Origin of the sequence: uncultured Clostridium sp. (assembly GCF_947072515.1) — a bacterium.
Classification (GTDB): domain Bacteria; phylum Bacillota; class Clostridia; order Clostridiales; family Clostridiaceae; genus Clostridium.
In genome coordinates, this window is the sequence record NZ_CAMTIG010000004.1 from 1 (window position 1) to 57,671 (window position 57,671).

Below are 57,671 nucleotides of genomic sequence, written 5' to 3' on the forward strand. Positions count from 1 at the left end.
AATACTTAGGAATGAATGGAAATATGCAAACTAAGCCACAAATGGAACATAAAATGATGATGGTAACGGCAAATGGATTAAATGTGAGAGCGAAAGCTTCTAAGGATTCAAGCAAATTAGGAATTTTGCCAAAAGGAACAAAAATAACTGTTTTATCAAAAGAAGGAAACTGGTCTAAAATCTCATTCAATGGTAAAACAGGTTATGTAAGTTCACACTATTTAAAATAATGTAATTAGTATAGTACTGTATTATTGATTTGTCAAATAATGTAGAAAATATATTAGACACTTTCAACTCTTTGAAAGTGTCTATTTTTTTGAGTTTTAATTTAAAATATCTACTAAAGTGGAGTCACCTGTATGAACAGCAGTTTGAGCTAAAGTACTATTTTCATTAATAGTTTTGAAAATAGAGTTTGAAGAATTACTAGAAGAAAAATAATCTTCAATCTTAGATTTAGCTCTGTAAAGAAATACATAAATATTATTGAAAAGTCCATATAGTTGACCATTTTTTTGAAGCTTACATTTGATTTTTAAAGTAAGTTCATCTAAAGATGTTTCTGTAGAGGATTTATTATATGATTGCTGTTGAATCTCTGTCATTAAATCTACTATATCATCTGTTTCCGTAGTAGATAGTGCTATATCATGATTTTCAAGAGTTGAGTTTACCGTATTAGAAACATCAGAACCTTGAATTATATCATTTTCAATAATAGCGAAAACCATGCTAAGTCGAGTTTGGCTGATGTCCTCTGAAGAAGATATTTTAAGAATAAGGTCCATTAAAGAGATCGATAGTTTGATTTTTTCTGGCGCAATTGTTTTACCTGTGCAATTCTCATATGCAAGAATTATGCTAGGAAAAGAATATAAACCACTAATTTGTGAAGGCGAGGCAATAACAGCGTTAAGATTATCTATGCCACTAGTGATTAGAGCATTAGATAATAGATAATTAGTTATATATGTTAAGTTGATTGTTTTAATATTTATGCCACCTTCATTTGTAGGCTGTACATAAGCACAAGATAAATGCTTGTTTTCTGTAGTGTTTTTTAAAAGATTCCTATATGGAATTAAATCATTTTCTTTAATATTAAGTAGAGTATATGTATCGGAAGATGGGTTAAAAAAATCTAAGATTTCTTTTTGTTGATTAGAATTGATATTTTTACCAATGGTAATAGTATTTAAAGAGGATGCAAAGGAGTATAGTGAGGGAATTATAAAAATAAAAATGAATATAGTAAGAATTGCTGTAATAGTTCGCTGTGTAGTCATATAGTATTCTCGCTTTCATAAATCTTATTAAAATTATTATATATTTGAAATGTGGCAAATTAATGTTAAAGGACAATAATTTTAAATAAAATAGAAAATTGGTTTAAATTTAAAGAAAAGAAATAGCTGGGTTTATTGAATTTATATGGGGTGGAAAGTATAATTATATATTATAATACTAAGAAAAATTTTACTAAAGATAAGACGTGTTGGAGGGATAAAAGTGAAGAAGAGGAAATTAGTTACACTTGTAACTAGTGCAGTTGTTACTACAGTGGCGATAATTCCATCTGTAACATCAATGGCTGCTACTACTAGTACATCTACAAATACAAAGACAAATCCAGATTATAAAATAGATAAGAGTTCACATGAAGTACATTCATATATAGGTAAAGGAGTTGTTTCATTCCCAAGCAGTGGATTTACCGATATGATGAGTTCACCAACATGGTATTCAAATGTTACTGGACAAGCAAATGATGAAGTAAGGATTAATATAATACAAAGTAAAGATGGATGGTATCAAATAGAAACATCAGATAATAAGATAGGTTGGGTTCCAAATGCAAGATTAATTACAAGTTTAAATAATCAATATATTGGAACTGGTAGAGTGCATCAATATACGGATGTTATGTCTTCTAATACTTGGGATTCAACTGTTTTAGGAACAGTTCCAGCATGTAGTCAAATGAATATAATTGCTGAAATAAATGGATGGTATGAAGTTGCATATAATGGTAATAGCGGCTGGATTCCTTGTTCAAGAATAACTACAGATCTTAATCAAGATAAACCGGTTATAAAAAAAGGCATAGTTGAGTTTTGTCAAATACCATATACGTATATAATGACTGAAGGTAATTGGAATAGTGAACTTGCAGGAGCCTTAGATAATGGAACAGAAATAGATATTGTAGGTAGTGCAAATGGGTGGTATGAAATAAATCATGGAAATATTACAGCGTGGATACCTAAAAATAGAGTTGCTGCAAGCAATGTGGCTAAAGTGAAGTTTGACTTAGGCTATAGTGATGTTATGTCAAAAGCTACTTGGTACAGTAATATCCAAGGAGCTATAAATAATGGGACTTCAGTAAAAGTTATATCAACAAAGGATGGATGGTCACAAATAGTATATGAAAATGATAGAATTGGATGGATATTATCAAGTAGATTAATTAATGAGTAAAGAACATTGTAAAATCGCTATATAGTAGTATTATTGATAATAATTTGGTAGTTGCAACTATTGTAAACTAATAATCATTCAGTTAAAGATATGTTGAATAAATTCTTTGATAGAAATAAATAGGAATATTGTATTTAAATGGAACTGAAAGTATAATTAAATATTGGAATAATAAAATTTTAACTAAAGATAAAAAACATTGGAGGAACAAAAATGAAGAGCAGAAAATTAGTTGCACTTATAACTAGCGCTGTAGTTACTACAGTAGTTATGATTCCATCAGTATCATCATTTGCAGATACTACACAAGGAATACCACAAAAAGCTAATAAAGCTATAGTACAAACAAATATAAATAATAAGACTACAGTGGAAAATAATAAAGTAGTAGAGAATAGTAAAGAAAATAATCAAAAACAAGCAGTAGTAAATAGTAAAGAAAATAATCAAAAGCAAAATGAACAGTTAAAACAACAAGAATTAAATGCCATTATGACAAATACACAAGAAACAGATGGTACAGTACAAAAGGTAGTTATAAGTACAGGAAAAGTAATTAAAACTACAAAAGCTGAAAAAGAAAAAGCTATAGAAACATTTAAAAAGGAAAAATCAGATGTTAGTAAGTTAGATTCAAAGAATGAAGGCTTTTCAGTAACTTTTAGTGGATATGATCATGCAACTTGTTATAACGGAGATAACATACATCAACTGAAGGAGCAAAATAGTTTTGCTTCAAAAACAAATGAAACATTATATAATTATATGCTTAATCCTAATAATAGATGGAATACAGAGAATGAAGCTATAAACTTACACAATGGAAATGGAGCAAATGATTGTGCATTTTTTGTTTCATCAGCATTAAGAGGTATTGGAGTAAGTATACCAACTTCTACAGCTAACTGTTGGACACTACAAGATAATTTATCTAATTTAGGATGGAATCAAAAGTCTAACTTACAAGGAATGCAACCAGGAGATATAGGGTTTGCTGGGCAAGATGGAGATGCTCACACTTATGTGTTTATGGGATGGGCTAATTCAGAGCATACAGTAGCGTGGGTTGCAGATTCACAATGTTGGTGGTTTGGAACAAATATGCATCCAAGAGGATTAGATAGTGGCTTAGATATATCACCTACAGTATTTTATTTTACAGCACCTGGTAATCCAGTTACTGCAAATGTTAATACATCTGCAAATGCAAATCCAGATTACAAATCATATGGGGTAGGGGTTGTAAATGCAAATGTATTAAACGTTAGAAGTGAACCTAATACTAATTGCTCAATTATAGGGAAAGTATATGCAGGAAATTTAGTTCAAATATTAGCACAGAATAATAGTTGGGATACTATTAATTACAATGGGAAAAAAGCTTATGTATATGCTCCATTTATAAATGGTTCAGGACCAAAGCATCCTAATAATATAACTATTACAAATCCAGCACCAGTAATATATAAAAGTCCACAATACACTAGTTTAGGTACAGGCGTTATTAACCAATATACTGATGCTATGGAACATAGTAATTGGGATTGTTCTGTAATTACAACTTTAGATAAAGGAGCAAATGTTACTATAACTGGAGAAGAAAATGGCTGGACTAGAGTTAATTATGAAAAAGGTTCAGTATGGATTCCTTCTAATAGAGTAACTATTTCTGATACTTATAATATTAAAGCTATGTCAGAAATGGGAACTATAAATATGAAGGGTAATCCATTTACTTATTCAAAGAATGAACCAAGTTGGAATGGTTCAGCAACTTATAAACTAAACAATGGAACAGTTGTAAAAATCACTGGTGAAGCTAACGGTTGGTATAGAGTAGTAGCTAATAGTCAAACTCAATGGGTTCCAGAAGGAAGAGTTGTAGTAGGAAAAGTAAATTCAGCAATTGGAACTGGAGTTGTTTCATTCCCTAGTTGTGGATATACAGATGTAATGAGTGAAGGAACTTGGTATTCAAGTGTTGTAGGACAAGCAACTGATAATTCAAATGTTAAAATCTTAGGTGAAAAAGATGGATGGTATAAAGTAGAAACAGCTAAAAATGAAATCGGATGGATACCATACTCAAGAATAATTACAAATTTAAATAAACAATATGTTGGAACAGGTATAGTAAATCAATATACAGATGTTATGACTTATAATACTTGGTATTCAAATGTATTAGGAACAATATCAGCATCTAATAAAGTTAATATAATAACTGAAGTTAATGGATGGTATGAAGTTGCTTATAATGGTAGTACAGGATGGATTCCTTGCTCAAGAATAACTACAGATCTTAATCAAAATAAACAGGTTGTAAAAAAGGGAATAGTGGAATTTTCTAAATTACAATATACTGATTTAATGACTAAGGGAACTTGGTATAGTGATATTGCAGGAGTCCTAAACAATGGAACAGAAGTATCTATTGTTGGTAGCGCAAATGGGTGGTATGAAATAAATTATGGTAACACTACAGCTTGGGTACCAGAAAATAGAATTGTTACAAATCACATATCAAAGGTAAACTTTAATTTAGGATACAGCGATATTATGTCACAAGGTACTTGGTATAGTAAGATTCAAGGTGCTTTAAATAATAATACAGCAGTAAATGTTATTTCAACAAAAGAGGGATGGTCTCAAATAGTTTATGGAAATAATGAAATTGGTTGGATACCATCAAATAGATTAAAATAAAGTACAAAAGCTAGTGTAAGTAATAAAAACTTATACTAGCTTTTTAATTTATAATAAATCTCTAAAAATATTATCTATATTTATTTTTAAATCAGTGAAGACAACACCTCTATAGTATAAATTTCATTGAAATCTGGAATTCCCATTAAAATCACCTCATACTAATTTTTTATTATTTGAAGTATAGCACAAATAATGAAATTTTATAATAGTTTAAGAAGATAGAAGGAGTAATGAGAAAAATAAATAATGATAGTTTCGTATTGACAACAGATTTTTCCTTATGTAAAATGGAAATAAAAGGAAATTAAATTTGTAAGAGGGTAAGAGCATTAAGACAGTAATATTTAAAATGAGAGGTTAGGGGAAAGAGATGTTTTTTAGCAAAAAGAAAATGATTACACTAGGAGTATTAGCTACAATATTAGCAGGGAATTTAACAGGAATTGATGCATTGGCTAAGGGAAAGAGAGATGAGGTACTAGACTTTAAGAATATTTTAAATGCTAGTGCAAGTCCAATAGAAGAAATCCATGGAGATTATTCAACTAATAAGTTTAATAATTTCTCAGATATGGGAGCATGGCATGGATATTATCAACCAGATAAAGGAGCTAAGAATCTATACGGAGGATTTGCAGGTCCAGTTATTATAGGAGAAGAGTATCCAGTAAACCTAGGAGACACTATAAGTAAGATAGGAATTACAGATAGTAAAACTAAAAAGAAATATGATTTAACAAAGGCAAAAGTGGATTTTGCTTATTATCCAGGAAAATTAGTTCAAGTATATGAATTAGAAGATTTAGACTTAAAATTAGAGTTGATTTTTGCAACTAATAGAACTGCTTTAATAAAAACCGAAATAGTAAACAAGACTAAGAATAATCTAAATTTAAAATTAGAGTGGACAGGAAATATTTTTAGTAGATATAAATATGGTAAGACAGATATAGATTTAGGACATTCTTTAAAGGCTACAAAAGATGGTGTACAAGTAGAATTCTCAGATGTAAGAAATACATGGAACTACATGTCTAGTAAAGAAAATAAATTTACAGTGAAATATGATGATGATGTAAAAACAACTATTAAAGGAAAAGAATATGTATCAGAGCTAGAGGAAGAGGTAGTGATAAAGCCAGGGAAAACTTTTGATACTGCATCTACACAAACTTTCACTTTTACTAGTGAAGAATTAAAGGCTGAAAATAAAAAGGATATCTTAGATGATGTAGATGATTATTTTGAAGAAAATAATGAAAGATGGAATGAGTATTTAGATAAAACTTTTGAAGATGGAAATTCAAAAAAGAATATAGAATATAAAAATGCAGCAGTTAAGAGTATGCTAACTTTAAATACAAACTGGAGAAGTGCAGCAGGAGCTATAAAGCATGATGGGATTATTCCATCTATGTCTTATAAATGGTTTATAGGAATGTGGGCATGGGATTCATGGAAACAAGCAGTTGCAACAGCTAACTTTAATGGAGATCTTGCACAAGATAATATAAGAGCATTATTTGATTATCAGATAACAAAGAATGATGATTTAAGACCACAGGATTCAGGAGCAATTATAGATGCTATTTTCTATAATAAAGATTCAGATAGAAATGGAGACGGTGGAAACTGGAATGAAAGAAATTCTAAGCCAGCACTTGCAGCATGGTCAGTATGGAATGTTTATAAGGAGACAGGCGATAAGGAATTCTTAAAAGAAATGTATCCAAAACTTGTTGATTATCATAACTGGTGGTACACAAATAGAGATCATGATAAAAATGGTGTAGCTGAATATGGTGGAATGGTTCATAGACTACATTATAAATATGATGAAAAGGGAAATGTGATTAAAGATAAAGATGGAAAACCTACATTAGATGAAGATGAAATTATCTTAGCAGCTGCTTGGGAAAGTGGAATGGATAATGCAATAAGATTTGATGTAGAAGATAAAGATGGAAATAGACAAGTTGAAGTTTTAGAAAATAAAGATAAGGACGGAAAGACACTTGGATATTCTATAAATCAAGAATCAGTAGATTTAAATGCTTATTTATATGCAGAAAAAGGCTTCTTAAATCAGATGGCTAAAGAGTTAGGAAATAAAACAGATGCAAAAAAATATGAAAAAGAGGCAGAAAGCTTACAAAAATATATAAATGAAAATATGTATGATAAAGAAACAGGATTCTTCTATGATTTACAATTTAAGAAAGATGGAAGTAAGAATCTTTTAGATGAAAGAGGAATGGGACCAGAAGGATGGATACCATTATGGGCTAAGGTAGCAACTAAAAAACAAGGTAAAAAAGTTGTAGAAAGTATGATGAATTCTGAAAAGTTTAATACATTAGTACCATTAGGAACAGCATCAAAAGACAATGCAGGCTTTAATGCAAGTAAATATTGGAGAGGGCCAGTATGGTTAGATCAAGCTTTATATGGAGTTGAAGCACTACAAAATTATGGATATAAAAAAGAAGCAGAAGCAATGGCTAAAAAGTTATTTAATAATGCAGATGGAGTAATGGGAGATAAGGCAATAAGAGAAAATTATAATCCTTTAACTGGAGATGGACTGCATACTGCAAACTTTAGTTGGTCAGCATCAGCTTATTATTTAATGTATCAAAATACGCTACAAGGAAATGAAACAACATCACAAGATGCTTTTAAAATAAAAAATAAATAGAAAATAGGTATAAAAAAAGCGCCTATCCAATCAAGAAAAGAGAGTGATTGGATGGACGTTTTTTTGTTTGATTTTAAAGTTCTACGATACTAGTTAAATTTACATAGTTTGCAAGAACTACTTCATCATCTCCAGCTGGTATTGTTACAGTGAATGATATTTTTAAACGATCTTCATCACAATCATCAACAATTACAACCATGCTTCCATTTGCAACAAATGATTCTAAGTTATCAAGGCTTTCAATATCTTGACATCCGAAGTCTTGTAATTTATCTCTTAAGTCTAGTAGACTCATTTCCTTACCAATTAATTCTGCTTTCATTTCTTTTAATAAACCTTTTTTCATATTAAACGACCTACCTTTAACTTTTATTTACTCCATCTTGAGTTATTTATTTACAGTATTTCTATTTCCTATAATTAATTGTAAGGCAATAAAATATCGGTGTCAAAAATATTGGGAAATATATACATTGAATAAATTGTTAAATAAAAAGAATAATTATGCAAAATTATTGGAATATCGTGCATTAAAAGCTATCTATTTCTAGAGAAGTTTTTATGTTGTGCAAAATTATACAAAGAGATAAAGAGAAAATTTCTGTTATAATAAAACAGTAAAAGGGTAATAATTACAAATAAATAAATTTAAGGAAGAGTGGGACGAGAATGTTAAGAATAAGTGGAAACGTAGGTTTTTTTATAGTAATTATATGTTTAGTAATTTATGAAGTATTTAGGTTTGTTTATAAAAGAAAAGATAGAGGATTAAAAGAGATAATAGTAAATTCTTTATTTAAGATATATTTAGCTCTTGTAGCTTCAAAGGTTTATTTTCCTATGGTTATTGGCTTTGGAGAAAACTTGAAATTTAATTTACCTAAGATATGGTTAAGGCCTTTATGGAGTATAAAGCAATATATTATAAGTGGTGGAATGGAAAATTGTATTTATTTAGTTGTAGGAAATATATTATTGTTAGTTCCATTTGGAATCTTTTTAGGGTATTACTACAATAGAAATTTAAAAGAAATTACTATAATGTGTTTATTAATCAGTACATTTATAGAAGCAACACAGCTAATAATATCTTTAGTTATACCAAATACTATGAGGTTTTTTGAAATAAATGACATAATCTTAAATACACTAGGTGGAGTGATAGGTTATGTACTATATAAAGGAATTGTAGAGGGCAACTGGGCTTTAAGAAAGAGAAGAGCCTAAAGTCATTTGCATAAAGAACCTTTAGTAGGCTAAAATAAAAATATAGATATAGAGTTAAAGGAAGTGAGTAAATGGAATACGGAGAGTTTTTTGGAAGTATAGAAGATAAGAAAATTTTTAATACGACTGGTATTTGTAATGAAAAGAAGCATTATATGGTTAATATAGATTCTAAGTTGAAAAAGATTGTAAAGCTTGTTCAGGAAGAAAAATATTTTGTAATAAATAGACCTAGACAATATGGAAAAACTACAACATTAAATAAATTAGATAAGATTTTAAGAAGTAGATATGTTGTTATAAAAATAAATTTTGAAGGTATGGACTCTGAATTTGAAAATGAAAAACGCTTTTGTAAAAGATTAATTGAAGAGTTTGAAAATGAATTGAAAATAGAACTCGAAAAAGTGGATTCTATTTATTTATTATCAAAGTTAATTCAAAAAATAAGTTTAGATAAAGAAATAGTTTTAATTATTGATGAAGTTGATAGAGCTTCAAATAATGAACTGTTTTTAGAGTTCTTAGGAATGCTTAGAGCATTATATTTAGCTAGAGAAATGGATGACAAAAAGACCTTTAAAGCAGTTATATTAGCAGGAGTTCATGATATAAAAAATCTAAAGCTTAAATTTAGAGAAGAAAAAGAAATAAGATATAATTCACCATGGAATATAGCAGCAGACTTTAAGGTGGACATGAGTTTTAACGAAAAAGAAATAGAAAGTATGATTATAGAGTATGCTGAAGAAAATAAATTAAATATAGATACTGAAAAAATAAGTAAAGAGATTTATAAATTTACATCAGGGTATCCATTTTTAGTGTCTAGGATTTGTAAGATTATTGATGAAGATATTTTAAAAGATAAAAATACCATATGGAAAGAAATACACATTCAAAGAGCCGTAAAAATAATTCTTGAGGAGAATAATACACTTTTTGATGATTTAATAAAAAATATTCAAAATAACAAGGAGCTGAGAGAGTATCTATATAATATTTTAGTATTAAATACACCTTCTATATTTAATATAGATAATCCGGTAATAAGCCTTGGATTTATGTATGGATATTTAGATAAAGATGAAGATAATAATGTTGTTATCTCAAATAGAATTATAAAAGAAAGAATTTATAATAATCTTATTTCCAGAGTTGAAACAAGGTTATAAAGAAGTTTAGATATCTGAAAAATGAAAATGAGTTTATAGATATTTAAAGTAAGGAAAGCACTTATCTAATCAAAATGAATTGTTTAGATAAGTGCTTTTATTATTTATTTGTGTTTTGTATTTAGTATACGTAAAAATTAGTATATTAATGATGTGATGGAAAGACATTAATAGATAATATACGAAATATATTAAAAAAAATTAAAGTATTAGTTGAAGGTAGGATGGAATAAATATAATAAAATTGAAAAGAAAAAAAGTATGAATGAAGTATGATAATATAACTTTGCATTAAAAATAGCAATAGAAGAAGTAGTAGTAGGGGGAAAAATGAAAATTTTAAAAAGAATAATAATGACAATATTACTTATAGTAATATGGCCTATAGGGCTAATTTTTTTAGTAAAATCTAAAATAGGAATTAAGAAAAAAATAATTATAGGGGTAATTACGTTTATAATATTTTTAGTGTTTTGGGGAGCACAGTTTTTAATGAAATATATGGAGGTAAAAGAAGAAGCACAATATATGACGATGCAAAATAAATATATTGATAATGTTATAAATACTTCAGTAGAAAATATAAAAGGGTATGATAAAAATAAAATATATAGTTCAAATAAAGTTATAAATTATTTAGCGAATGCATACGTGTATACAATTAATGGAGAAAATAAAATAGCAGATGCAATACAAGATAAAATTGATAATAAAATATCAGAAAAAGATTTTGTGAAAATAATAAATAATGAGGATAGAATATTAACTACATTTAGTGATGGGGCAGAAGAATTATGGCACAGTGGATATTTAAGTAAAAGTGATAAATATAGAAGTTCTATTGTTAGTGATTCAATTGATGTATTAATAGATATAAATAAGAATTTTATAATAGAGGGAATAAACTCGGATACAATAAAAGATTTTGATGTAAAAACAGGGGAAGTCAGTAAGATAATGAAAAATGTTATAAATAATTAAACTAAGAAATAGTAATAGGTTTTAGATTAATATAAAAAAGATTAAAGGAGTTTCCATGTGGGAATTCCTTTAATTTATATAGAATGATTTACGTTGTTTGAATATATTGAACTTAATTTTATGTTGAATTTTATATTTGAGATATAGAGAAATCATTTTTTAAAATACTTGAAATTTAGTTAATTTAGAATTATAAGGATACAAAATATGAAAAAAAATACAATTTGTAATATAATGGATATATAAAGGTTTTGGATTGTGAGGGGGAAGAAAATGAAGTTAGATGAACTAGTTAATAAATATTATGGAAAACTAAATGAAAATGACATATATATTTGGAATTATATAGTTAAGAATAAAAAAGAGTGTATGTTTTTAACTATAGACCAGATAGCAGTTAAGTGTAATGTATCTAGGACAACTATTCTTAGATTTGCACAAAAGATTTCTTTGAAGGGATATAGCGAGCTTAAGGTCTATTTAAAGTGGGAAAATGAGGAGTGTATAGATACAGATTTAAATTATTCAGAGATTATAAATAATGATATTACAAAGTTTATTGGAGATTTTAAACAGAAGGATTTTACGAATATTTGTAGTTTAATCCATGGATCAAAGAATGTATTTGTTTATAGTTCTGGAGCACTTCAACAGAATGTTGCTATGGAGATGAAAAGAATCTTTGGCTTAAATGGAAAGTATTTTTTTGACATTCAGGGTGAAACGGAAGCAAAGATTATGTCTAATAAAGTTACTCCAGATGATTTAATGATACTTATATCTGTTTCAGGTGAAGCTGAAAGTATGGTTCAGATAGGAAAGTTATTTCGTGTAAAGGGCGTTCCTATAATTTCTATAACGAGAATGAAGAATAATGATTTAGCTAAAATAAGTGATGAAAATTTATATATAAATACTTCGATACTAGATGTAAATACATATTTACAGTATGAAACTGTAAGTTTATTTTTTGTTTTAATTGAGATGTTATTTTTAGAGTATTGTACTTATAAGAAGAGTTTAGATAAGAAGGAATAGGGAAGAAATCATAGTTTGATTATAAATTGGACTATGATTTTTTTGTGTGGTAATTTTCATAGATTTTGTGAAAAAATTCTATATAGAGATAAAAATTTCTAAATCCCCTTAAATTGTTGGAAACGTTTTTATAAAATGGTAAAATTTTACTCATAAAGATTAAGGGGGGATTTGCGGTTATGATGCAAAAGATTCAAAGATTTGGAGGCGCAATGTTTACGCCGGTATTATTGTTTGCTTTTTCAGGAATTATGGTGGGATTTGCAATATTATTTAAGAATCCAGCAATAATGGGAAGCTTAGCTTCTGAAGGGTCTACATGGGTTAATATGTGGAGTTTAATTGAAGAAGGAGCATGGACAGTCTTTAGACAATTACCATTATTATTTGTTGTTGGACTACCTGTAAGTTTAGCTAAGAAACAACAAGCTCGTGCTTGTATGGAAGCTATTGTTGTTTATTTAATGTTTAACTATTTCTTAAGTGCAATATTAAATATGTGGGGACCAACTTTTGGAGTTGATTTTGCTCAAGAGGTTGGAGGAACATCAGGACTTGCATTAATTGCAGGAATTAAAACTTTAGATATGGGAATGATTGGTGCAATCGCTATATCCGGTATTGTTGTTTATATTCATAATAAATATTTTGACGTGGAACTTCCGGAGTTCTTAGGAACATTTAGAGGATCTTCTTTCGTTGTTATGATTGCATTTTTTGTTATGATTCCAGTAGCATTTTTAGCAGCATTAGTGTGGCCAAAAGTACAAGTTGTTATCGGCTCACTGCAAGGATTCTTTACTTCATCAGGAGTTATAGGAGTATGGATGTATACTTTCTTAGAAAGAATACTTATTCCAACTGGTTTACATCACTTTATTTATTCACCATTCGTATTTGATTCAGTAGCAGTTCAAGGTGGAATAAATGCATATTGGGCAACTCACTTAGGTGAATTTGCAAACTCAACTCAAAGTTTAAGAGAACTTTTCCCAGCAGGTGGTTTTGCATTACATGGAATGTCAAAAGTATTTGGATGTACAGGTATTGCTTTAGCAATTTACTCAACTGCAAAATCAAACAAGAAAAAAATTGTAGCAGGATTACTTATTCCAGCAGCATTAACAGCAGTTGTAGCAGGAATTACTGAGCCATTAGAGTTTACATTCTTATTCGTAGCACCAATTTTATTTGTGGTACATGCTTTATTAGCAGCAACTCTTTCAGCAGTAGCTTTTGCTTTAGGAGTTTCAGGAAACTTTGGTTCAGGACTTATAGAGTGGGCAGCTTTAAACTGGATTCCGTTATTTAGTAATCATGCAATGACTTATGTAATTCAAGTAGTAGTAGGATTAGTTTTCACAGGAATATATTTTGTAGTATTTAGATTCTTAATTTTAAAATTTGATTTTAAAACTCCAGGTAGAGAAGATGATGAAGAAGAAACTAAGCTTTTCACTAAGAAAGATTATAAGGAAAAGAAAGCAGGCGGCAATATAAATAATGAAAAGGCAAAAAGCTTTTTACAAGGTTTAGGTGGAGCAGAAAATATTGTAGATATTAGTAACTGCGCAACAAGACTTAGATTGTCTGTTAAGGATGAAACATTATTAGAAAAAGACGATTATTTTAAAAGAGCAGGAGCTCATGGAGTAGTTAGAAATGGAAAAGCTATACAAGTTATAGTTGGATTAAGTGTTGCCTCTGTAAGAGATGAATTTGAAAGAGAGGTTGAAAAGGAGCTAGAAAAAAATACAAAGTAACTGGAGGATGTTATGAAAGAGAGTATTACATTAAAAGAATATAAGGTTTTAGATACAAGTGTCATTATCTTTATGTTGTTTCCATTTTTATTTTTAGCATATATCTATTTTATAGGAAGTGGAGATATTATAGGATTTATTTCAAAGAATCCTAAGGTAACTATAAGTTTTATAGGAGCTATGATAGTTCCATTTGTAGGGATAGGTTTAAAAAATATTAAGAAGATGCTTATTAACGAAAAGTTAGATGTGGCTTTAGTTAGCTTAATTTTACTTTTACTATCACAGATTTTTTTCTTTAATATTATTGGAATTGTAGCTATTGGATTTTTAAGTTTTAAGATAGGAAAAAGTAGGGGAATAAAAATAAAGGGAATAGGAGAAAAGGTTAAGGGCGAGTATTCATTTTTTATATTTAATGGAATAATACTATTACTTTCAGTAATGTGCTTTATGTTAAGTTATAGATTATAAAAAATAGTTTATATAAGGAGGTTTATTTTAAGAAAATAAGCCTTCTTATTTTTATTTATAGAGAAAAATTTAGGGCTGTGAAATTTCAACAAGAATGTGAAAGTTTTTTTGAATAGAGAGAGTTACCTAAAGGGCTTTATATTATTGAAAAAGAAAATGCCAAATGTTAACATTTACTTATAGAAAAGATAATAATAAAAAGTGTTTAGGGGGAAGAAGTTTTATGAAGAAGTTTTCAATTGTTATAGCAGGTGGAGGAAGTACATTTACACCAGGAATAGTATTAATGTTATTAGATAACTTAGATAAATTTCCAATAAGAAAAATTAAGTTTTATGATAATGATGAGAAGAGACAAGATGAGGTAGCAAAGGCTTGTGAAATAATTTTAAGAGAAAGAGCAAGCGACATAGAATTTGCATGGTCAACAAATCCTGAAGAAGCATTTACAGATATAGATTTTGTAATGGCTCATATAAGAGTTGGAAAATACGCTATGAGAGAGCTTGATGAAAAGATTCCATTAAAGCATGGTGTTGTAGGACAAGAAACTTGTGGGCCAGGAGGAATGGCATATGGAATGAGATCTATAGGCGGAATGCTTGAAATCATTGATTATATGGAAAAATACTCACCAAATGCTTGGATGTTAAATTACTCTAACCCAGCAGCAATAGTTGCTGAAGCTACTAGAAAATTAAAACCAAATTCTAAGGTTTTAAATATATGTGATATGCCAATAGGAACAGAAAATCATATGGCAGAGATTTTAGGATTAGAATCAAGAAAAGATATGATTGTTAAATATTATGGATTAAATCATTTTGGATGGTGGTCAAGCATTGTAGATAAGCAAGGAAATGACTTAATGCCAAAGTTAAAAGAGTATGTCGCTAAAAATGGATATGCGGTAAATGTAGATGAAAATCAACATGTGGATGCAAGCTGGGATGATACATTTAAAAAAGCAAGAGATGTATATGCAGTAGATCCAACTCACTTACCAAACACATATTTAAAATATTATTTATGTCCTGACTATGTTGTAGAACATTCAGATAAAAACTATACAAGAGCTAATGAAGTTATAGATGGAAGAGAAAAGTTTGTCTTTGGAGAATGTAGAAAGATTGCAGAAAAAGGAACATCAGAAGGTTCAGGTCTTCATATAGATGAACATGCATCATACATTGTAGATTTAGCTAGAGCAATTGCTTTTAATACACAAGAAAGAATGCTTTTAATCGTTGAAAATAAAGGAGCTATATCGAACTTTGATCAAACAGGAATGGTAGAAATTCCATGTATAGTTGGATCTAATGGACCAGAGCCATTATCAATAGGAGAAATTCCAAGATTCCAAAAAGGATTAATGGAACAACAAGTAGCAGTTGAAAAATTAGTTGTAGAAGCATGGGCAGAAAAATCATACCAAAAATTATGGCAAGCACTTACTTTATCAAAAACAGTACCAAGTGCAAAAGTTGCTAAAGATATTTTAGATGACTTAATCGAAGCAAATAGAGAATTCTGGCCAGAATTAAGATAAAAAAATACTGAAGCTATTTTTAAGAAAAGATTTCTATTCTTAAAAGAGAGTTTTAATAGAAAAAGCAGCTTATATAGGCTGCTTTTTTATAATGAGAAATTACTAAAAAAAAGCTATGGATATATTTACATTTATAAAGTAATCCATTTTTTTTATTTAAATGGAAAAAATAAAGTAATAAAAGAAGAGGTTATTTTATAGGAAAGTGTTTATTAAATGCCATATAAAAATAAAAAGTGAAAAATATAGAAATTGTGATATAATTGAAGCAAATATAAAGAAACTAAAGAAAAGGATGTGATTTTATGTCATGTATCATAAGAATAAATTGTCTTTATAAGAAGAATAATCATTACGAAAATAAGTTTAAATTTAATGTTTTTAAAGACGATGAAGGAAAAGAATATGTTGAATGTGTTAATTCAGCTATTATTAGTAGAACAGTAGGGGAAGATATTATAGAATGCGCTAAAGCATTTAATGAGATAAATAAAGATTTAAGAGACAACTATACACCAAAGTTTTCAATTTCTTTAAATAAGATATCACTTAAGTGTAGTTGTTCATGTAAGGATAAGTTTAGAACATTTCCTTATGAATCATTAGAAGATAATACAGAATTAAAGTGTATACTTTGTGGAAATACAGTATCTAATGAAGATTATTTAAAAATAAAAGAATGTTGTATTAAGTTAGAAAATATAAATAAAGAATTACAGAAAAATAGTGAATACACTATATCAGTAGAAATGAGTTATAGACCAGATAATGCATCTATTTGTGCTCATGACTTTAAGGAAGGAAAAGACTTAAAGTTTCATCATCTGTTTTTAATAGAGTACAACTAAAATTATTGTAATAGAAAAAAATGTAATCGTTTCTAAAAGGAAAACTAAGGAGAAGATTGGAGAGAATATTTATGTTTTGTTCAGAATGTGGTGGAATAATAATGGAAAATGAAAAAGTTTGTTCAAGTTGTGGTGCAAAGGTAACAGCACTTGGAAAAACATATGAAAAAGAGTTAAATGATGAAAAAGGTCTTTCTGTAAGAACTTATGCACTTACTGAAGACAAGATAATGTTTAAGCTTGGAGATAAGTATATCTCTTTTCATAAAAATGCAGATAAGACTATTTTATTTAATATGATAGAAAAAATTGGTGAAAACTATGGTGAAGACTTTATTTTCGCTTTAAATAAAGAAGTTAAAAACTTTGAAGGAATGCTACAGTATTTAAATGATGTAGTACTTGAAAGATATTACGGTATTATTGAAATTATAAAAGATAAAGGTGATAAGTGGGGATATAAAGATTTCTCAGAAGTTTATACTGAAAAAGTAAATAAAACAGAATTTAAGATTTATCCAATTATAAATTATCTAAAGGTTAAAAAAGAAGATGGAGATAAAAAGATAGAGGAAGGTCTAGAAAAAAGAAATACTAGAAAAGAATCTAGAGAACTATCTTATGCAGAAGAAAATGATACATCAGGAAAAATAAAAGCAGATGCTAAAAATAAAGCAAGTGGAGCTTTTCACTCTTTAATTAATGGAATAGGAAATGCAAAAACAAATATAGATGTAAAAATAGAGTTGAAAAAAGAATATGATTCTAAAGAGAGAAGAGAAAAAATAAGAAAAGCTATAGAAGATGATATAAAGAATATGGCGGATATAGCAAGGGATTTAATCAATGATAAATATAAAGGTGAAGTATTAAAAAGCCTTTATTCAGAAGAAGATAAGAGTGTAGCTATAGAAAGTTATATTCAGCTTGGAAATAAAGAAACTGATGAAGAGCGCTTAGATTGTATAAGAGAAGTAATCCAAAAATGGGGAGACTTTGAAGGAATATACATAGATACCCTAGCTTTATATCCAAAAGGAATAGATGGATTAGATGAAGTTTTAAAATTCTTTTATTTAGATGGAAAAGAGTTAAAAGCTAAGGCTAAGAAGAGAAAAGATGATATTAAAAAGTTAGAAAAATATTATGGGAAAAAAGCTATGTATATTGGAAAATGCCTAGAGAAAAATAGTGTATTCCAAAAATATAAATTTAAGTTTGATAAAGATTTAAATGAGCAGTTTAAAACAGTATCTAGTAAGCTTAAAAAGAATTTTGCATATATAAATGATAAAGATTTAAAAGAAGATAATTTAAAACTTTCTATATTAGCTTTAGAAAATTATTGCTCTTTAGAAGATGAAGTTCCTTTAGTTTTATATAATTATGAAAGTACATATAAAAATGTAGAAGGAATTTTTATAACTGATAAAAGAGTTTATTATAAGAATAAAGAAGGGGAACCTTCATTTAAAGAAATAAAAGATTTAACTTATAACTCAATTGCATATAGTATAGAAACTAGAAAAATATTTATGGAAAATGAATCTACAGATATTTTTATTGAAAAAGAAGGAGATGGAATAAAGCTAATAGATACATTAACTTATTTTATTATGTTAATAAAATTCTCTTCATCTATAAATGGAAATTATAGCTTTAATGATGAAATAGATTTAAAAATAAAGTTTTATAATGATTATAAAGAAGTAAAAGGTTACGGGGTGGTTGAAGAAAAAAGACTAGAAGAAGCCTTAAAGAAAAATAGTCTTTACCATAAAGTAAAAAATGATTTTAATGGAGATTTAATTCATGATATAAATGTAACTTGGGGCGAAAGAAACTTTAAGAAGCTAATGAATTTAAATTATTTAAAAGATGAAACTAATATGGAAAAGATGAGAGAAAAGCTAGAGAAAGCAAAGGATTCTTATGGTATTACAGAAGGTGAACAAGGTTTAATTCTTTATGATAATACTTTATTAGGAACAGGAAAAGATGGATTCATAATAACTGATATTACAATATCTATAAGAGAAGGACTTCTCTTAAAAACTACAAAGATGAGTTTAGATAAATATACTAAATTTATAATGAGAGAAGATAAGATTATATTTTCAAATGAAACTATCTTAGATTTATCTGGTATTGGAGATAATGACAAAATAGAAGTAAAAAGAATAATGGATATTATTTTAAATCTTATTTTAGTAAGATTATAATTTTTAAGCATCAGAAAGCAAAAATGTTTTCTGGTGTTTTTTTATATTCAAATAAAAATAATTACCAAAATATGGTATAATTATAAAAGATATTATGAAAATAATTAAAGAATTAAATTAAGAAGTTTTGAGACAGAGAGGGATAGAATATGGCTGTAGTTATACCGAGTAAAAATGAGATTATGGAAACTAAAGTTAAGCCAAGAGAGGAAATACTAGAACTTATTGAAAAGTTAGAAGAAGAGTTAGATGATTCATATAAAATATTTTTCAGAGCCTACTTAAATGGAGGACATCCAGAGATTATAGTTTCTAGAAGAAAGTATGGAATATTTATAATTGAGGTTAAAGATTGGAAGCTAGATGATTATAAATATGAGAGTTCTGTTGGAAGGTATGGAAAAGTTAAAGAGAGAAAAAAGGGAATAGACTATATAATAGAAAATCCTATAAGGAAAGTACAAGGATATAAAGATAGTTTATATGAATTATACTCTTATAAACTTTCTATGCTTAAACTAAAAAGCAGAATGTATTATGGGTTAGTAAAAACGGGAGTATATTTCTTTAATGAAAATGAAGAGAAAGTTTCTGATTTCTTTAAAAGTGAAAATAAGGGATGTAATTTAGTTAAAAGGTTTGGATGTGATTCAGATATATCTCAAACTATTAAGGAAGCTCTTAAGTATGGAGATTATAGATTAGATAATATATTTAAGGAAATAGAGGATGAAATAAAACCTAGATATAGTAATAGTATTAATTCTAATGAGCTGAAATTAAACAAAAAACAAAAGGAATTAATAAGAAGTAAAGAAGGATTAAACAAGAAAATTAAAGGCGAATCAGGAGCAGGAAAAAGTACTGTTATTGCTTATAGAGCAGTAGATGCATTAAGAAAAAATCCTAATAGTAGAGTTTTGGTTCTAACATTTAATATAACTCTTAGAAATTATTTAAGAGATAGAATAGGAGATGTAAGAGGAGAATTTAGCTTTAGTAGCTTTAATATTATACATTTTTATGGATTTATGGCTCAACAGAATGAAAAGTATGGAGTTTTAGATGGGCAAAGGGAAGATTATGAAAATCTAGAAATAGATATTTTTAAAGGTGTAAAAATAGAGGAAGAAGAAAAATATGATTCAATATTAATTGATGAGGGGCAAGACTTTAAGTATGAATGGTTTAGATGTTTAAAAGAAACCTTTTTGAAAAAAGATGGTGAGTTTTTAATATTTGCAGATGAAAAGCAAAATATATATGGTAGAGCACTTGAAGAAAAACTAGTCAAAACAAATATTAGAGGAGATTGGGGAGAACTTAAAAATTCCTATAGAACAAAAGGGAATCTATTAAGGCTTGCCTATGAGTTTCAAAGTGAGTTTTATAGAGATAAATATAAATTGGATCTAGAACTTCTTCAAGAGAGGCAGTTAGTTTTAGATATTATGGAAGAAGAAATGGACTATATATATTCAGAAGATATAGATTTAAAATCTATTTTTTATAAGATAGAGGAAACTATGAGAAAAGAAAGGATAAGTATCAATGATATTACTATCTTAGGAGATAGAATACCAGAACTTAGAGCATTAGAATATTATCTTAGCGAAAATTATGGAATAGATTGTGAAACCGTTTTCGAGAGGGAAGAGGATTATAGATACCTTAGAGATAAAAGGGATTTAGAAATAGAAGAGATAGAAAAGGAAATAGAAGAAAATAAAGAAAAATTTAATCAAAGAGAAAGACGAGAAATTATGGAGAAGAAGAGCAGAATGCTTTTTGAAATTGATAAAAAGTTTAGAGCAGACTTAGATGGATTAAGAAAAATAAAGAAGTTTGGGTTTAATCAAAAAAGTGGAAAACTAAAAATTTCAACTACCCATAGTTTTAAAGGATGGGAATCAGATTATGTTGTTCTTATTTTAGAAAAAAATCATAAAAACACAACACCAGAGCTAATATATACAGCAATTACAAGGTGTAAAAAGAAACTTATTATCTATAATCGAGGGAATGAAAAGTATAACCAGTTCTTTGAAAGAGCAGTTTTATATAAATTTGTACCTTGTTAAAACATTAAGAAAAAAATTGGAATATAAGTTGGAAATTGACGAATGATTTATGGTGATTAAAAAGGATAAATAAAATATAATTATATAGTTACAGATATTAACTTAAATGTATTTAAAAGTAATACATAATAAGGATTTTGTATAAAAAAGAATATAGAGGGAGGAGATGTGTTGAAGAAAAAATGGGTTAAAATTTTTGTGGCATACCTTCTTTTTTTTATTATGTGTTCATCTTTTATAAATGTATCAGCGGGACAAGCAGATATAAATAATAAAAATGATTATACTCTAGAGCATAATAATGAAGATTATATCAATGAAGGTGAAGCAACAGAGGAGGAGGAAAGTACAGAAAAAGATAAAGAAGAAATACTAGAGGAAACAGAAGAAGAAAATATAGATGAAACGGTACCGGAAAAAGAAACTGATAAAGAAGAAAATAAAAACGAAGAGAATAAAGAACAAAGTGAAGAAGAAAATAAAAGTGAAAATACAGAAAAAGAAGAAAGTTTAAATAAAGAAGAACAGAAGGAAGAAAGAGAAGTATATAAAAATCCAACAACTGATACGTTTGAAACTGTAGTTGGACCATATACTTTAAAAAATATTTTATCTAAATACAATGTTTTTTCATTTGGTGATATTACAGCATCACATATTATGGGTCCTATTGTAGGCAGAGAGGTTCATAGGGTTCATGATAAGTCAACAACGGCTATTAGTGATTATGCAAATAATGTGCCGAGTTATCTAGAAAAAATCTATAAAGCTGAAAGTGGTAATGGAAATAATGTCGGTTTAAATTACTGGTATGACAGGAATAGACCAGGAGTAGCTATTGATAAAGTAAAGATTCCTAACTTCTATATAGGTGAAAAAGATAATTTTGTTGAAAAGGTTGGAAATCCTGCAACTTATAAAATGGTATATGGAAATGAGAAAATATCTGGTCCTAATGATAGTGGAAACAAACCAGTATTACAAAATGATAATTTTTTAGACTTTGAAAAAGCAGCTAAAATAACATTAGAAGAATCAAAGAAATTATTAAATGATCCTAAAAATATTATTATTGATACTTCAGAAAAATATAAAATTGATGAAAAGGGAACTTTAAAAATTGATGCAGGAAATAATTATCTAATAAAGGATGCAAGTAGATTAAAAAAGGTAAATATTATTTATCCAGAGGGTTTTAGTCCCATAAACAAGCCATTATATCCTTATGGAACTATTATAAATGTGGAAGGAAACTTAGCAAAAGGGATTCTTGAAGGAAAAGAACAAAGTTTATTTCCTAATATTTATGTAAATGGTGGAGATGATTTAGATAATGAACAGGGGTTTAGTGGAATAAATGGTGACTTTGGGTATGGGCAGTTTGGTGAATTTGTAAAGGTTATTTGGAATATGCCAAACATAGTAACCACTGACGGTGAAAATAGAATATGGAAAAAGTCAGGCTCGGATATATTAGGACATATAGTTGCACCACAAGCTGAATTTTGGAACTGTAATGAAGTAGGTGGAAAGATTCAATGGGCAGGAGGAAATATTAATGGTGGAGCTATAGTTAAATCTTGGTACGGTGGAAGTATGGAAAGTCATTATTGGCCTCATGAAGGTGAAATTGGAGAAGTGAAACCTGGAGAAGTTTCTTTATTCTTAAAAGGAAAGAAGATTTTTAATAAGGGAAGTTTAGAAGAAAAGTTTAAGTTTAAGCTATCTTATGAAGGTGGTTCTTTACCAGAAGGTGTTTCTAATATAAATATTCCACAGGAAGTTTATCAAGAAGCTGATGGAACTATAAAGTTTAAAGAAATTAAGTTTACGAAGCCAGGAGAATACAACTTTATAATAGAGGAAATTCCAAATGAGGGAAATAAAGATATTATATATGACAAAACAAAATATAGGATTGTAGTAACTGTAAAAGAAGGAGAAAAAGGAATCTTAAGTTTAGAAACAAAAATTATTAATCTTAGTGATAATAAAGTTGTAGAAGATATAGTTTTTATAAATGAAAGAATTTTAGATTTTACTATAGAGAAAAGAGATGAGGACTCGAATCAATTATTGGAAGGGGCAATATTTGATTTATATGAAGGGAATTTAGAGGGAAAACCACAGGGAAATCCTATTATAAAGGATATAAAAACAGATGAAAGTGGAAAGGTTAAAGTGTCCAGTAAAATATTAGAGTATAACAAGCTATATGTATTAGTTGAAACAAAAGCACCTGATGATTATATAATAGGTGAAAATATACTTTTCTATATAAAAGGAGATACAAGACCATATCCAGATAAGGGAATAGAAATTAAAAATCATCACATCATCGGAGTAAATAATAAGAAAAAAAGTGACGTAATACTACCAGAAACAGGTGGTTCTGGTAATAGAGTAAATATAGTATTAGGATTAGGATTTATGATAAGTTCAATCTTAATATTCGGAATAAAAGGGGTAAAAAGGGGATAGTATGAAAAAATTAAAAAAGACGTTAATAACTACAATAATTATGATATTCATGTTGGGATTAGTTCCAGCATATGCAGCAGGAAATGGAGTAATAGAAATTAAAAATAATCCAAGTAAAACAGGGACTTCTATAAAGGAGCATGTTTTTAATATATATAAAGTTTTTAATTTAACATTAGAAAACAATAGTGAAAAGAAAAAATATTCATATATAGTAACTGAGGAGTTTAAACCTTTCTTTGAAGAGGAACAAAAGAAAGATACTGAAAATAAAGATATGGATTTAAATGAGTTTGCAAAAAGTTATATAACAGAAAAAAATAAAGAAGAAGTAGCTAAGAAGTTAATGGAGTATGTGAATGAAAATTCAGAGCAAATTAAAGATGTAATAACTACTTCAGATGCAAATATGACTACAGATGAAAATAAGATAGAAACAGTAAAAGTTTCAGGTTTAGATCTTGGATACTATTTAATTATAGATAAAGGTGTAAATGGTTCAGGAGAAGGTAAAATAATTGCTAGAGCGGCAATGGGAACTACAGATTCAAAACTTACAATAGATTTAAAAGCAAAGGCTCCAACTATTGAGAAAGAAATTAAAGGTGATGATGGAGAGTTTGGTAATGTTTCAGATAGTGAAATTGGGGATGAAGTAGAATACAGATTTATTTCAACTATTCCAGATGTAACAGGATATGAAACTTATAAATATATAATTCACGATAAAATGACAAAAGGACTTACTTTTAACAATAATATTGAAATATATATTGGAGAAAAAAATACAGAAAAAAAATTAAGCAAAGATTATTACAATGTAATAGTTAATCCAACACATACAGGGGAAACTTCGGAAACGCATACTTTTGATATTGATATAAATATAATAAAAGCAGTTAAAGATGGAGTTCTTAATGTTGATGATAAATTATACACATATTTTACAGCGACTTTAAATGAAGATGCAGTTACAGCTGGTGATTCAAATGATAATAGCGTTAATTTAGAGTATAGTAATAATCCATATGATAAAGAAAGTGGAGATAAAACTCCGATAGTTACTGTAAAAGATTATACATTTAAATTAAATGTTTTAAAGACAAAGGAAGATGGAGAAACAGGACTTAAAGGAGCAGAGTTTGAAATAAGAAACGGTGAAACTCCTGTATATTTTATAAATAAGAATGGTAACTATATTGTATGTCCAGAAGATCATAATCATAGTGAAATAGATACATGTACAAAAACGATTGTTTCAGGAGATAATGGTAAATTTAGCATATCAGGTTTAGACGATAATTTTGAATATACAATTGTAGAAACTAAGGCACCAGATGGATATAATCCAATAAAGCCGATAAAATTCACAATAACAGCTGAATATGATAAAGATGGAAATATAACAGGTATAACTACTAATGTAGGATCTATAGTAGTACAAGGAGATACATTTGAACTTGGGACAACTATTGTAAATAAAACAGATTTATTATTACCAGGAACAGGAGGAATGGGAACTGCTATTTTTACTGTTCTTGGAGGGATAATGATGGTGGCTGCAGGAGCTACATTATTAAAGAGAAGAAAAGCTAATTAAAGAAGATATATGGAGTAGAAGTTTTTCTACTCCATACTTTTAAGGTGGATAGGTAGATGAAAAGAAAGTTATCTAATATAGGGTTAATATTAGTTTTTATACTAGGATTTATTATTTTAATTTATCCAAAAGTCAGTAATTACTATAATAGTTTAGTTGGTTCTTATAGTATAGGTAAGTATGAAAAAGAGATAGAAAAAATAGATGAAGTTAAAGTAGATGAGATTTTAGAAAAGGGAAGAAAATATAATAAAGAATTATTAAAAAAAGGGTTCTCTATAAAGACAGGAAAGTCTACAGACGAAAATTATTTAAACCAATTAAAAGTAAATGAAGAAGAGGTTATAGGATTTATTATAATAGATAAAATAAATGTAAGACTCCCTATATATCATGGAACGTCAGAACCAGTACTTCAAAGAGGAGTAGGGCATTTAGAGGGTACAAGCTTGCCTATTGGAGGAGAAGGAATGCATAGTGTTCTTACAGGACATACAGGACTTCCATCAGCAAAGCTATTTACAGATTTAGAAAAGTTAGAGAAAAATGATTTAATCATAATTAAAATTTTAGGAGAAACATTTACTTATAAAGTTAATGAAAAAGAAGTAGTCTTACCAGAAGAAGTAGAAAATATAACGCCGGTTAAAGGAAAAGATATATTAACTTTAGTAACGTGTACACCTTATGGGGTTAACTCGCATAGGCTATTAGTTAAAAGCGAAAAAACAAACAATATAGAGGAAGAAAAAAACATTGAAGTAATAGGGAAAAAAGAAGATATATTTAAATATATTTTTATAATTATCATTCTAATAATCGGTGGGTATTTTATATTGAAGAAATATAAGAAAAATAAAAAAGTGGAGAGGAGAAATGAAGATTTATAAAGGTAAGAGAATAGTTTATTTAGTTTTAATGATTTTGTTTATTATGCCAATATCCATAGCAAATGCTATGGATAAAGAGGTTTTAGATGGATGGATTACAATAAAGCATTTTAATAAAAATAAACCTATAGCAAATAATAATTTTAAAGTTTATAAGGTAGGAAAAATCTTAGAGGATAAAATTGTTCTTGAAGAAGAGTTTTTAAAATGTGGTATTGATTTTGAAAACATAAGAGAAGAGGATAAGTTAAATAATATAGGAGATACATTAGAGGCTTATGTCCATGGAAATAATATAAAGGCTTTTAAGGAAGATAAGACAAAGGAAGATGGATATGTTGTATTTAAAAACTTAGATAAAGGCTTATACCTGCTTATTGCAGATGTTGGACTAGGAGATAAAAACATAAAAACAAAGCCATTTTTAGTTACTATACCTAGTAAAGATAAAAATACTAATGAATGGGTAAATAAAGTGGTTATAAATACAAAGAATGAAGAGATAGAAAAAGATAAGATAGATTTTAATGTAGAAAAGATTTGGATTAATGATGAGGAGAAAAAGGATAAGCCATCATTTATAGAGGTCTATTTATATAAAGATGGAGTTAAAGATGATAGTGTTATTCTTGAAGAAACTAATAATTGGAAGTATGAATGGAAAGATTTAAATTCAAAGTATAATTGGACTGTAGTTGAAAAAAATATTCCAAAAGGATATGAAGTAAGCTATGAAAAATATTCTACACAGATAAAGATTAAAAACACTTATAAGGAGATAGGAATAGACAAACCATCAACTGTATTGCCTCAAACGGGAAGTCCGTGGATGTTACCACAAGGGCTTGCTTTTACAGGGATAGTCTTAATTGGTGTAGGATGGATTCTAAATAGAAAAAATGGATAAGAAAAAAGTTTCAGGATTTTTTATGCTATTAGGTGTTATCTGCATTACAGTAGCATCTGTAATTACTTTTAATAATATATATAATGACTATAAAGGGAAAAAAAGTTCCTTAGAGGTATTTAATATATTAGATAGAGAAATTTCTAGAGATAGCTATAAAATTAAAGATGAAGGAAGAATGAAAACAATAGAGGTTAATGGAAGAAAGTATATAGGACTTTTAGAAATTCAGAGTATAGGACTTAAACTACCTATTCAATGGGAATGGAGTTATGAGGATTTAGAAATATCTCCATGCAGATATAAGGGATCTATAAAAGATGATTCTATGGTCTTAATGGGACATAATTATAATAGTCATTTTTCAAATATAAAGAAGTTAAATAAAGGTGATGAAGTTAAATTTACTGATGTAGAAGGAATCCAATATAAGTATCAGGTAAAAGAAAAAGAAGAGCTTCATAAAACGAAGGTTGAAGATATGATAAGCGGAGATTGGGATTTAACCTTATTTACTTGTTCATATAACAGAATAAACCGTGTTGCCATTAGATGTGAAAGATTAATGGGGTGAACATGAGGCAGGAATTAGGGAATAAGAGTAGCAGTTAGACTAAATTAAACTGCTACTTTTTTATTTATAAGTTTTTTATAAAAGTTTAATTCTATTAATTAATAGAATTAAAAAATGTAGAAATTTGTATTGAAATAAATTCCATAAGATGATATATTAATAAAAGATGAACAATTAATAAAATGTTAATATTTAAAATTTCTAAGTGGGAAGAGGGATTAGATTTGAAAATGAGAAAAAAGAAGATAGTAGTGGCACTTTTATGTGCATTAACTATAGGGGGAAGCATAACTGCAAATGCACATGGAGGAAGAACAGATGGAAGTGGAGGACATAAGGATAATCAGAATAAATCAGGATTAGGTTCTTATCACTATCATTGTGGAGGGAATCCACCACATTTACACAATAATGGGTGCCCATATAAAGCAGTAGCAACACCACCGCAATCGTCAACAGGAAATGGGACAAACTCTAGTTCTAGCAATAATTCTGCAAATAAAAGTAATGGATCTACAAACAATAATAATCAAGCTCAGATAGAGGCACAAAAAAAGGCTGAGGAGCAAAGAAAACTAGAAGAACAAAAAAGAGTAGAAGCAGAAAAGAAAGCTCAAGAAGAAAGAATTAAAAAAGAAAAAGAAGAGACAAATAAAAAAGGGTATGAAGAAGGCCTTAAGGACGGATATGATAAAAAAGAAAATTTAGGTGAGAATTATAATGGGAATTATAAAGAAGAGTATGTAGAGGGATATAATAGAGGACATGCTGAAGGAGCAAAAAAGATAGAGAATGAAATAAAGCTAGCTTCAGAAGAAGGATATAATGATGGAATAAAAGGTAGTGAAAGTAAAGAAGGAAATGAAAATAAATTAATTGAAGAGAGTTATACTGAAGGCTACAAAAAGGGAATTGATGAATATATAACTAAAAGTATCGAAGAGTACAAGCTAAAGGGGGCCGAAGATGCAAGTGGAAGAAGAGAAGTTGAAGCTTTTGATAACACAGTAGATGAAAAATTTAAGGAAGTATATTTAGCAGCATATAAAGAAAAGAAAGATGAATTAAATGAGAAAGAAAAAGAAGATAATATAGCAATGGCAGTAGGGCTAGGTGCAATTGTAACTATCGGTGGTGGAACTGTGCTATATAAAAAGAAAAAGGGAAAAAAATCTATAAAATTTTAAGAAAATTGCCCCCTAAAATTTAGTTTTGCATATCTATTAGATGAGAGAAAAATTTAAGGGGGAAAGAATATGCAAAAAATAATTGATATGCGATTTAATCAAGAGATATGTGTTAGGTTAAAATTAGATTTTAAAGACATAGTAATCATTAATTATCTTTATGAATTAAAGAAAAGTGATGAGACAACTTTTATAAAAATTAGAGGACTAGAATATTTTCATATAAATGATAGTGATTTTATTCAAAGATATCCTTTCTTTAATATAGTAACAAAAGAAACTTTAAGAAAAAGGATTCAAAAATTAATAGGGAAAAATATTATATATGGAAGAAGACATTTAGAACATAATTTTCTTGATACAAATGACTCTTTGATTGAAGAGATTTTGGATATGGGAACAATCCAGTATAGATTAGAGGATTTTGTTTAGGAAAGAGGAAAGAGGGAAAAGAGAAGAGAGAAGAGAGGAAACTTGTATACTAAAAGTAGTCATTTAAAACAGTGAAAATAATGATATAATATTTTTACTAAATGGAGGAAGAAAATGGCTAGAAAATATACAAGAGAGTTCAAAAATGAAGTGTGCAAATTAATCGTTGAAGATAACGTTAAGTTGCAAATTGTAGCTGAGAAGTTTTCATTAAATCAAGTAATGGTTTATCGTTGGGTTGATGAATATAAAACCTTCGGTAGCGAAGCATTCGTGGGAAAAGGTAAGCTTAGATCAGAGGATGCAAAAGTAAAGCAAATGGAGAAGGAATTAGAGCTTCTTAGACAAGAAAATGAAATATTAAAAAAAGCAGCGGCATACTTTGCGAAAGCAAAACAGCAAGATTAGACTTTGCTGTAACGGAGCTAGAGAAGTATGACACAAGCATTGTATGCCGAGTGTTGAAAGTGTCAAGAAGTGGACTTATAAAGCATAAAAAATCACTTGTTAGAGTTAAGAATATCGACCATGAAGACAGTATAATTCACTGTTTTTTCAAAAATAAAGGAAAGTATGGTAGAGTTAGAATTAAAAAAGCTCTTGGACGTGATGGAATAACAGTAAGTGAAGTTAAAATTAGCAGAGTTCTTAGTAAAAATGGCTTAGTATCTAAATACGGGCGTCCGCGAAAGCGAAAAGCACCAAAAAAGACTCAAGCTGAGTATACTAGTGAAAACCTAGTGAAAAAGAAGTTTGAGGTAAAAGAAATAAATAAGCTTTGGTGCGCTGATATTAGCGAAATTAAATATAAAAGTGGAAGAGTTTTTATTAGTGGAGTTATTGATGTAGGCTCAAGAAAGTTAGTAGGATGGGATATTGCAAGACATGCTAGACAGGAGATAGTACAGAACTCTATTGAAATGGCTGTTGGCAGGTGCCAACCCGGAAAAGATTTAATCTATCACTGTGATAGAGGGTGTCAGTACACAGCAAATGCCACTAAAAAATTACTAGATAGGTACGGAATTAAATCTAGTATGTCCCGCCCAGGTTCACCTACTGATAATCAACCAATAGAGACATTTTGGAAGACTCTTAAGACTGAGATAGATGATATCTCTAAAATGACGTTTAAAGATGCTAAAAAGACCATTATTAAGTTCATAGAACTAGAATATAACTCAGACAGACTCCATTCAGCATTGGATTATAAAACGCCAAACGAAGTCTGGGATGAGCAAGTGCTAGTTAGTTAAAATTCACTGTTTTATTTGTGTACTTTTCTTGATAACTTTCGTGAATAGGTAGAGAAAGTGCTATGTTTTTAGTGCTTTCTTTGTTTGCTTTTATATAGGTATTTACCTATTATTTTTATAAAATAATAGTATTTTACTTATGATTATAAGGGGTCTATAATCATAGATGTAGAAGAGATTAGGACTTAAGTTTAAATAGATGTTCTTCAAATAGAAGCGATAAACGAAAGAAGGCAAATTATATGATTAAGTATTTAAAGAAATTAGAAAATTATCCAATAGGAATAAGTGGTACTTGTTTAGCATTTATTACATTGAGTAATAGTTTTAAAATAAAGGGAATAGATTATATTAAACCAGTAGCAATAGCTCTTGCTGTGGGAATGTTAGTTTTAATGATAGGAAAAGTAGTTCTTTATCCAAGAAAATTTTATAGTGAAATGAAAGACCCAGTTTTAGGAACATATTACCCAACATTAGCTATGGTAACTTGGCTTGTAGCAGCATTCTTTTATAGTGAAGCACCAAGAATATGTACAGTTTTATGGCTTGCAGGTGTAGTATGGCACTACTTTATAGTTGGTTTTTACACATATTTAAGAGTAAAAGAAAGAAACTTTAAGAATGTAGTTCCAACAGCTTTCATTGTGTATACAGGAATGATAACAGGATCAATTGCTAGTAAAGGAATGGTAGGAGTTGAACCAATTGCAAAATTCATGCTTATATTTGGATTTGTATTCTATACAATATTATTACCATTCGTTTTATATATCGTATTTAGAAGTGAAAAAATGGAAGATCATAAAATACCAACTATAGGAATTATATGTTCTCCAGCACCTCTTGGAGTTGTAGGAATGCTTGCATTATACAAAAACCCAAATCCAATTATGTTATGGTGGTTAATTATTACAGGATTAATTTTATTACCAGTAGTATATAGTTACATTGTTAAAGAATTTAAAAAAGGTTTTAAACCAATACATGCAACATTCACTTTCCCATTAGCAATAGGAACTTTAGCAAGTTACCAATTAGGAGCATACTATGCAGGACTTCATTGTGCAAACTTAGCAACAGTATTCACATTCTTAGGTAACGTTGAAATATTTATAACAAGCTACGTAGTATTTAAAGTATTATTCAATTTCTTAAAATTATTTGTAAATGCTATAAATCCAGTAGCAGAAGAAAGATTAGAAAAAGACATTATTGAAATTGATGAAATATTAAGTACAGAAGCAAAATAAGAATAGGCTGTGCCAATAAAATAGGCACAGTTTTTTTATGCAAAAAAATAAAATAAGAAGTAAAAAAGAGTAGTAAACAGATATTAGTTTGCTTTTTTTGTATGCACAAAATTATAAGTAACATTTTTGGAGAGAAAGCATATTTTGATTATTGAGCGTTTAAAAATCTGCAAATTAAGGAGGAGGGGAAGTGAAGAATAGAAAATTAAGAATATTTTTAATGTGCATGATTTCTATATTTGTTTTTTGTTCATATGTGCCAGCTATAGCAATTTCAGAAAAAAATGGTGAAGTAGATATAAAAGAAGAAACAAGTATTGAAAATATAGATAATCAAAAAGAAGAAGAAAATTCAAAAGAAAAAGAAAATATGGAGGAAATAGAAATAACAGAAAGCGAAAAACAGGAAGAGGAAAAAGAATTAGAAGAAAATATAGAAGCTGAAGAGAAGGAAGAATACATAGATGAAGAGAAGGAAAATCATACAGATGAAAAGAAAGATGAGGCAGAGAAAGGTAAGGAAGAGAATATAGAAGAGGATAAAGTAGATGTAGAAAAAGATAAGGCAATAACTGACGGAAATGTGACTACTAAAAATTTTAAAGAGATAATAGGAAATTATACTTTGAAAAATATTTTGGGGAATTATAATGTTTTATCTTTTGAAAATATAACAGGTTCACATATAATAGGGCCTATTATAGCTAAAGATAGAGCTTATAAAACAACAGAGTATGGTGGAGCATTAACGGTATCAGATTTAGCAAAGGGAGTTCCATCTTATGTGGGAGAGCTTATTAGGACAAAAGATGGAAGTAGAGGAAGTGTAACATTAGCATATGATAGGGATGATGCAGCTCATAAGAATACAGATTTTTATGTAAGTGAAGAGAAAAATAGAATTAGAATAAAAACAGGAAATGAAACACTTTACTATGTAGTAGATAAAAAGGGAGAATATTTTACACCTAATGGAGAGGGAAGGCTTAAAACTTTTCAAAATAATAATTTTATAAATTTTGATGAAATGAGAGAAGAGATACTTAAAGAATCAAGAGCATTACTAAAGAAAAATAATAATATTCTTGTTTCAAATGAAGGAGAAAAAGAGGGGAATGGATATGTAATTAATAAAGAGGGACAATTAAATATTGATGTAGGAAAAAATTATATCATTAAGGATGCCAGTAAATTAAAGGTAGTAAATTTAATTTATCCAAAAGGCTATGATCCGATGGTAAAGCCTTATCCATATGGAACAACTATAAACTTTGAAGGTAATTCTTTATTTGGAGTAAATATAGATGGAATAAAACAAAATTTATTACCGGAGATATGGGTTAATGGAAAAATGTTTAATGGAAATGGACCACAGTATGGAAAGGAAAATAATATAGTTTGGAACTTACCAAACATAGAAACTAAAGGAGAACAAGGGCGAATAGTTAGAAATGGAATTAGTGATATTCTAGGACATATAATTGCACCTAATGGAGTTTTTTGGAATAGTAATAAAAGTGGTAGCTGGCATGGTGGAAATATTAATGGATGTGCAATTGTAAAGTCTTGGTATGGTGGAAATATGGAAAGTCATATGTGGCCATATGGAGATATAGATATTGGAGAAGAAGAAAAAGAGATTATAAAATTTGTAATAAAAAAAATTGATCGATATGAAGAAACTCCCTTAAAGGGAGCTATATTTGATATATATGAAGCAAATGAAAAAGGAGAGCCTATAGGAGAAAAAATAAAGGGGAATATAGAAACTAAGGATAATGGAGAGATTACAGTTGAAGATAGTAAATTAAAATATGACAAATTATATGTATTGGTTGAAACTAAAGCTCCAGATGGATATGTAATAGGGCGCAATATAGTTTTTTATATTAAAGGAGATGGAGCAGTAAATATAAAATCAATAGATACAATAGAGATAAAAAACAAGGGAACTATAGTTGTAAAGAATGGAAAAGGAAATGAAACTTTACCAGCAACCGGGGGAAAGGGCACAGATAAATATATTTTAATTGCTGCGGTGATGATGTTGATTTCAGCAATTGTATTAAAACTTAATAATAAGAGGGCTATTAGCGAGTAAAAAGGCTTTAAGGAGGCTTTATGAGAAAGTTAAAAAGAATATTAGGTACAATATTTATTCTAATTTTTATGGTTGGAGGAGTTCCAGCTTTTGCAGATAATGTGGGAAGAATAATAATAAATAATAATCCAAAAGTAACAGGAACTTCAATGGAAAATCACACTTATAGCGTATATAAGGTTTTTGATTTAACTATATCCATGGATGGTCAAAATAAATCTTACACCATAGATGAAAAATTTGAAAAGTTTTTTAAAGAAAAAAATTCGGGGAATGAGGAATTACAAAGTTTTGCTAAAAAATATATGGAAGATAATAAGGCAAAAGTAGCAGATGAATTAATGAAGTATATAGAAGAAGAGAAAATTAAGGAAACAAAAATTACAGATATAGATGATGTAATAATAGATAGAGGTTTAGAAAAGGTTACTATAAATGTAGAAGAACTAGGACATTATCTTATAATTGATAATGGGGAACAGGGAGCGGATACTCCAAGTTCTGCAATAGCATTAGCATCAATGGGGAGTACAACAACAGATTTAATTATAAATCTTAAAGCACAGGGACCAACTATAGACAAAGACATATATCACAATGAGGAAAAGGATTGGGATAAAGTTGGGGATAATGAAATTGGTGATAAAGTAGAGTATAGAGTTATAACTACTGTACCAGACATAAATGGATATGAAAGTTATAAGTATGTAATACATGATAAGATGACAGATGGGCTTACTTTTAACAATGATGTAGAAATATATGTTGGCGATAAGTCTAATAAGAAAAAAGTAGAAGGAAACTATACTGTTAGTGTAGCAAATAGCAGTACTGAAACTTTTAAGATAGATATAGATATTATGAAAGTTATAGAGACAATGAGCCTTAATAAAGGTGATAATCTATATATCTATTACTCAGCAACATTAAATGAAAAGGCAGTAACAGCTGATAAATCAAATGATAATACAGTTTATTTAGAATATAGTAATAATCCTTATAAAGAAAATGATACAGCAGAAACACCTAAAATAACAGTAAAGGACTATACTTTTAAATTCGATGTTTTAAAGACAAAAGAAGATGGAACTACAGGGCTTGCAGGTGCAGAGTTTCAATTAAAAAAAGATGGGCAAGCCTTATTCTTTAAAAAAGATGGGAATAAATATATCCTTTGTGGAAATCATGATAAAAGTCATGAGGGATGTATACAAACTATAGTTTCAGAAGAAGATGGAAAGTTTAATATAGTTGGATTAGATGATAAAGTTAAATATGTATTAGAAGAAACTAAAGCTCCTGATGGATATAATAAAATAGATCCTATAGAGTTTATAATAACTGTAGAATATGATGGAACAGGAAATATAGTTTCTATGGTAACAACTAATTCGGAGTTAATAACTATAACTAATAATGAATTAGGAACTACAGTAATAAATACTACAGATACATTATTACCAGAAACAGGTGGTATAGGAACAACTATATTTTCAGTAGTAGGAATACTTTTAATGGGAAGTGTTGGAGCAGTATTAATTAAAAGAAAAAGAAAGAGTTAACTTTAATAAAATATATAGATTATGGAATGAATTTGTAGAGAATATTATTTCATAGTGAAAAAGTTTAAAATATAAAATTGATAGATAAAAATGAATGAAAAATGTGTTTTGTTTTAATTTTATTAATATTTATATTAATAAAATTTGTAATAAGATATAAATATATTAAGCTGAAAAGCCCTAAAGTATAAAAATATTTTAGGGCTTTTACTTTGGAATAAACCCTATAAAAACGGGATATACAGTATTTTGTGATAAAAATAGTAAAAAAAATATATGAAATATTATTCAGAAAAAATAATAAAGAAAAAAATGGAGAAAAATTTCCAAAAGTAAAAATAAAGTGGAAAAATGTTGACATTCTGTGAATATTGTATATAATTAAAGTATAAAGAGTGAGGAGCCAATTGAAGAAGAAATTGGCAAAACCATATCGCTTAGTAAAACGTATACATAAGGGGGGAGTTAAAATGCAAAAGATTTCAGAAAAAATAGCAGACTGGATAGGACCGATAGCAGCAAAGTTTTCTTCATAGAGACACTTGGTAGCAGTTAGAGATGGATTTATAGCAGTTATGCCATTAACAATAGTAGGATCGTTTTTTGTATTAATAAATAATGTAGTTCTTGATTCAAAAAATGGTATGTTAAGATCATTTGGAAATTTTGATGAGTTTAAAGCAGTTGGGCTTAGTGCTTACTATGCAACACTTGGATTTATGGCTATTTGTTTAGCAATAGGTGTAGCGTATAAATTGGCCAAGCATTATGAAATGGATGCTTTAGGAACAGCATTTGTAGCATTAGGTGCAGTTTTATGTTTAATGCCAAACTCAATAACAGCTGGCGACAATGTAATCGGAGGAGTTTTCTCTGAGTTATATACATCAGCAACGGGGTTATTCGTAGCAATTATAGGTTCAATTTTAGCAGTTGAGTTTTTAAGAAAACTTCAAAAATCTGATAAATTATCTATAAAAATGCCAGATACAGTACCACCATCAGTATCAAAGAGTTTCAATTTACTTATACCAGCAATCATCGTTTTAACAGTATTTGCAATAGTATCATTCTTATCTGTTAAATATATAAAAATGGACGTTTATGAAATTATAACAAAGGTTATACAATCACCAATACAAGCAGTATTCCAAGGGTTACCAGGAATCATTGTAGTATTAATAGTTCAAAACCTTCTATGGTGCTTTGGATTACATGGGGCATTTATATTAAGTCCTATTACAGAGCCAACTTTATTACCAGCAATCCAAGAAAATATGGTTGCTTTCCAAAACGGAGTAGATATTCCAAATATAGTTACAAAGCCTTTCATGGATGCATTCTCTTTCGCAGGGGGAGCAGGAATGACTATTGGATTATTATTAGCAATATTCTTAGTATCAAAAAGAGAAGATTACAGAAGTGTTGCTAAATTCTCAGCAATACCAGGGTTATTCAATATCAATGAGCCATTAATGTTTGGACTACCTGTAGTGTTAAACCCAATATTCATGATACCATTAGTTTTAGCACCAGTAGTAAGTTTAGTAATTGCATACTTAGCTACAGCATCAGGATTTATTTCAAAAACAGTAGTTATGGTTCCGTGGACAACACCACCAGTAGTTTCAGCTTACTTAGCAACAGGTGGAGACATAAAAGCAGCTCTTTTATCAATAGGATTAATAATACTTTCAGTAGTTATCTACATCCCATTTGTTATCGCAGCAAATAAGATAAAAGAAAGCTAAATAAAAATTAAAAAAATAAATAAAGATTAAATAAATTTAGGCTATCACAGAAGTATTCGATAATATAAGCTTGTGATAGCCTTTTTATTTAATATAAATTAAGTGAAATAATTAAATATATTAATTATTTGATAAATAGGGAAGCGTTTAAATAAATGGTAAAATGAGGTATTATAAAGAGGGGAATTTATTTTGAGAAAGTGGAGAAAAGGATAATGAAAATTGATTTGATAGTTAAGATAAAAAGTGGGTATCTTGAATGGACAAAGTCAGAAAGAAAAGTTGCAGAATTTGTACTAGAAAATATTGAAAAAATGTCATATATATCAGTTACGGAATTAGCAGAAGAGTGCACAGTTGGAGAAGCTACAGTATTAAGATTTTGCAAGAAAATAGGCTATAGCGGATTCCATGAATTTAAAAAAGCTGTGATCCATTCAATAGAAAAGGAAGAAAAGAAAAATAAAGATCTTATTATAAATAAAACCTATGATGAAATGATTTCAATGTTAAATCAAACATTGAAAATTCAAAGAGAAAGTGAAATTTTTAATGTAGCAAAATTAATAAAGAATGCAGAGCATATATATATTTATGGGTCAGGATTATCAATATTGTCAGCAAGGGCAATGGAAATGAAGTTATCATTTCTAGGATATACTAGTTTTTATTGTGAAGAGCAACATATACAGATTTTAAAATCAAGTTTAGTTACTAAGGGAGACTTGATTATAGGACTATCTGCATCTGGAGAATCAATGGAAACGGTTAAAAATTTAAAGATAGCTAAGAAAAATGGAGCAACGATAGTTGGGATAACAAACTACAATCCATCAGCTTTAGCTAATATTAGTGATTATGTATTATTAACTGCATCACAGTCTGTAAAAGAAAAGGAAACTACATTATTAGGATTAACATCTCAATTGTTTGTTATTGAGGAAGTGTGTGATGAGTTATTAAAGATTGATGAGGAAAGAATACACAGAGCAAAAGGAAAAATTTTTGAAGCGTATAGATAGTAAAATAAAACTAGAGGTAATGCCATGCTCTAGTTTTAGTTTTTTGCTTTAAATTGAAAAATTACTTCGTATAAGACCTCGACTTTTAGAAACGTTTATATAAGCGAAGAGTAAAGCTCTTTCTGTCTCACAGGAATAACTCATTTTGATGTTTTTAAATTCTTTATTTAAAGAATCATTATCGAAGCTTGCATACTTATCATATGCAGAGTTGTATACAGATAAATAAGATTCCATACCATTAGAAATGTTAATATCTATAGAAGAGGAATGAGACAATTTTTTAAAAGACTCAGGTCTTTTAAAAGAAATAGTATGATACGATACATTAGAATTAAAATTTACATTCATAAATAATAGCTCCCTTCACTTGTAAATATTTGTTGTTTAAATTATAAAGCATAAAAAAGGAAAAAGAAAACGTTTAATTTGAAATTCAAAAAAAGTTAATAAATATGATAAATATAGAATTAGAGGGAAAATAATGAATATAGATAAAGATAAGACAAATAATATGTGGGAAATATTATTTGTATAAGAAAATTATAGAAAATAATAAAGGATATTAGTTAATAGATATAAACACTAAAAAATAGATATTAAAAATAATAATAGACTAAATTATATATAGAATAAAGTGGTTGAAATAAGTTTGAAAATAGGTATAATAAATACTATATTAATAAAAAATTTAATGTATTACTTATAAAATTTACAACTTAAGGCATTAAATTTTGAATTTAATTAAAGGGCTGTTGCATTGTATGTGGCAGTTCTTTTTTGTATTTAAAGAAAAATGAATGTTTTATTAAAGATAAAGATGTAGTAAAATGGAGTTGTATAAATTTGGATTTTAAATAGGGGAGGACGAGAAAATGAAATTAGAAAAGAAAATAGTAGGAAACTTAGGGCAAGAAGATATTATAAAATATAGTGTTGATAATGAGAAAGGGCTTCAAGTATCCATATTAAACTTAGGTGCAACTATCACTGAAATAAAAACATGGGATAGAGAAGGACAACCTCAGCATATAGTTTTAAGTTATGAAGATGAAAATAATTATATAGAGAATCCATCATATTATGGAGCAACTGTAGGAAGAACAGCAGGAAGAATAGATAAAGGTATATTTACCTTGAATGACAACGAATACACTTTGAATAAAAATTATGGTGTTAATAGTGGACATGGTGGAACAGTTGGATTTAATAAGAAAATTTGGAATGTAGAAGTTATAGAAAAGGAAGATAATACAGTTTTAGAGTTTACTTATTTATCAAAAGATTTAGAAGAAGGTTATCCAGGAAATTTAGAGGTTAAGGTTTCTTATGAAATCACTAATGATAATAAGTTGATTTTTAAGATAGAGGGAGTTTCTGATAAAGATACTTTAATGAATATGACTGATCATTGTTATTTTAATTTATCAGGAGATTATAAAGAAGATATATTAAATCATTCTTTAAAGATGAACTGTGATAGAATCCTAGCTATTGATGAAAATGGAGGAGCAACAGGAGAGGTTATATCTGTTGAAAATACAGAGTTTGATTTTATGAGTGATAAGAAAATAGGAAGAGATATAGAAGGAAAATCTAAACAATTAGAACTTGGTTTTGGTTATGATCATCCTTTTATGTTTAAGGAAAATGAAAAGGGACATGTAGAACTTTATAATGAACAAAGTGGTAGATATATGAAGATAACTACTGAATATCCTTGCGTTGTAGTATATAGCCAAAACTTTATAGATGGACTAACTCTGAAAGAGGGAAAAGAAACTAAGAGAAGAAATAGTGTTTGTTTAGAAGTTCAATATCCACCAATAGGATATAAGGAAGCATTTAAGGAGTATTCTATTTTAAAAGCAAATGAAAAGTTTAGTAAAGAAACTATTTATGAGTTTGGGGTAAAGTAAAAAAGAGGATTTTATAATAAAAAATATATGATTTAACCATTTTAGTAAAAAAATAAAATTTTTTTACTAAAATATTGAAATGACTCTCGATTATATGATAGTATTCAAAGTAATAAAAGATAAAGGAATGGGAGATATGGCAACATTAAAAGAAATAGCAGAAGTTGTAGGAGTATCTATTGCAACTGTATCGAGAGTATTAAATCATGATGATAAAATCTCAGTTTCAGATATAACTAAGCTGAAAATATTTGAAACAGCAGAAGAATTAAATTATAAAACATTAAAAACTAGAAAAGAAGGCTTGGTTGAAGAAGTTAAAAAATCAAAAGTTGGAATCATTGAGATGTGCAGTATAACTGAACAGTTAGAGGATCCATATTATTTATTACTTAGACGAATGGTAGAGAAAGAATGTTTTTCAAATAATATAAGTGCTATTAGTATTTATAGAAATGAAGAAGGATATAAGTTTATAGGTGATGAGGAACTCCATGGAGTTATTGCTATAGGAAAGTTTAATGATGAAGATGTAGATTTAATAGAAAAGTTATCAGAAAATATAATTTTTGTAGATTCTTCACCACGAGATACACATGATTCAGTAAAGATTAATTTTAAAAGTGGAACTCTTAAGGCATTAGAGTTTTTAGGAGAGCTTGGGCATAAGAACATTGGATATGTTGGAAGTGTAAAAACTTTAAATGATAAAAAGGAAAGAGAGATTTCAGAAAGATACAGTATTTATGTAGAGTATATGAAAAAGACTAATAGATTCAGAGAAGAAAATGTATTAGATACACATGAAATGACGGCTTTACTTGGATATGAAAAGATAAAAGGTTTATTAAAGAGTGAAAAGGAAATGCCAACAGCCTTTTTTGTTGGAAATGATACTGTAGCAACAGGTGTTTTAAAGGCGTTAGCAGAAGAAGGTATAAGAGTGCCAGAAGAGATTAGTATTGTTGGATTTAATGATATTGTTGGAGCTAGGCATACAGTGCCACCATTAACTACAGTAAGTGCACATATTGAGTATTTAGCAGATGCAGCAATTGATTTATTATTAGAGAGAATTCACAAGAAGAGAAAGTATCCAAAGGAAGTTCTTATAGCAAGTAGATTAGTTGTAAGAGAAACAGTAAATAAAATTTAAAAGTAAAAACTCCTTTTAAGTAGGTTTATAAAGTTATATAAATTTATTTATTTAGGAGTTTTTTGCTTATATAAAAGGGTTTTAAAAGAATAATTCTAAAATGAAGCAAATTTTAGTAAAAAAATAAAAATAATTTTACTAAAAATGTTTACATAAGAAGAAAAATATAATATGCTATAGGTATAGGATATTTTGTAAAAAGATAAATTATTTGGAATAAGGTGGGATAGAGATGAAAAATAAAATGATAGAAATGTTTAAAGATATTTATTCAAACTGTGAAGGTGTGAGAGTGTTTTTTTCACCAGGGAGAGTTAACTTAATAGGGGAACATACAGATTATAATGGAGGAAATGTATTTCCATGTTCATTAAGCTTTGGTACTTATGGAGCTATAAGAACTAGAGAAGATAATTTAGTTAGAATGTATTCAGATAACTTCAAAGAATTAGGAGTAATTGAATTTAATATAGAAGATTTAAAAAATGAAAAAGAACATGATTGGGCAAACTATCCAAAAGGTGTTTTAGATGTGCTTAATAAACATGGGTATAAAATAAATACTGGATTTGAAATGGTTGTTTACGGAAATATTCCAAATGGAGCAGGACTTTCATCTTCAGCATCATTAGAACTTTTAATGGGAGTTATGATGGATGAAATCCATAAATTCAATATAGATAGAATCCAGTTAGTTAAGTATTGCCAAGAAGCAGAAAACAAGTTTATTGGAGTTAACTGTGGAATAATGGATCAATTTGCTATTGGAATGGGTAAAGAAGATTCAGCAATATTATTAGATTGTAATACATTAAAATACAGCTATTATCCAATAGTTTTAAAAGATGAAATAATAGTTATAGGTAATACAAATAAGAGAAGAGGACTTGGAGATTCAAAATATAATGAAAGAAGAAGTGAATGTGAAAAAGCTTTAGAAGAGCTACAAACAGAACTTTCAATTTCATCACTTGGAGAATTAACAGAGGAAGAGTTTGAAACTAATAAACACTTAATAAAAAGCGATATAAGAATAAAGAGAGCAAAACATGCTGTTTATGAAAATAGAAGAACTCTAAAAGCTGCAGCAGAACTTGAAAAAGGAAACTTAGAAGAGTTTGGAAAGCTTATGGATCAGTCTCATATATCTTTAAGAGATGATTATGAAGTTACAGGAATAGAGTTAGATACTATAGTAGAACTTGCATGGAACTTTGAAGGAACTGTTGGAGCAAGAATGACAGGTGCAGGATTTGGTGGATGTGCAGTATTTATAGTAAAGAAAGATAAAAAAGATGAATTTATAGAAGCAGTTTCTAAAGGATATAAAGAAAAAATAGGATATGATGCAGAGTTCTATATAGCTAATATAGGGAATGGAACGACAGAAATTTAAGGGAGTATATTTTTATGGATGTATATAAAGAGCTTGAAAGACTAGTTAAATATGGAGCGAAAAAAGAATTGTTTCAAGAAGAGGACAAGATATATATAAGAAATTCTTTAATAGCTTTATTTAAATTAGATGAATATAAAGAAGTTGAAACAGAAGATGAGGATTTAGATTCACCAACAGAAATATTAGATAATCTATTAAACTACGCTTTAGAGCAAGGGATTTTAGAATGGAATACATCAGTATATAGAGATTTATTAGATACTAAGATAATGGGGCTTTTAATGCCAAGACCATCTGAAGTATCTAGAGAATTTAATTTAAGATATAAAGAAGATAAAAAAGAAGCTACAGATTATTTTTATAATTTAAGTAAGGCTTGTGATTATGTAAGAGTAGATAGGATTGCTAAAAATATTACTTGGAAAGCAGAGACTGAGTATGGGGATTTAGATATAACAATAAATTTATCTAAACCAGAAAAGGATCCTAAAGCAATAGCTGCTGCAAAAAATTTAAAAGCATCATCTTATCCAAGCTGTTTACTTTGCAAAGAAAATGTAGGTTATAGTGGAAGATTAAATCATCCTGCAAGACAGAATTTAAGAGTTATTGGGATAAATCTTAAAAATGAAAATTGGTATATGCAGTATTCCCCTTATTCATATTATAATGAGCATTGCATAATACTTTCAGGAAAACATGAGCCAATGGTTATAAATAGAGATACTTTTGATAGAAGCTTAGAGTTCGTTCAAAAATTCCCACATTACTTTGCAGGTTCAAATGCAGACTTACCTATTGTAGGAGGTTCAATATTATCTCATGACCATTATCAAGGTGGAAGATATACATTTGCAATGGATAAAGCAAAGTCTGTTAAAGAGTTTAGTATAGAAGGTTATGAAGACATAAGTTTATCTATAATAAAATGGCCTTTAACTGTAATTAGAATGAACTCTAAGGACAGAAATAGATTAAGTGAACTTGGAGAAAAAATATTAAATCATTGGAGAGGATACTCTGATGATAAAGTTTCTGTACTAGCCTTTTCAGGAGAAACACCTCATAATACAATAACTCCAATAATAAGGAGAAGAGGAGAACTTTTTGAATTAGATTTAGTATTAAGAAACAATAGAACAAGCAAAGAACATCCAGATGGAATATTCCATCCACATGAAGAGCTTCACCATATTAAAAAAGAAAATATTGGTTTAATCGAAGTTTTAGGACTAGCTGTTCTTCCAGCTAGATTAAAAGATGAAATTGAAGAAATAAAAGATTATATTTTAAATAAAGGAAAATATAAAGAAAATATATCAAATACTTTAAAAATTCATTTAGATTGGATAAAGGAAATAGAAGATAAGAATGAATTTACAGCGGAAAATATAGATTCTTTACTTAAAAAAGAAGTTGGAGAAGTATTCTCTAAAGTTCTAGAACATTGTGGCGTATTTAAATGGGACAATGAAGGAAGAGAAGCACTAGATAGATATATTAGTAAGTTAAAAAAGGAAATCTAAAATTAAAAGGACTCACGTAATGAATATTTAACAATAGTTCATTACGTGAGTTTTTTCTAATTATGAGAGATTAATTTACTTTTTCTTTATAAATTTGTCAAAAAATATTTTGTTTTTAAAAGAAAAATATTTTTTTAGATTATATTTATTATAATAAAGTATTATCTAAAAATACATTTGACTTAATTCTTGTATTCTTTCTCTTGTTTCAACTCCACGTTGTATATAATAAGTAGATTCTGAATATCCATTTTGTGCAGAATTCGCAGCTTTTTCAGCATTTATATCTCTGCTATTAATCCATTGAAGTTCTTGTTTTTGTAATTTAGAATATTGATCAGGTGTTAGAATATGATATAAATCAGACCATTCTTCATTTAAGACAGTATTCATTTGATTATAAAAAGTCTTTCCAATTTGAATATTAGTTTGTTGATCTCCACCTAAAATTGGACTACCGTATTGAGCATATGAACTACCATAGTTTTGACCAATAGTAGCTAAAGCATTAGCATACTTAGTTTGTAAGTTACCTAAATCAGTAGTTGTTACATTAGATTTATACATATTACCGGCATTATTTGTATTATTTGTACTTTGAGTTTGCGCTGAGGTTTGATTTGTATTTGGCGCTGGAGTCGTAGTTTCCTTTGAGTTATTAGTGTTTGTTGATGTAGACTGCTTTTGAGTAGTATTTGCTACTACAGGGGTAGTTGAAGTTTTAGTATTATTAGTACTAGTATTTGAAGCTTTTTGAGTAGTTTGTTGTACTGGAGGAGATGATATAGGAACTACAGGTGCTTCATTAGCTGAAAGCCAAGTATAGAATATTATTATTCCGATTAATACCAGTATTCGAATTACACCTAATACAATTGCAATCCAAGTTACAACTTTTTCTAGAACAGGATGACTTTTAAAACCTGTATCCTCTTCCCCAATTTCTTTATAACCTTTAGAAATAAGAAAATTTTCATAATCCTTATTTATATTAAAAGACTTATAAGTAGGGTATATACCTACAGTTATAATACCGATAAAAATAAGTTTTAATGTTGATTTTATATCACCTCTAAATAGAGATGGGAAAAATCCGAAAAAGAAGGTTGTCCAACTATAGCCAGTTTTAATAGTTTTTTTACTTCCATTTTCATTTGTCATAATTTTTTTCATAATATTTCTCCTTTCATAAAAAATAAAATAATACTTTAAAAGAGTAGTGCAGATTAAATTATTAAGCAAGTAACAAAATTTAATAATTTAATAGTGAAAATTATAATAAACTGAGGAAAAGAAAAGAATATTTTTTAAAAAAAGTGATGATTTAAATAAAATCTTATAATAAAAGATAGATTAATGGAAATTAAAATAAAGGCAATATTAATTTATTAATAGTAAATTTTACAAATATTATTTGAATAATTAGACATTATTGAAAAATAGAAAAACATTCATGATAAACTAGGGGTAGAAAAGGTAAAAAAATCTAATATTTTAGAATATGATGGGAGTTGTTAATTATGAAATTTTTTAAAGAACTAACACTGTTTCAGAAAATATTCTTTGGATTCTTTTTAGTTGCTAGTTTAGTTGTTTTTTTATTACCTTTAGCCTTAACAAAAACTAGTATAAGTACAGTTTTCTCACCTTTAAGTGTGTTGGGATTTTTTTCAGTTATATGTGGTATTTTTGTTTCTATATATACAGCAAAAGCAAAGCCAGCAGCTTATGTTTTTTGGTGGGGAAGTACAATTGCAATGGCTATAATCTGTTTCTTTAATGGATTGTATGGTCAATTTATTCAGAACCTATTCTTTTCATTACCAATACAAATCTATGGTTTTTTTGCGTGGGAGAAGAATCTAAAGAAGGACTCGACTTTAGAAGTAAAGAAAATGAAATCAAAAAACTGGGGCGTATTAATAGTTATTATGATTTTATTTTGGATTGCTTATGGACTACTTTTAAAATATTTACCAACTCTTTTATCATCTTTATTTAATATCCATATGAAAGAAGATCCACAAATTGTTTTAGATGCATTTACTGCTATGACAGCCATAATAGCTTCTGTATTAACAGACTTAAGGTTTATTGAACAATGGTATTTTTGGATTGTTTATAATTCAGTTGCAGCAATAACATTTATTATTCAATTGACTCATTCTAATTTTCATAACATACCTATGTTTATTGCAAGTTTATCAAATACAGTAAACTTAACTCAATATATAATAGGAGTTGTTTATGGATATATTGTTTGGGTAAAGATATTTAAATCAGAGCAAAAAGAAAAACAAGCATAAAGTTTAATATTTAGGAAAATTAAAAGCAAATCGTAGTGGTTTGCTTTTTTTTATATGGAAATTCTTATATTTAAAACATCTAAGAATTTCGATATAAGTGTGTAGGAATTTGGATGGATAAAAATGGCAAATAAAACTATAATAATATTGTAAACGATAACTAAAAAGAAATTTTTATATATTTGAAGGGGATGGGAAGTTATGAAAAATGTAAAGAAAGTCTTAGCAATGGCAATGGCAACAGCAATGATGACTATTTCATTAGTTGGATGTGGAGGAGCTACATCTGATGGCGGAGCAAAAGAAGGGGATTCAATTAAAGTAGGAGTATGTCTTTATAAATTTGATGACACTTATATTTCTACAGTAAGACAAAACATAGAAAAGATTGCTGAAGAAAATGATAAGAAGATAGAACTTACTATTGTAGATGGAAAAGGTGACCAAGCTACTCAAAATGATAGTATAGATACACTTTTACAAAAAGATATGGATTTATTACTAGTTAATTTAGTAGATACAGGAGCAGCTCAAACAGTAGTAGATAAAATAAAAGCTGAAGAAGTTCCATTAGTTTTATTTAATAGAGAGCCAAGTACTACAGATGCAGTAAAATCTTATGATAAAGCTGTTTTCGTAGGAACTAATGCAAAAGAAGCTGGAGTATTACAAGGAAAAATCTTATCTAAGCTTTGGGAAAAAGATTCAAAAGCTATAGATAAAAATGGTGATGGAGTAATGCAATATGTAATGCTTCAAGGTGAACCTGATAATCCAGAGGCTATAGCTAGAACTAAGTATTCTGTAGATACAATAAACGAAGCAAAAATTAAAACTGAAAAATTAGCTCAACAAGTTTGTAACTGGGATCAAGCAGCAGCTCAAAATGCTACTGAAGCTTGGTTATCAAGATTTAAAGATGATGTTGAAGTTGTAATAGCAAATAATGACGGAATGGCTCAAGGTGCAATAGCAGCACTTCAAGCTCAAGGATATAACAATGGAGATGCTAAAAAGACTATTCCTGTAGTTGGAGTAGATGCAACAGCAGCAGCTCAAGATTTAATAGAAAGAGGATTAATGACTGGTTCTGTTCTTCAAGATGCAGAAGCAATGGCAAAAGCTCTTTTAGAGTGTGGTTTAAATTTAGTTGATGGAAAAACAGCTGTAGAAGGAACTGAGTACAAATTTGATGATACTGAAGTTTCAGTTCGTATACCATATAAAGAGTTTGTAAAAGGTGCAAAATAATATAATTTAAGATTTAAAATAGGGGCTGTTTAATGCAGCCCTCTTATAAATAATAATGAAAAGTGGTGAGAATTTAATGGCAGATAAGAAGTTTATTCTTGAAATGAAGGATATATGCAAAAACTTTCCAGGAGTTAAAGCATTAGATAAAGCTAATTTAAAAGTAAGACCAGGAACTGTACATGCTCTTATGGGTGAGAATGGAGCAGGAAAATCAACTTTAATGAAATGTCTATTTGGAGTTTATATAGAAGATGAAGGTGAGATTTTTATAGAGGGTGAAAAAAGTAAATTTTCTAACCCAAAACAGGCTATGGAAAATGGGGTGGCAATGGTTCACCAAGAACTTAATCAAGTTTTACAAAGAGATGTTATGGAAAACATTTGGCTTGGAAGATTCCCAGGGAAAATGGGACTTGTAGATTCGAAAATTTTATTCAATGAAACTAAAAGAGTTTTAGATGAATTGGAAATAGATGTTAATCCGAAGATTAAAATGGGAAAATTATCAGTTTCTCAAAGACAAATGGTAGAGATTGCAAAGGCAGTTTCTTATAATGCAAAGATTTTAGTATTAGATGAACCTACATCATCTTTAACACAAGAAGAAGTAGGACATTTATTTAAGATAATAAATAAGCTTAGAGATAGAGGTTGTGGAATAATTTACATTTCTCATAAGATGGAGGAGATTTTACAGATTTCTGATGATGTAACTATTATGAGAGATGGTAAGTGGATAGATACAATAGAAGCTAAAAATCTTACTACAGATAAAATAATTAAATTAATGGTAGGAAGAGATTTAGGTGATAGATTCCCTCCAAAGGATAATAAGCCAGAGGATGTTATATTAGAAGTTAAAAACTTAACTGGAATGTATCAACCATCTATAGTAGATGCATCTTTTGCATTGAGAAAAGGTGAGATTCTAGGAGTAGCAGGACTTGTTGGATCTAAGAGAACAGAACTTTTAGAAACTATATTTGGAATTGCAAAACATAGTGAAGGAGAAGTAATTCTTCACGGTAAAAAGGTTGACAATACTACTTCAAGAAAAGCTATTAAAAATGGATTTGCTTTACTTACTGAAGAAAGAAGAGCTACAGGGATATTTGGACAATTATCTATAAACTTTAATTCTATTATTGCTAATATAGATGGATATAGCAATAAGGGGGTTTTAAATTCTAAGAAGATGGAAGAAGATACAAAGTGGGTTATAGATAGTATGAAGGTAAAAACACCTAGTTCAAAGACAGCTATAAAAACTTTATCAGGTGGAAATCAACAAAAAGTTATTATAGGAAGATGGCTTTTAACAAAACCAGAAATTCTTTTATTAGATGAACCTACTAGAGGAATTGATGTAGGAGCTAAATATGAAATATATCAATTAATAATAGATTTAGCTAAAAAGGGGAAAGGTGTAATAGTTGTTTCTTCAGAAATGCCAGAACTACTTGGAATTTGTGACAGAATTTTAGTTATGTCCAATGGAAGAGTAGCTGGAATAGAGGATACGGACAAGCTTACTCAAGAAGCTATTATGACTATGGCAGCAAAATATATTTAAAAGGGGTGTTATTTATGGAAAATAATAAAGTGGAAAAAAAGATAGATAAAAAGAAAGTTATAGATTTTTTTCTTAACTATGCTTTATATATAGTTTTATTTTTAATGATTGTTTTCTTTATTGCAAAGGAGCCAGGCTTCCTTTCATTAAAGAACTTTACTAATATTTTAAGTCAAGCATCAACTAGAGGGATTTTAGCACTTGGAGTTGCAGGTCTTATAGTATTACAAGGAACTGACCTATCAGCAGGACGTATTTTAGGACTTACTGCTATAATTTCAGCTTCTTTATTACAATCATCAACTTATGCAGCAAGAATGTATCCAGATTTACCAGTGTTACCACTAGTACTTCCATTAATTCTTGCAATAATAATTGGTGGAATATTTGGAGCTATTAATGGATTTGGAGTAGCAAAACTAAAAGTCCATGCATTTATAATTACTTTAGGAACTCAGCTTATAGCTTTTGGTATCTCTTGTCTTTATATTGATAGACCACCATTAGGTGCTCAACCAGTAGCAAATTTAGATTCTAGATATACAAATGCAGTAAATGGATCATTAAAACTTGGAAGTGTAGAAATACCATACTTAGTTTTTTACTTAGCAATAGTTGCATTAATCATGTGGTTTATTTGGAATAAGACAACTCTAGGAAAGAATATGTTTGCAATTGGAGGAAATCCAGAGGCAGCAGCAGTTTCAGGTGTTAATATAGTTAAAAATGTAATGATGATATTCATTATAGCTGGAATGCTTTACGGCTTAGCAGGATTCTTAGAAGCTGCAAGAGCTGGGTCTACATCAACAGCTACAGGGTTTAACTATGAACTTGATGCAATTTCTGCTTGTGTAGTTGGAGGAGTTTCTTTCTCAGGTGGTATTGGAACTATTCCTGGAGTACTTTTAGGAACAGTACTATTACAGGTTATCAACTATGGATTAAACTTCATAGGAGTAAATGCATATTGGCAATATATAATTAGAGGATTAATTATCATAGTAGCAGTTGCTTTAGATGTAAGAAAATATATCGCTAAGAAGTAATGAGGTAAGATAAAATGAATGAAGAGAAAAAAATAGAAGAAAATATTAAAGAGAAAAAAGGTGTTAGAGATACTTTATATGGACGTATAGATATATCTTTAGAGACTATGGATAAGATACTAGTAATGTTATTTGGATTATTACTATTTGCATTAATAGTTGGAATTTTAATTTAAGATTGATAGAAAAAGCTGGCTTAGGCCAGTTTTTTTATGTTCAATTATAAATTTAAAAGAGAATATATGATATAATTTAAAGGACATAAAATACATAAAAGGTATAAAAAGGATAAAATTAATTATGGTGGGTGGTAAGGTGGATTTATATAGAATTCTCATTGTAGATGATGAGGAAGAGGTTAGAGAAGGAATTATTAAAAAAATAGATTGGAAAGAATATGGATTTGAAGTTGTTGGGGATGCAGAAAATGGGAAAGATGCATTGGAAAAAGTTGAAAAATTAAAACCAGATATAGTTTTTACTGATATAGCAATGCCATTTATGGATGGATTAGAGCTTGGAAAGATATTAAAAGAAACTATGCCAGGAATAAAAATAATAATATTTTCAGGTTCAGATGATTTTGAGTATGCACAAAAAGCTATAAAGATAAATGTTATTGAGTATATATTAAAACCTGTAAGTGCTATGGAACTTGCAGCAGTTTTAAAGAAGGTAAAGAATAAATTAGAGGATGAATATAAAGAAAAGAGTAATATGGAAACTTTGCAAAAATATTATAAGGAAAGTTTACCTATATTAAGAGAACAATTTTTAATTGGAGCAATTGAGGGAAAAGTAAAGGCTGTAAGATGGAGAGAGGAAATAAAAAGGTTTGGATTAGAGTTTTTACAAGAGGATCTAGTTTTTTGTATAATTCACTTTGATAATAGAAATGAATTGAAGAGTGAAAAAATTTTTGAAGGAAATATAGGACTTGCGAATGTTTCTATAAGCAAAATTCTTAAAGATATTATGGAGGAGTATAGTACATATACTGAATTTATTTATTTAGATAGGGTCATTTTAATTTCTAGTTTAGATGAAAAATATAATATAGATTTACTTATAAAAGGATTAAATGAAGTGTGTGATGAATTCTACAGAATATTTAATAAATCTATATCTATAGGGATAGGAAATATTTTTAATGAGTATAGTATGTTAAAGAATTCTTTTACTTCGGCTGAGGATGCATTAAGTTATAGAATTATATTAGGGAAAGGAAAGGTAATTTATATAAAGGATGTAGAGCCTGATAAAGTTATAAATTTAGATTTTACAGTAGCAGAAGAAAAGAGATTATTGAATACAATAAAAATTTCTACTGAAGATGAAATAGATGGAGTTATAGATGGTATTTTTAAGAATTTAGAAAATTATATTATGCCATTAAATAACTGTAAAATATATTTAATGGAAATCATGATAGTAATGATAAAGCTTATGCAAAGCTATAATTTTAAAATAGAAGATATTTTAGATAGAGAATTTAATTATTATAATTATTTAGAAAATATAACATCTTTAGATGAAGTTAAAGAAATTTTTAAAGAATTAGGAAAAAGAATAAATAGGCATATAAAAGGTAATAGAATAAATTCTTCTAAACTTTTAATTGAAGATGCTAAAAAATATATTCATGAGAATTTTAACCATTGTGAATTATCAGTTGAACAGGTTTGTGCCCATTTACATGTAAGCTCAACATATTTTTCAAGCTTATTTAAAAAGGAAGTTCACATGAGTTTTGTAAATTATCTAACAGAGGTGAGATTAGAAAAAGCAATAAACTTACTAAATACAACTGATGATAAAGCTTATATGATAGCTTTAAAAGTTGGATATTCTCAAGCAAACTATTTTAGTTATGTCTTTAGAAAAAAATATGGTGTAGCACCTTCAAAGTATAGAAAGAGCTAGTGAGGCATGCTATGAAAAAGTTTTCAAAGGGGAAAATGAGAGAAATATATGAAAAGTTAAGTATTCAGCAAGTTATATCTATAGCTTTTACGTTAGTAGCTGTATTTGGAATGCTTCTTATAGGAACTACACTTTATTTTAGATATACAAAAGAGATAGAAGAAAAAGTATCAGAAAATAATGTTCAAGTTTTAGAGCAGATAAATTTAAACTTAGATAATTATTTAAGAAAAATGATGAGAGTATCAGATACAGTTTATTATAGGGGAATAAAAAAGAAAGATTTAGCAAAAGAAAATATAGATTTAGAAATGAGTTTATTGTATGAAGAAAATAAAGAATCTCTTGTGAGTATTTGTTTATTTTCAGAAGAAGGAGAAGGAATTGCATCATATCCCTTAAGAGATTTAAAAAAGGATATAGGAGCAAGGGGAAGCAAGTGGTTTCAAGAGGCTATAAATAAAAAGGAAAACTTTCATTTTTCAACTCCGCATATACAAAATCTATATGAATATCATCAAAATAAATATAATTGGGTAGTATCTTTAAGTCGGTCAGTAGAAATAACAAGAGATGGACAGGTAGACCAAGGAGTGCTCTTAGTTGATATGAACTTCTTAGGGATAGAAAGAATTTTTAGTAAAAATAAAACTAGTAAAAATAGTTATACTTATTTAACTAATAAGGATGGAGAGATTATTTATCATCCAAGACAACAATTAATTTATTCAGATTTAGAAAAGGAAAATAATCTTAAAGTAGCAGAGTATGATGATGGAGTACATAAGGAAAAATTCTTAAATGAAGAAAGAATAACTACAGTAAAAACAGCAGGATATACAGGGTGGAAAATTATTAATGTAACACCAATGAAGGATATTATTTCAGGGCATAGAGAGATAAAAGTATTTTTCGCCTTTATAATTTTCTTTACTTTATTTTTATTGATTATTATAAATATTTTTGTATCTCAAAAAATAGCTTACCCTATAAAAAGATTAGAGAAATCTGTAAGGAGACTAGAAAGAGATATTAAGGATATAGATATCCAGATACAGGGAAGTTCTGAAGTCAAACATCTAGGAAAAGCTATAAAATCTATGGCAAAGCAAATGAATATTCTTATGGATAATATTGTAGTTGAGCAAGAAGCTAAAAGAAAAAATGAGTTAAATGCATTGCAAGCACAGATAAATCCACATTTTTTATATAATACTTTAGACTCAATTATATGGATGGTTGAAAAAGAAAATTATGAAGATAGCATAATTATGGTGGGGGCATTAGCAAAATTTTTTAGGATAAGTTTAAGTAAAGGAAAAAATATAATAACTATAAAAAATGAGTTAGAGCATGCAAAAAACTATTTAACTATACAGAAAATAAGATATAAAAATAAGTTTAGCTATAAATTTAAAATAGAAGAGGAAGTTAAAAATCTTGGATCTATAAAACTTATAGTCCAACCTCTGATAGAAAATGCAATATTTCATGGGATGGAAGATATGGATGGTGATGGGGAAATATTAATTCATGGATATAAAAAGGAAAATGATGTTTATATAGATGTAGTTGATAATGGAATGGGAATGTTAGATGAAGTACGAGAATCTCTTTTGACCAGTTATTCAAAGGAAAAAGGAAAAGGTTCTGGAATCGGACTTAAAAATGTAAATGAAAGAATAAAGTTATACTTTGGAGAAGAATATGGTTTAGAAATATATAGTGAATTAGATGAAGGAACAACGGTCAGAATTCATATGCCTTGTATAGATATAGAAAAAATAGATGAGAGGGAATTGAAAAAATGAGAAGGAGAAGAGTTTTAATTATTGCATTTGTTCTTGCAGTAATATCAGTAGTATTTTTTATAAATGAAACTATTTTTGTTAAAGAAAAAAGGGCATTAAATATTTCTATAATTACAAGAGGCGAAAAGGTTGGTAGTTTTTTAAGAGTGAAAAATGGTATTGATAGAATAAAAGAAGAAAAAAATATAAAGATAAATATTATTAATTTAAGTAAAAAAAATAATAAAGAAGAGCAAAGAAATCTTTTGAAAGAAGAGTTAGATGGGGACTGTGATGCGATTTTAATTTCACCTATTGAGTATGAAGTGATAAAAGAGGATATTGAAAAAAGGAAAAGAAATATTCCTATAATTATATTAGAAACAAAAATAGATGAATTAAAAGAAAAAAACTCTAATATAATTAACATACCATACGATAATAAAAAAATAGGGTATAAATTAGGAGATGAAATTATGAGTAGAGGACACTTTAATAAAAATATCCTAGTTTTATTAGATGAGAATATTGATTATATAGAAGAAAGAAAAGAAGGTTTTTTAGAGTCAATTAAAATAACAGATAATAATATAGAATTTATTAAAAAGAATAAAAGTAAAAGTTGGACAAGTATAATTCAGAGTTTATTTAAAGATAATAGAGGAGATATTATAGTTAGTTTTGATATGGAATTATTAGAGGAAATTGCAAGAATAAAAGAAGAAAACTTTGAAGATAGTAAAATTGAAATTTATGGAGTAGGAACAAATGATTATATAATATCAGCATTAGAAAAAAGAATTATTAATGGATTTTCAATGCAAAATGAATTTAATATGGGGTACTTAGGAGTAAAAGCAGGAATAGATTTAATAGAAAAAAAGGAATTTCAGAATGTAGTGATAGATTCTAAAATAATAAATAATGAAAATATGTATTATGATTATAATCAAAAAATTTTATTTCCATTTATAAATTAATGTATTCTTTAGGGGGATAGAAATAATGAGAGGGCGTAGGGGAAAGTTCTTAGTTGAATTAGTTTTAGTTAATATTTTTATAGTAATGGGATGTAGTAATGGGGAAGTAAAAAAGAAGGAAATAAAAATTGGAGTTACTTTATACAATCAAGAAGACGTTTTTATTTCTTCAATAACTAAAGAGATAGAGAAAAAAGCAAAAGAACTTGAAGAAGAAAAGGGGGTAAAGATTGTAGTTGATTTATTAGATGGAAAAGAAGATATGAGTGAGCAGGATAACCAAGTAGATAATCTAATAAAACAAAATTATGATGTAATATGTGTAAATATTGTAGATAGAACAGCAGGAGCGAATATAATAGATAAGTGCAAAAAAGAAAATATACCAGTAATATTTTTTAATAGAGAAATAGTTGAAGATGATATGAAAAGATGGGGTAAGGTATATTATGTGGGAGCACAAGCTAAAGAATCAGGCGAAATGCAAGGAGAAATATTAATAGAAAAATATGAGAAAAATAGAAATAGGGTAGATAAAAATGGGGATGGAAAAATACAGTATGCTATTTTAGAAGGTGAGCAAGGTCATCAAGATGCAACTTTAAGAACAGAATATTGTATAAAGCCATTATACAAATATGGATTAGATTTAGAAAAAGTAGCTAGTGAAGTAGGAGAATGGAAAAAAGAGAATGCTGGAATCATTATGAAGGAATGGCTAAGAAACTATGAAGAAAAAATTGAAGTTATTTTTAGTAATAATGATGAAATGGCATTAGGAGCAATGGTAGCAATAGATAAATTTAATGAGAGAAATAATAGAACATATAAGCCAATAATTATTGGAGTAGATGGAACAGAAGAAGGATTAAAAGAAGTGGAGAAAGGAAATTTAGCTGGAACTATTATAAGTGATGCTAAAAAACAAGGAGAGAGTATTTTAGAAATAGCCTATAACTTAGCTATGGGATTAGAAGAGAGTATAGAAGAAAACACCTTAAGAATTCCACATAAAAAGATAATTTCAAATAATTAAAAGAAAAGAAAAGGCATCATTTTTTTCAAATGATGCCTTTATGTTATGCTAAAGCTTCAGCTTTTTGTTGTTTTTCTATTTTTATCCAGTTAAAGTATCCATAAATTGAACTTACAAGATATTGTCCCCACATTACTGCTCCTGAAAGGTAAACAATTGAGAAATGAGGTGCAGCAATAAATGATTTTACAAAAAGGATAAATCCCATATTAGCTAAAATCCAGAATGCCCATTGTTCAACATATCTTCTAGCAGTTAAGTAGAAGGCAAATGTAGTTAATGTTCCTGAAATTGAGTCTAAAATTAATGATGGATCTGGTTTGATTTGTGTTCCAAATATATAGTGAACAAAATATGGAAGATATTTTATAAGTAACATATATAAATACCAACCAACTACTAATACAATAGCGTAAATAATCCACTCTTTTGGCTTTACTCTTCTTACAGTTACAACTTTAGTTTTGCTTTTTTCTAAGTTCTTTTTCCAAGCTAAAAGTCCATAAACTTGAAGAGGTAAAGTTAAAATTATAGTCTTAATTCCTTGACCATAAAGATTTCCTGAAAAATCTATTCCAAGCATAGCAATAGTGTTAACTATCCACCAAGTATATAAGATAAGATTACCTCTTGCTTGATAAATAGATGTAATAACACCAGTTAATGTTGCAATAAGACCAATGATTCCACCGAAAGTTAATACACTATCTAGTGTTCCGCCTTTTATGAAAGCTGGAAGAAAGAATGTAATTATACTAGCTGCCATAAAAAAGACAAAAAATCCTTTTTGGAATGGAGAAAATTCTTTGAAAAATTTCATAATTTAATACCGTTTTCCTTTTTACTCTAAAATTTATTTTATCTTAAAAAATATATAATCTTAATTTTAAAATTAAGATTATATATTTTCACACTTTTTTTCAATATAGAAAAAGATATTTATATATAAACTAAAAAAAGATATTTATTTTAGTTAAATGATACTAAGAATGAATAAATATTAATAAAATGATATTTAAAAATGAAAAAACACGAACTGATAATATATTTAAAATATTAAAGTTCGTGTCGATGTTTTAATTTGTTTATTTAATTTTAACTATATCAATGAATTATTCAATATGTTTTATAGAAAGTAAAATACTAAAATAAAAAACTCCAATGAAGGAGCTTAAAAATGAGTTTTTATAAAGTTGTAGGAGTATCAGATTTTGAAAATTTCTTATAAATAGAGTAGATACATAATGCAACAGCAGCAATAGCACCTATAAATAAAAGAATAAGTATTAAATAAGAGAAAAATGTAAAGTGAATTCCTTTAAGGAATGCATATAAAAAATATAAAATTATTTCTAATACAATTATATTTAAAAGAGATTTTCCTAAAGAAAGTTTAGGACTCTTTTCTGGTGCTGGTGTTTCTATAGGTTGATTCTTTACTGTTTTATCTTTAGATTTCTTGCTCATAAAATAGCCTCCTGATATTAATCTA

General features: G+C 28.2%; 47 protein-coding genes. 42 read left to right on the forward strand and 5 right to left on the reverse strand.

Features of this window, described 5'->3' with window-relative positions; all coding sequences use genetic code 11:
• Window positions 1-230: SH3 domain-containing protein (locus Q0W06_RS02400; RefSeq protein WP_297630899.1), on the forward strand; the 230-nt coding region annotated here is incomplete at its 5' end.
• A 96-nt stretch (window positions 231-326) separates the two neighbouring features.
• On the opposite strand, the gene Q0W06_RS02405 is transcribed toward Q0W06_RS02400, so the two are convergent.
• Window positions 327-1,289: a DUF1002 domain-containing protein gene (locus Q0W06_RS02405; RefSeq protein ID WP_297630902.1), complete on the reverse strand. Its 963-nt coding sequence runs from the start codon at window positions 1,287-1,289 to the stop codon at window positions 327-329.
• Between the two features lie 223 nt (window positions 1,290-1,512).
• On the opposite strand from Q0W06_RS02405, the gene Q0W06_RS02410 reads away from it, so the two are divergent.
• From Q0W06_RS02410 to ygjK, 3 genes are all read left to right on the forward strand, one after another.
• Window positions 1,513-2,484, forward strand: a complete 972-nt coding sequence (locus Q0W06_RS02410; protein ID WP_297630904.1) for an SH3 domain-containing protein — start codon at window positions 1,513-1,515, stop codon at window positions 2,482-2,484.
• 213 nt (window positions 2,485-2,697) lie between these two features.
• Entirely contained in the window at window positions 2,698-5,190 is a 2,493-nt protein-coding gene (locus Q0W06_RS02415; RefSeq protein WP_297630907.1) for an SH3 domain-containing protein, read from the forward strand.
• A 373-nt stretch (window positions 5,191-5,563) separates the two neighbouring features.
• Entirely contained in the window at window positions 5,564-7,891 is a 2,328-nt protein-coding gene (gene ygjK / locus Q0W06_RS02420) for an alpha-glucosidase (RefSeq protein WP_297630910.1), read from the forward strand.
• 73 nt (window positions 7,892-7,964) lie between these two features.
• Here ygjK and Q0W06_RS02425 read toward each other — a convergent pair whose 3' ends face one another.
• Window positions 7,965-8,240, reverse strand: coding sequence for a hypothetical protein (locus tag Q0W06_RS02425; RefSeq protein ID WP_297630913.1), 276 nt, complete (start codon window positions 8,238-8,240; stop codon window positions 7,965-7,967).
• A gap of 323 nt (window positions 8,241-8,563) precedes the next feature.
• Here Q0W06_RS02425 and Q0W06_RS02430 point away from each other — a divergent pair, with 323 nt between their 5' ends.
• From Q0W06_RS02430 to galT, 29 genes are all read left to right on the forward strand, one after another.
• Window positions 8,564-9,121: a VanZ family protein gene (locus tag Q0W06_RS02430; RefSeq protein ID WP_297630916.1), complete on the forward strand. Its 558-nt coding sequence runs from the start codon at window positions 8,564-8,566 to the stop codon at window positions 9,119-9,121.
• A 71-nt stretch (window positions 9,122-9,192) separates the two neighbouring features.
• Window positions 9,193-10,296, forward strand: coding sequence for an AAA family ATPase (locus Q0W06_RS02435; protein WP_297630919.1), 1,104 nt, complete (start codon window positions 9,193-9,195; stop codon window positions 10,294-10,296).
• A 330-nt stretch (window positions 10,297-10,626) separates the two neighbouring features.
• Window positions 10,627-11,277: a hypothetical protein gene (locus tag Q0W06_RS02440; RefSeq protein WP_297630922.1), complete on the forward strand. Its 651-nt coding sequence runs from the start codon at window positions 10,627-10,629 to the stop codon at window positions 11,275-11,277.
• Between the two features lie 273 nt (window positions 11,278-11,550).
• On the forward strand, window positions 11,551-12,315 hold the full coding sequence (locus tag Q0W06_RS02445; RefSeq protein ID WP_297630924.1) for a MurR/RpiR family transcriptional regulator: 765 nt from the start codon (window positions 11,551-11,553) through the stop codon (window positions 12,313-12,315).
• Window positions 12,316-12,494: 179 nt separating this feature from the next.
• Entirely contained in the window at window positions 12,495-14,078 is a 1,584-nt protein-coding gene (locus Q0W06_RS02450; RefSeq protein WP_297630927.1) for an alpha-glucoside-specific PTS transporter subunit IIBC, read from the forward strand.
• Between the two features lie 12 nt (window positions 14,079-14,090).
• Window positions 14,091-14,552: a hypothetical protein gene (locus Q0W06_RS02455; protein ID WP_297630929.1), complete on the forward strand. Its 462-nt coding sequence runs from the start codon at window positions 14,091-14,093 to the stop codon at window positions 14,550-14,552.
• Between the two features lie 223 nt (window positions 14,553-14,775).
• Window positions 14,776-16,101 (forward strand): 6-phospho-alpha-glucosidase, encoded by a 1,326-nt coding sequence (locus tag Q0W06_RS02460; protein ID WP_297630931.1) that lies wholly within the window; start codon window positions 14,776-14,778, stop codon window positions 16,099-16,101.
• Window positions 16,102-16,406: 305 nt separating this feature from the next.
• Complete coding sequence (locus Q0W06_RS02465; RefSeq protein WP_297630934.1) at window positions 16,407-16,949, forward strand: hypothetical protein; 543 nt, start codon at window positions 16,407-16,409, stop codon at window positions 16,947-16,949.
• Between the two features lie 71 nt (window positions 16,950-17,020).
• A complete protein-coding gene (locus Q0W06_RS02470) occupies window positions 17,021-19,171 on the forward strand; it encodes a hypothetical protein (RefSeq protein WP_297630936.1) in 2,151 nt (716 codons plus the stop codon).
• Window positions 19,172-19,320: 149 nt separating this feature from the next.
• Window positions 19,321-21,252, forward strand: a complete 1,932-nt coding sequence (locus Q0W06_RS02475) for an ATP-binding domain-containing protein (RefSeq protein ID WP_297630937.1) — start codon at window positions 19,321-19,323, stop codon at window positions 21,250-21,252.
• A gap of 171 nt (window positions 21,253-21,423) precedes the next feature.
• Window positions 21,424-23,733 (forward strand): FctA domain-containing protein, encoded by a 2,310-nt coding sequence (locus tag Q0W06_RS02480; RefSeq protein ID WP_297630939.1) that lies wholly within the window; start codon window positions 21,424-21,426, stop codon window positions 23,731-23,733.
• A gap of 1 nt (window position 23,734) precedes the next feature.
• Complete coding sequence (locus Q0W06_RS02485; protein WP_297630941.1) at window positions 23,735-25,333, forward strand: SpaH/EbpB family LPXTG-anchored major pilin; 1,599 nt, start codon at window positions 23,735-23,737, stop codon at window positions 25,331-25,333.
• Window positions 25,334-25,389: 56 nt separating this feature from the next.
• The gene (locus Q0W06_RS02490) at window positions 25,390-26,223 is read left to right on the forward strand and encodes a class C sortase (RefSeq protein WP_297630944.1); all 834 of its coding nucleotides are present in this window, start codon (window positions 25,390-25,392) and stop codon (window positions 26,221-26,223) included.
• Window positions 26,210-27,130 carry a Cna B-type domain-containing protein gene (locus Q0W06_RS02495; protein WP_297630947.1) on the forward strand — a complete coding sequence of 307 codons (921 nt, stop codon included), beginning with the start codon at window positions 26,210-26,212 and terminating at the stop codon, window positions 27,128-27,130. The genes Q0W06_RS02490 and Q0W06_RS02495 overlap by 14 nt, the downstream gene beginning before the upstream one ends.
• Window positions 27,123-27,704, forward strand: coding sequence for a sortase (locus Q0W06_RS02500; protein ID WP_297630950.1), 582 nt, complete (start codon window positions 27,123-27,125; stop codon window positions 27,702-27,704). The genes Q0W06_RS02495 and Q0W06_RS02500 overlap by 8 nt, the downstream gene beginning before the upstream one ends.
• Before the next feature lie 224 nt (window positions 27,705-27,928).
• Window positions 27,929-28,891 carry a hypothetical protein gene (locus Q0W06_RS02505; RefSeq protein ID WP_297630953.1) on the forward strand — a complete coding sequence of 321 codons (963 nt, stop codon included), beginning with the start codon at window positions 27,929-27,931 and terminating at the stop codon, window positions 28,889-28,891.
• Window positions 28,892-28,960: 69 nt separating this feature from the next.
• A complete protein-coding gene (locus tag Q0W06_RS02510) occupies window positions 28,961-29,323 on the forward strand; it encodes a hypothetical protein (protein ID WP_297630956.1) in 363 nt (120 codons plus the stop codon).
• A gap of 114 nt (window positions 29,324-29,437) precedes the next feature.
• Window positions 29,438-29,731, forward strand: coding sequence for a transposase (locus tag Q0W06_RS02515; protein ID WP_297630958.1), 294 nt, complete (start codon window positions 29,438-29,440; stop codon window positions 29,729-29,731).
• The gene (locus Q0W06_RS02520) at window positions 29,701-30,579 is read left to right on the forward strand and encodes an IS3 family transposase (protein ID WP_297631193.1); all 879 of its coding nucleotides are present in this window, start codon (window positions 29,701-29,703) and stop codon (window positions 30,577-30,579) included. The genes Q0W06_RS02515 and Q0W06_RS02520 overlap by 31 nt, the downstream gene beginning before the upstream one ends.
• Window positions 30,580-30,821: 242 nt before the next feature.
• The gene (locus Q0W06_RS02525) at window positions 30,822-31,832 is read left to right on the forward strand and encodes a TDT family transporter (protein WP_297630961.1); all 1,011 of its coding nucleotides are present in this window, start codon (window positions 30,822-30,824) and stop codon (window positions 31,830-31,832) included.
• A gap of 190 nt (window positions 31,833-32,022) precedes the next feature.
• Window positions 32,023-33,933: a SpaA isopeptide-forming pilin-related protein gene (locus Q0W06_RS02530; RefSeq protein ID WP_297630964.1), complete on the forward strand. Its 1,911-nt coding sequence runs from the start codon at window positions 32,023-32,025 to the stop codon at window positions 33,931-33,933.
• A 20-nt stretch (window positions 33,934-33,953) separates the two neighbouring features.
• Window positions 33,954-35,495 carry a SpaH/EbpB family LPXTG-anchored major pilin gene (locus tag Q0W06_RS02535; RefSeq protein ID WP_297630967.1) on the forward strand — a complete coding sequence of 514 codons (1,542 nt, stop codon included), beginning with the start codon at window positions 33,954-33,956 and terminating at the stop codon, window positions 35,493-35,495.
• Window positions 35,496-35,902: 407 nt separating this feature from the next.
• A complete protein-coding gene (locus tag Q0W06_RS02540; RefSeq protein WP_297630970.1) occupies window positions 35,903-36,031 on the forward strand; it encodes a hypothetical protein in 129 nt (42 codons plus the stop codon).
• 6 nt (window positions 36,032-36,037) lie between these two features.
• A complete protein-coding gene (locus tag Q0W06_RS02545; protein ID WP_297630973.1) occupies window positions 36,038-37,246 on the forward strand; it encodes a PTS sugar transporter subunit IIC in 1,209 nt (402 codons plus the stop codon).
• A gap of 215 nt (window positions 37,247-37,461) precedes the next feature.
• Window positions 37,462-38,268, forward strand: coding sequence for a MurR/RpiR family transcriptional regulator (locus tag Q0W06_RS02550; protein WP_297630978.1), 807 nt, complete (start codon window positions 37,462-37,464; stop codon window positions 38,266-38,268).
• An 875-nt stretch (window positions 38,269-39,143) separates the two neighbouring features.
• Window positions 39,144-40,187 carry an aldose epimerase family protein gene (locus Q0W06_RS02555; protein WP_297630980.1) on the forward strand — a complete coding sequence of 348 codons (1,044 nt, stop codon included), beginning with the start codon at window positions 39,144-39,146 and terminating at the stop codon, window positions 40,185-40,187.
• 94 nt (window positions 40,188-40,281) lie between these two features.
• Window positions 40,282-41,343, forward strand: coding sequence for a LacI family DNA-binding transcriptional regulator (locus Q0W06_RS02560; RefSeq protein WP_297630983.1), 1,062 nt, complete (start codon window positions 40,282-40,284; stop codon window positions 41,341-41,343).
• Window positions 41,344-41,569: 226 nt separating this feature from the next.
• Complete coding sequence (locus tag Q0W06_RS02565) at window positions 41,570-42,739, forward strand: galactokinase (protein ID WP_297631196.1); 1,170 nt, start codon at window positions 41,570-41,572, stop codon at window positions 42,737-42,739.
• A gap of 14 nt (window positions 42,740-42,753) precedes the next feature.
• Window positions 42,754-44,268 (forward strand): UDP-glucose--hexose-1-phosphate uridylyltransferase, encoded by a 1,515-nt coding sequence (galT, locus tag Q0W06_RS02570; RefSeq protein WP_297630985.1) that lies wholly within the window; start codon window positions 42,754-42,756, stop codon window positions 44,266-44,268.
• A gap of 165 nt (window positions 44,269-44,433) precedes the next feature.
• Here the strand turns inward: galT and Q0W06_RS02575 are convergent, their stop codons facing one another.
• The gene (locus Q0W06_RS02575) at window positions 44,434-45,441 is read right to left on the reverse strand and encodes a hypothetical protein (RefSeq protein WP_297630988.1); all 1,008 of its coding nucleotides are present in this window, start codon (window positions 45,439-45,441) and stop codon (window positions 44,434-44,436) included.
• Between the two features lie 347 nt (window positions 45,442-45,788).
• Here Q0W06_RS02575 and pnuC (Q0W06_RS02580) point away from each other — a divergent pair, with 347 nt between their 5' ends.
• The 9 genes from pnuC (Q0W06_RS02580) to Q0W06_RS02620 all read left to right on the forward strand — a co-directional run bounded on the left by pnuC (Q0W06_RS02580) (window position 45,789) and on the right by Q0W06_RS02620 (window position 56,179).
• On the forward strand, window positions 45,789-46,574 hold the full coding sequence (gene pnuC / locus Q0W06_RS02580) for a nicotinamide riboside transporter PnuC (RefSeq protein ID WP_297630991.1): 786 nt from the start codon (window positions 45,789-45,791) through the stop codon (window positions 46,572-46,574).
• Between the two features lie 201 nt (window positions 46,575-46,775).
• Window positions 46,776-47,825, forward strand: coding sequence for a galactose ABC transporter substrate-binding protein (locus Q0W06_RS02585; RefSeq protein WP_297630993.1), 1,050 nt, complete (start codon window positions 46,776-46,778; stop codon window positions 47,823-47,825).
• 76 nt (window positions 47,826-47,901) lie between these two features.
• Complete coding sequence (gene mglA, locus Q0W06_RS02590) at window positions 47,902-49,401, forward strand: galactose/methyl galactoside ABC transporter ATP-binding protein MglA (RefSeq protein ID WP_297630996.1); 1,500 nt, start codon at window positions 47,902-47,904, stop codon at window positions 49,399-49,401.
• A 14-nt stretch (window positions 49,402-49,415) separates the two neighbouring features.
• Window positions 49,416-50,450: a galactose/methyl galactoside ABC transporter permease MglC gene (gene mglC, locus Q0W06_RS02595; protein WP_297630999.1), complete on the forward strand. Its 1,035-nt coding sequence runs from the start codon at window positions 49,416-49,418 to the stop codon at window positions 50,448-50,450.
• Between the two features lie 14 nt (window positions 50,451-50,464).
• Window positions 50,465-50,626, forward strand: coding sequence for a hypothetical protein (locus Q0W06_RS02600; protein ID WP_297631002.1), 162 nt, complete (start codon window positions 50,465-50,467; stop codon window positions 50,624-50,626).
• A 139-nt stretch (window positions 50,627-50,765) separates the two neighbouring features.
• Window positions 50,766-52,373, forward strand: coding sequence for a response regulator (locus tag Q0W06_RS02605; protein ID WP_297631005.1), 1,608 nt, complete (start codon window positions 50,766-50,768; stop codon window positions 52,371-52,373).
• Window positions 52,374-52,384: 11 nt separating this feature from the next.
• Complete coding sequence (locus Q0W06_RS02610) at window positions 52,385-54,184, forward strand: sensor histidine kinase (RefSeq protein WP_297631008.1); 1,800 nt, start codon at window positions 52,385-52,387, stop codon at window positions 54,182-54,184.
• Window positions 54,181-55,143, forward strand: coding sequence for a substrate-binding domain-containing protein (locus Q0W06_RS02615; protein ID WP_297631011.1), 963 nt, complete (start codon window positions 54,181-54,183; stop codon window positions 55,141-55,143). Before Q0W06_RS02610 ends, Q0W06_RS02615 begins: the two co-directional genes overlap by 4 nt.
• Before the next feature lie 25 nt (window positions 55,144-55,168).
• Window positions 55,169-56,179, forward strand: coding sequence for a galactose ABC transporter substrate-binding protein (locus Q0W06_RS02620; RefSeq protein WP_297631014.1), 1,011 nt, complete (start codon window positions 55,169-55,171; stop codon window positions 56,177-56,179).
• 43 nt (window positions 56,180-56,222) lie between these two features.
• Here the strand turns inward: Q0W06_RS02620 and pnuC (Q0W06_RS02625) are convergent, their stop codons facing one another.
• Both pnuC (Q0W06_RS02625) and Q0W06_RS02630 read right to left on the reverse strand, forming a co-directional pair.
• Complete coding sequence (gene pnuC, locus Q0W06_RS02625; RefSeq protein ID WP_297631017.1) at window positions 56,223-56,999, reverse strand: nicotinamide riboside transporter PnuC; 777 nt, start codon at window positions 56,997-56,999, stop codon at window positions 56,223-56,225.
• 365 nt (window positions 57,000-57,364) lie between these two features.
• Complete coding sequence (locus tag Q0W06_RS02630) at window positions 57,365-57,646, reverse strand: hypothetical protein (protein WP_297631020.1); 282 nt, start codon at window positions 57,644-57,646, stop codon at window positions 57,365-57,367.
• Window positions 57,647-57,671: the final 25 nt, after the last annotated feature.

Bases quoted from the DNA above. Each gene is read 5' to 3' on its own strand.
- Q0W06_RS02485 (WP_297630941.1), top strand. From the start codon at position 23,735: ATGAAAAAATTAAAAAAGACGTTAATAACTACAATAATTATGATATTC.
- Q0W06_RS02630 (WP_297631020.1), bottom strand. From the start codon at position 57,646: ATGAGCAAGAAATCTAAAGATAAAACAGTAAAGAATCAACCTATAGAA.
- Q0W06_RS02495 (WP_297630947.1), top strand. From the start codon at position 26,210: ATGAAGATTTATAAAGGTAAGAGAATAGTTTATTTAGTTTTAATGATT.
- Q0W06_RS02450 (WP_297630927.1), top strand. From the start codon at position 12,495: ATGATGCAAAAGATTCAAAGATTTGGAGGCGCAATGTTTACGCCGGTA.
- mglA (WP_297630996.1), top strand. From the start codon at position 47,902: ATGGCAGATAAGAAGTTTATTCTTGAAATGAAGGATATATGCAAAAAC.
- Q0W06_RS02575 (WP_297630988.1), bottom strand. From the start codon at position 45,441: ATGAAAAAAATTATGACAAATGAAAATGGAAGTAAAAAAACTATTAAA.
- Q0W06_RS02535 (WP_297630967.1), top strand. From the start codon at position 33,954: ATGAGAAAGTTAAAAAGAATATTAGGTACAATATTTATTCTAATTTTT.
- Q0W06_RS02560 (WP_297630983.1), top strand. From the start codon at position 40,282: ATGATAGTATTCAAAGTAATAAAAGATAAAGGAATGGGAGATATGGCA.
- Q0W06_RS02585 (WP_297630993.1), top strand. From the start codon at position 46,776: ATGAAAAATGTAAAGAAAGTCTTAGCAATGGCAATGGCAACAGCAATG.
- ygjK (WP_297630910.1), top strand. From the start codon at position 5,564: ATGTTTTTTAGCAAAAAGAAAATGATTACACTAGGAGTATTAGCTACA.
- Q0W06_RS02510 (WP_297630956.1), top strand. From the start codon at position 28,961: ATGCAAAAAATAATTGATATGCGATTTAATCAAGAGATATGTGTTAGG.
- Q0W06_RS02440 (WP_297630922.1), top strand. From the start codon at position 10,627: ATGAAAATTTTAAAAAGAATAATAATGACAATATTACTTATAGTAATA.
- Q0W06_RS02615 (WP_297631011.1), top strand. From the start codon at position 54,181: ATGAGAAGGAGAAGAGTTTTAATTATTGCATTTGTTCTTGCAGTAATA.
- pnuC (WP_297630991.1), top strand. From the start codon at position 45,789: ATGAAATTTTTTAAAGAACTAACACTGTTTCAGAAAATATTCTTTGGA.
- Q0W06_RS02600 (WP_297631002.1), top strand. From the start codon at position 50,465: ATGAATGAAGAGAAAAAAATAGAAGAAAATATTAAAGAGAAAAAAGGT.
- Q0W06_RS02435 (WP_297630919.1), top strand. From the start codon at position 9,193: ATGGAATACGGAGAGTTTTTTGGAAGTATAGAAGATAAGAAAATTTTT.
- Q0W06_RS02430 (WP_297630916.1), top strand. From the start codon at position 8,564: ATGTTAAGAATAAGTGGAAACGTAGGTTTTTTTATAGTAATTATATGT.
- Q0W06_RS02490 (WP_297630944.1), top strand. From the start codon at position 25,390: ATGAAAAGAAAGTTATCTAATATAGGGTTAATATTAGTTTTTATACTA.
- Q0W06_RS02445 (WP_297630924.1), top strand. From the start codon at position 11,551: ATGAAGTTAGATGAACTAGTTAATAAATATTATGGAAAACTAAATGAA.
- Q0W06_RS02550 (WP_297630978.1), top strand. From the start codon at position 37,462: ATGAAAATTGATTTGATAGTTAAGATAAAAAGTGGGTATCTTGAATGG.
- pnuC (WP_297631017.1), bottom strand. From the start codon at position 56,999: ATGAAATTTTTCAAAGAATTTTCTCCATTCCAAAAAGGATTTTTTGTC.
- Q0W06_RS02405 (WP_297630902.1), bottom strand. From the start codon at position 1,289: ATGACTACACAGCGAACTATTACAGCAATTCTTACTATATTCATTTTT.
- Q0W06_RS02500 (WP_297630950.1), top strand. From the start codon at position 27,123: ATGGATAAGAAAAAAGTTTCAGGATTTTTTATGCTATTAGGTGTTATC.
- Q0W06_RS02455 (WP_297630929.1), top strand. From the start codon at position 14,091: ATGAAAGAGAGTATTACATTAAAAGAATATAAGGTTTTAGATACAAGT.
- Q0W06_RS02620 (WP_297631014.1), top strand. From the start codon at position 55,169: ATGAGAGGGCGTAGGGGAAAGTTCTTAGTTGAATTAGTTTTAGTTAAT.
- Q0W06_RS02425 (WP_297630913.1), bottom strand. From the start codon at position 8,240: ATGAAAAAAGGTTTATTAAAAGAAATGAAAGCAGAATTAATTGGTAAG.
- Q0W06_RS02475 (WP_297630937.1), top strand. From the start codon at position 19,321: ATGGCTGTAGTTATACCGAGTAAAAATGAGATTATGGAAACTAAAGTT.
- galT (WP_297630985.1), top strand. From the start codon at position 42,754: ATGGATGTATATAAAGAGCTTGAAAGACTAGTTAAATATGGAGCGAAA.
- Q0W06_RS02415 (WP_297630907.1), top strand. From the start codon at position 2,698: ATGAAGAGCAGAAAATTAGTTGCACTTATAACTAGCGCTGTAGTTACT.
- mglC (WP_297630999.1), top strand. From the start codon at position 49,416: ATGGAAAATAATAAAGTGGAAAAAAAGATAGATAAAAAGAAAGTTATA.
- Q0W06_RS02470 (WP_297630936.1), top strand. From the start codon at position 17,021: ATGTTTTGTTCAGAATGTGGTGGAATAATAATGGAAAATGAAAAAGTT.
- Q0W06_RS02525 (WP_297630961.1), top strand. From the start codon at position 30,822: ATGATTAAGTATTTAAAGAAATTAGAAAATTATCCAATAGGAATAAGT.
- Q0W06_RS02555 (WP_297630980.1), top strand. From the start codon at position 39,144: ATGAAATTAGAAAAGAAAATAGTAGGAAACTTAGGGCAAGAAGATATT.
- Q0W06_RS02460 (WP_297630931.1), top strand. From the start codon at position 14,776: ATGAAGAAGTTTTCAATTGTTATAGCAGGTGGAGGAAGTACATTTACA.
- Q0W06_RS02465 (WP_297630934.1), top strand. From the start codon at position 16,407: ATGTCATGTATCATAAGAATAAATTGTCTTTATAAGAAGAATAATCAT.
- Q0W06_RS02515 (WP_297630958.1), top strand. From the start codon at position 29,438: ATGGCTAGAAAATATACAAGAGAGTTCAAAAATGAAGTGTGCAAATTA.
- Q0W06_RS02610 (WP_297631008.1), top strand. From the start codon at position 52,385: ATGAAAAAGTTTTCAAAGGGGAAAATGAGAGAAATATATGAAAAGTTA.